This window comes from Paenibacillus sp. BC26, assembly GCF_900116125.1.
GTDB lineage: Bacteria > Bacillota > Bacilli > Paenibacillales > Paenibacillaceae > Paenibacillus_Z > Paenibacillus_Z lignilyticus.
This window is the reverse complement of the sequence record NZ_FPAD01000001.1, coordinates 1,902,968-1,960,638: the sequence shown is the minus strand read 5'-3', so window position 1 is coordinate 1,960,638 and position 57,671 is coordinate 1,902,968. Positions and strand designations below refer to the sequence as shown.

The 57,671-nt window shown below is 48.2% G+C and carries 54 protein-coding genes (1 of these 54 cut by a window edge); 7 read left to right on the top strand and 47 right to left on the bottom strand.

The genetic code is table 11. The features are described from left to right. The 14 genes from BM412_RS08395 to BM412_RS08330 form a co-directional block, all read right to left on the bottom strand. Window positions 1-326, bottom strand: the start of a protein-coding gene (locus tag BM412_RS08395; protein ID WP_091216253.1) for a glycoside hydrolase family 172 protein. The gene continues 781 nt to the left of window position 1, outside the view; 326 of the gene's 1,107 nt are visible here — the first part of the coding sequence; it begins with the start codon at window positions 324-326; its stop codon lies beyond the left edge, outside the window. Window positions 327-349: 23 nt separating this feature from the next. Continuing rightward, on the bottom strand, window positions 350-1,396 hold the full coding sequence (locus BM412_RS08390; RefSeq protein ID WP_218163130.1) for an ABC transporter ATP-binding protein: 1,047 nt from the start codon (window positions 1,394-1,396) through the stop codon (window positions 350-352). A gap of 54 nt (window positions 1,397-1,450) precedes the next feature. After that, window positions 1,451-2,410, bottom strand: a complete 960-nt coding sequence (locus BM412_RS08385) for an ABC transporter ATP-binding protein (protein WP_091216250.1) — start codon at window positions 2,408-2,410, stop codon at window positions 1,451-1,453. A gap of 1 nt (window position 2,411) precedes the next feature. Beyond that, on the bottom strand, window positions 2,412-3,236 hold the full coding sequence (locus BM412_RS08380; RefSeq protein ID WP_218163129.1) for an ABC transporter permease: 825 nt from the start codon (window positions 3,234-3,236) through the stop codon (window positions 2,412-2,414). A gap of 24 nt (window positions 3,237-3,260) precedes the next feature. Then, window positions 3,261-4,259, bottom strand: a complete 999-nt coding sequence (locus tag BM412_RS08375) for an ABC transporter permease (protein ID WP_091216248.1) — start codon at window positions 4,257-4,259, stop codon at window positions 3,261-3,263. Window positions 4,260-4,345: 86 nt separating this feature from the next. Then, entirely contained in the window at window positions 4,346-6,316 is a 1,971-nt protein-coding gene (locus BM412_RS08370; protein WP_091216245.1) for an ABC transporter substrate-binding protein, read from the bottom strand. Between the two features lie 88 nt (window positions 6,317-6,404). Continuing rightward, window positions 6,405-7,916 (bottom strand): response regulator, encoded by a 1,512-nt coding sequence (locus BM412_RS08365; protein ID WP_177245714.1) that lies wholly within the window; start codon window positions 7,914-7,916, stop codon window positions 6,405-6,407. Window positions 7,917-7,942: 26 nt separating this feature from the next. Further along, a complete protein-coding gene (locus BM412_RS08360) occupies window positions 7,943-9,664 on the bottom strand; it encodes a cache domain-containing sensor histidine kinase (protein WP_091216240.1) in 1,722 nt (573 codons plus the stop codon). A gap of 301 nt (window positions 9,665-9,965) precedes the next feature. Further along, window positions 9,966-11,123: a mandelate racemase/muconate lactonizing enzyme family protein gene (locus BM412_RS08355; RefSeq protein ID WP_091216237.1), complete on the bottom strand. Its 1,158-nt coding sequence runs from the start codon at window positions 11,121-11,123 to the stop codon at window positions 9,966-9,968. A gap of 188 nt (window positions 11,124-11,311) precedes the next feature. Next, the gene (locus BM412_RS08350) at window positions 11,312-13,969 is read right to left on the bottom strand and encodes an NPCBM/NEW2 domain-containing protein (protein WP_091216235.1); all 2,658 of its coding nucleotides are present in this window, start codon (window positions 13,967-13,969) and stop codon (window positions 11,312-11,314) included. A 313-nt stretch (window positions 13,970-14,282) separates the two neighbouring features. Then, window positions 14,283-14,564 carry a hypothetical protein gene (locus BM412_RS08345; protein ID WP_091216232.1) on the bottom strand — a complete coding sequence of 94 codons (282 nt, stop codon included), beginning with the start codon at window positions 14,562-14,564 and terminating at the stop codon, window positions 14,283-14,285. Window positions 14,565-14,586: 22 nt separating this feature from the next. Further along, window positions 14,587-15,288, bottom strand: a complete 702-nt coding sequence (locus tag BM412_RS08340) for a YjjG family noncanonical pyrimidine nucleotidase (protein ID WP_091216229.1) — start codon at window positions 15,286-15,288, stop codon at window positions 14,587-14,589. A gap of 468 nt (window positions 15,289-15,756) precedes the next feature. Next, a complete protein-coding gene (locus tag BM412_RS08335) occupies window positions 15,757-16,224 on the bottom strand; it encodes a hypothetical protein (protein WP_091216226.1) in 468 nt (155 codons plus the stop codon). An 81-nt stretch (window positions 16,225-16,305) separates the two neighbouring features. After that, window positions 16,306-17,043 (bottom strand): SDR family oxidoreductase, encoded by a 738-nt coding sequence (locus BM412_RS08330; RefSeq protein ID WP_091216224.1) that lies wholly within the window; start codon window positions 17,041-17,043, stop codon window positions 16,306-16,308. Between the two features lie 186 nt (window positions 17,044-17,229). On the opposite strand from BM412_RS08330, the gene BM412_RS08325 reads away from it, so the two are divergent. From BM412_RS08325 to BM412_RS08315, 3 genes are all read left to right on the top strand, one after another. Then, window positions 17,230-18,144 (top strand): AraC family transcriptional regulator, encoded by a 915-nt coding sequence (locus BM412_RS08325; RefSeq protein WP_091216221.1) that lies wholly within the window; start codon window positions 17,230-17,232, stop codon window positions 18,142-18,144. Window positions 18,145-18,480: 336 nt separating this feature from the next. Continuing rightward, entirely contained in the window at window positions 18,481-19,227 is a 747-nt protein-coding gene (locus BM412_RS08320) for an ABC transporter ATP-binding protein (RefSeq protein WP_091216219.1), read from the top strand. Further along, entirely contained in the window at window positions 19,224-21,194 is a 1,971-nt protein-coding gene (locus BM412_RS08315) for an ABC transporter permease (protein WP_091216216.1), read from the top strand. Before BM412_RS08320 ends, BM412_RS08315 begins: the two co-directional genes overlap by 4 nt. 57 nt (window positions 21,195-21,251) lie before the next feature. On the opposite strand, the gene BM412_RS08310 is transcribed toward BM412_RS08315, so the two are convergent. The 5 genes from BM412_RS08310 to BM412_RS08290 all read right to left on the bottom strand — a co-directional run bounded on the left by BM412_RS08310 (window position 21,252) and on the right by BM412_RS08290 (window position 26,405). Then, complete coding sequence (locus BM412_RS08310; protein ID WP_091216214.1) at window positions 21,252-22,244, bottom strand: sensor histidine kinase; 993 nt, start codon at window positions 22,242-22,244, stop codon at window positions 21,252-21,254. Next, on the bottom strand, window positions 22,241-22,915 hold the full coding sequence (locus BM412_RS08305; RefSeq protein ID WP_091216211.1) for a response regulator transcription factor: 675 nt from the start codon (window positions 22,913-22,915) through the stop codon (window positions 22,241-22,243). The genes BM412_RS08310 and BM412_RS08305 overlap by 4 nt, the downstream gene beginning before the upstream one ends. A 77-nt stretch (window positions 22,916-22,992) precedes the next feature. After that, a complete protein-coding gene (locus BM412_RS08300) occupies window positions 22,993-25,032 on the bottom strand; it encodes a Na+/H+ antiporter (RefSeq protein WP_091216209.1) in 2,040 nt (679 codons plus the stop codon). Between the two features lie 136 nt (window positions 25,033-25,168). After that, on the bottom strand, window positions 25,169-25,498 hold the full coding sequence (locus BM412_RS08295) for an antibiotic biosynthesis monooxygenase family protein (RefSeq protein WP_177245713.1): 330 nt from the start codon (window positions 25,496-25,498) through the stop codon (window positions 25,169-25,171). Window positions 25,499-25,526: 28 nt separating this feature from the next. Continuing rightward, a complete protein-coding gene (locus tag BM412_RS08290) occupies window positions 25,527-26,405 on the bottom strand; it encodes an oxidoreductase (protein ID WP_091216206.1) in 879 nt (292 codons plus the stop codon). A 383-nt stretch (window positions 26,406-26,788) separates the two neighbouring features. Here BM412_RS08290 and BM412_RS08285 point away from each other — a divergent pair, with 383 nt between their 5' ends. After that, window positions 26,789-28,021: an epoxide hydrolase family protein gene (locus BM412_RS08285; protein WP_177245712.1), complete on the top strand. Its 1,233-nt coding sequence runs from the start codon at window positions 26,789-26,791 to the stop codon at window positions 28,019-28,021. Window positions 28,022-28,428: 407 nt separating this feature from the next. Here the strand turns inward: BM412_RS08285 and BM412_RS08280 are convergent, their stop codons facing one another. The 19 genes from BM412_RS08280 to BM412_RS08185 all read right to left on the bottom strand — a co-directional run bounded on the left by BM412_RS08280 (window position 28,429) and on the right by BM412_RS08185 (window position 46,944). Continuing rightward, window positions 28,429-29,775: a serine hydrolase domain-containing protein gene (locus BM412_RS08280; protein WP_177245711.1), complete on the bottom strand. Its 1,347-nt coding sequence runs from the start codon at window positions 29,773-29,775 to the stop codon at window positions 28,429-28,431. Window positions 29,776-29,877: 102 nt separating this feature from the next. Next, on the bottom strand, window positions 29,878-32,016 hold the full coding sequence (locus tag BM412_RS08275; RefSeq protein ID WP_091216198.1) for a GMC family oxidoreductase: 2,139 nt from the start codon (window positions 32,014-32,016) through the stop codon (window positions 29,878-29,880). Window positions 32,017-32,098: 82 nt separating this feature from the next. Next, the gene (locus BM412_RS08270) at window positions 32,099-33,202 is read right to left on the bottom strand and encodes a Ger(x)C family spore germination protein (protein WP_091216197.1); all 1,104 of its coding nucleotides are present in this window, start codon (window positions 33,200-33,202) and stop codon (window positions 32,099-32,101) included. Then, window positions 33,195-34,286: a GerAB/ArcD/ProY family transporter gene (locus BM412_RS08265; protein WP_091216195.1), complete on the bottom strand. Its 1,092-nt coding sequence runs from the start codon at window positions 34,284-34,286 to the stop codon at window positions 33,195-33,197. The genes BM412_RS08270 and BM412_RS08265 overlap by 8 nt, the downstream gene beginning before the upstream one ends. A gap of 66 nt (window positions 34,287-34,352) precedes the next feature. Next, window positions 34,353-35,750 carry a spore germination protein gene (locus BM412_RS08260; protein ID WP_091216193.1) on the bottom strand — a complete coding sequence of 466 codons (1,398 nt, stop codon included), beginning with the start codon at window positions 35,748-35,750 and terminating at the stop codon, window positions 34,353-34,355. Window positions 35,751-35,927: 177 nt separating this feature from the next. Continuing rightward, window positions 35,928-37,322 carry a sialate O-acetylesterase gene (locus tag BM412_RS08255; protein WP_091216190.1) on the bottom strand — a complete coding sequence of 465 codons (1,395 nt, stop codon included), beginning with the start codon at window positions 37,320-37,322 and terminating at the stop codon, window positions 35,928-35,930. Between the two features lie 149 nt (window positions 37,323-37,471). Then, entirely contained in the window at window positions 37,472-38,026 is a 555-nt protein-coding gene (locus tag BM412_RS08250; protein WP_091216188.1) for an NADPH-dependent FMN reductase, read from the bottom strand. Window positions 38,027-38,045: 19 nt separating this feature from the next. Continuing rightward, a complete protein-coding gene (locus tag BM412_RS08245; RefSeq protein ID WP_091216186.1) occupies window positions 38,046-38,522 on the bottom strand; it encodes a MarR family winged helix-turn-helix transcriptional regulator in 477 nt (158 codons plus the stop codon). A 12-nt stretch (window positions 38,523-38,534) separates the two neighbouring features. Next, entirely contained in the window at window positions 38,535-39,308 is a 774-nt protein-coding gene (locus BM412_RS08240) for a pirin family protein (protein WP_091216183.1), read from the bottom strand. A gap of 175 nt (window positions 39,309-39,483) precedes the next feature. Next, window positions 39,484-40,608: a glycosyltransferase family 4 protein gene (locus tag BM412_RS08235; protein ID WP_091216180.1), complete on the bottom strand. Its 1,125-nt coding sequence runs from the start codon at window positions 40,606-40,608 to the stop codon at window positions 39,484-39,486. Window positions 40,609-40,861: 253 nt separating this feature from the next. Then, window positions 40,862-41,380, bottom strand: coding sequence for a WGxxGxxG family protein (locus BM412_RS32770; RefSeq protein ID WP_091216175.1), 519 nt, complete (start codon window positions 41,378-41,380; stop codon window positions 40,862-40,864). A 150-nt stretch (window positions 41,381-41,530) separates the two neighbouring features. Next, on the bottom strand, window positions 41,531-41,767 hold the full coding sequence (locus BM412_RS08220) for a tautomerase family protein (protein ID WP_091216173.1): 237 nt from the start codon (window positions 41,765-41,767) through the stop codon (window positions 41,531-41,533). 15 nt (window positions 41,768-41,782) lie between these two features. Further along, on the bottom strand, window positions 41,783-42,418 hold the full coding sequence (locus BM412_RS08215; protein WP_091216171.1) for a DsbA family oxidoreductase: 636 nt from the start codon (window positions 42,416-42,418) through the stop codon (window positions 41,783-41,785). Next, a complete protein-coding gene (locus tag BM412_RS08210) occupies window positions 42,415-42,966 on the bottom strand; it encodes an NAD(P)H-dependent oxidoreductase (protein ID WP_091216169.1) in 552 nt (183 codons plus the stop codon). Before BM412_RS08210 ends, BM412_RS08215 begins: the two co-directional genes overlap by 4 nt. A gap of 103 nt (window positions 42,967-43,069) precedes the next feature. After that, window positions 43,070-43,807 carry an SDR family NAD(P)-dependent oxidoreductase gene (locus BM412_RS08205; protein ID WP_091216166.1) on the bottom strand — a complete coding sequence of 246 codons (738 nt, stop codon included), beginning with the start codon at window positions 43,805-43,807 and terminating at the stop codon, window positions 43,070-43,072. A gap of 167 nt (window positions 43,808-43,974) precedes the next feature. Continuing rightward, window positions 43,975-44,298, bottom strand: coding sequence for an NIPSNAP family protein (locus tag BM412_RS08200; RefSeq protein ID WP_091216164.1), 324 nt, complete (start codon window positions 44,296-44,298; stop codon window positions 43,975-43,977). 43 nt (window positions 44,299-44,341) lie between these two features. Further along, window positions 44,342-45,079: an SDR family NAD(P)-dependent oxidoreductase gene (locus BM412_RS08195; protein WP_091216161.1), complete on the bottom strand. Its 738-nt coding sequence runs from the start codon at window positions 45,077-45,079 to the stop codon at window positions 44,342-44,344. 65 nt (window positions 45,080-45,144) lie between these two features. Beyond that, entirely contained in the window at window positions 45,145-45,717 is a 573-nt protein-coding gene (locus BM412_RS08190) for a TetR/AcrR family transcriptional regulator (RefSeq protein WP_091216160.1), read from the bottom strand. Between the two features lie 45 nt (window positions 45,718-45,762). Further along, window positions 45,763-46,944 carry a YbfB/YjiJ family MFS transporter gene (locus tag BM412_RS08185; RefSeq protein ID WP_091216157.1) on the bottom strand — a complete coding sequence of 394 codons (1,182 nt, stop codon included), beginning with the start codon at window positions 46,942-46,944 and terminating at the stop codon, window positions 45,763-45,765. A 129-nt stretch (window positions 46,945-47,073) separates the two neighbouring features. Between BM412_RS08185 and BM412_RS08180 the strand changes: the two genes are divergently transcribed. After that, complete coding sequence (locus tag BM412_RS08180) at window positions 47,074-48,180, top strand: GerAB/ArcD/ProY family transporter (RefSeq protein ID WP_177245709.1); 1,107 nt, start codon at window positions 47,074-47,076, stop codon at window positions 48,178-48,180. Here BM412_RS08180 and BM412_RS08175 read toward each other — a convergent pair. The 6 genes from BM412_RS08175 to BM412_RS08145 all read right to left on the bottom strand — a co-directional run bounded on the left by BM412_RS08175 (window position 48,169) and on the right by BM412_RS08145 (window position 54,182). Then, window positions 48,169-48,399, bottom strand: coding sequence for a hypothetical protein (locus BM412_RS08175; RefSeq protein ID WP_091216155.1), 231 nt, complete (start codon window positions 48,397-48,399; stop codon window positions 48,169-48,171). The two genes, BM412_RS08180 and BM412_RS08175, sit on opposite strands and share 12 nt — an antisense overlap. Further along, complete coding sequence (locus tag BM412_RS08170; RefSeq protein ID WP_091216152.1) at window positions 48,396-49,574, bottom strand: Ger(x)C family spore germination protein; 1,179 nt, start codon at window positions 49,572-49,574, stop codon at window positions 48,396-48,398. Before BM412_RS08170 ends, BM412_RS08175 begins: the two co-directional genes overlap by 4 nt. A 48-nt stretch (window positions 49,575-49,622) precedes the next feature. Then, window positions 49,623-51,191 (bottom strand): spore germination protein, encoded by a 1,569-nt coding sequence (locus tag BM412_RS08165; protein ID WP_091216149.1) that lies wholly within the window; start codon window positions 51,189-51,191, stop codon window positions 49,623-49,625. Between the two features lie 158 nt (window positions 51,192-51,349). Continuing rightward, window positions 51,350-52,765 carry an MFS transporter gene (locus tag BM412_RS08160; protein ID WP_091216146.1) on the bottom strand — a complete coding sequence of 472 codons (1,416 nt, stop codon included), beginning with the start codon at window positions 52,763-52,765 and terminating at the stop codon, window positions 51,350-51,352. A 332-nt stretch (window positions 52,766-53,097) separates the two neighbouring features. Next, entirely contained in the window at window positions 53,098-53,598 is a 501-nt protein-coding gene (locus BM412_RS08150; RefSeq protein ID WP_091216143.1) for an LURP-one-related/scramblase family protein, read from the bottom strand. A 41-nt stretch (window positions 53,599-53,639) separates the two neighbouring features. Then, the gene (locus BM412_RS08145; protein WP_091216141.1) at window positions 53,640-54,182 is read right to left on the bottom strand and encodes a helix-turn-helix domain-containing protein; all 543 of its coding nucleotides are present in this window, start codon (window positions 54,180-54,182) and stop codon (window positions 53,640-53,642) included. Between the two features lie 117 nt (window positions 54,183-54,299). Between BM412_RS08145 and nfsA the strand changes: the two genes are divergently transcribed. Beyond that, on the top strand, window positions 54,300-55,076 hold the full coding sequence (gene nfsA / locus BM412_RS08140) for an oxygen-insensitive NADPH nitroreductase (RefSeq protein WP_091216138.1): 777 nt from the start codon (window positions 54,300-54,302) through the stop codon (window positions 55,074-55,076). A 43-nt stretch (window positions 55,077-55,119) separates the two neighbouring features. On the opposite strand, the gene BM412_RS08135 is transcribed toward nfsA, so the two are convergent. Together BM412_RS08135 and BM412_RS08130 are read right to left on the bottom strand one after the other, a co-directional pair. Then, window positions 55,120-55,785, bottom strand: coding sequence for a DUF4367 domain-containing protein (locus tag BM412_RS08135; protein WP_091216135.1), 666 nt, complete (start codon window positions 55,783-55,785; stop codon window positions 55,120-55,122). After that, on the bottom strand, window positions 55,769-56,329 hold the full coding sequence (locus BM412_RS08130; RefSeq protein WP_091216132.1) for an RNA polymerase sigma factor: 561 nt from the start codon (window positions 56,327-56,329) through the stop codon (window positions 55,769-55,771). Before BM412_RS08130 ends, BM412_RS08135 begins: the two co-directional genes overlap by 17 nt. Window positions 56,330-56,557: 228 nt before the next feature. Between BM412_RS08130 and BM412_RS08125 the strand changes: the two genes are divergently transcribed. Next, window positions 56,558-56,914 carry a hypothetical protein gene (locus tag BM412_RS08125; RefSeq protein ID WP_218163128.1) on the top strand — a complete coding sequence of 119 codons (357 nt, stop codon included), beginning with the start codon at window positions 56,558-56,560 and terminating at the stop codon, window positions 56,912-56,914. A gap of 170 nt (window positions 56,915-57,084) precedes the next feature. On the opposite strand, the gene BM412_RS08120 is transcribed toward BM412_RS08125, so the two are convergent. Next, complete coding sequence (locus tag BM412_RS08120; RefSeq protein ID WP_091216127.1) at window positions 57,085-57,645, bottom strand: 50S ribosomal protein L25; 561 nt, start codon at window positions 57,643-57,645, stop codon at window positions 57,085-57,087. Window positions 57,646-57,671 lie beyond the last annotated feature (26 nt).

The window sequence follows — 57,671 nt, the reverse complement described above, 5'->3', positions numbered from 1 at the left end:
TCGACCGAAGGCTCCGCCTCGTCATCCCAATACATCCGGATAACCAAGTCTCGCAGCACGAAGTAGCCTTTATCGGTCCGGTCCGTAACGGTGATCCAGAAATGCTGAATGACGCCCGGCCCGTCCACTTCCATCAGCGTGACCGTTTCCCCCTGCTGGAGCGTAATACACGGTCTGCCCTTCCTGCCAACGCCTAAATTGCTGGCTTCCTTCCCGCCTGCTCCGACTTCCCCTCTCGGATTCTCAGCGCTGATGGAACGGGTTTTCCCATTCGTCATCAGGGGCGCCGTGGACAAACCGAAACCTAATCCTTGATTATGCAGCATGTGAAAAACCTCCAATATATAATTTACAAACTAAGATCAGTATGATTGCCGGATGCAGCCGTGTGTACGCCGATGCTAGCTTCTCCTGCCGCGACTTGATAGCCGCTGTGTTTAAAGCAAAGCACTTGATGATCCGCATTTAATTGAAGCATGCCGGGTTTGGTCGACCGGCATATTTCCTTGGCATATACGCATCGGCCGGCAAACTTGCAGCCGTGAAGCCCATACTCTTTGCTCTCAAGATCGGGGAGCTTCATGTCTTCGTTCCATTTCTTCCCGACCCGTGGGATGGACTCCAGCAGCAGCTCCGTATAGGGATGCGCAGGCTGGTTAAGAATTTCTTTGGCTTTGCCGTATTCGATTAAATTCCCTCTGTACATCGTCGCAATGTAATCGCTGACATAATAGGCCGTGGATAGATCATGCGTTATATAAATAAAATTGACGTTATATTCATCCTTCAGCTTCATGAATAAGTTCACCACGTTCATGCGCAGGGAAGCGTCGATCATGGCGACCGGTTCGTCCGCAACGATCAGCCTTGGCTTCGGAATGAGCGCCCTTGCGATCGAGATCCGCTGCAGCTCCCCGCCGGAAAACTGATTGGGGTACTTGCCGGCCACATTGGCCAGATCAAGTCCGACGGATCTCAGAACCTCCGTGATAATGCCTTTCGCTTCCTGCTTGGTCGCGGCAACATCAAGGTTTAGCGCTGTTTCATAGAGATACGTATCCACCGTCTTGCGGCTGCTGAACGTAGAGAATGGGTTTTGGAAGATAGGCTGGACTTTCTTCAGAAAAGCCTTCTTGTTCTTCCGTTTGGCATAGAACGATAGCGGCGTGCCTTCGATCAGCACCTCTCCGAAAGACGGCTCAAGCAGGCGCAGGATCATCTTCGCGAGCGTCGTCTTCCCACAGCCGGACTCGCCGACGATGCTCATGATTTGCGGTTTATCTCCAGGCAGCGTTAAATCGATGTGATCGACCGCTGTAATTTTGGTCCCAAGCAGCATGCCGCCGATTTTGTAATGCATGGTGAGACCATGGATTTCCAGAATATTGGCCCCCAAACAACCACCTCCTCCGTAGCTTTTGCACTGTATTTGAGTCCTTCGCTAAGTTTGCTAGCTAAGCAAATGGCAGCTTGCGTAATGACCTTCGCCTACATTCACCCGCTCTGGCTCGACTATACGGCACACCTCCATGGCATGCGGGCATCTCGCGGCGAATCTGCAGCCGGCCGGTGGATTTTTCAAGCTCGGCGGCGTTCCCGGTATACCTTCCTTCTGGCTGTTATCTCCGATTCTCGGAAGGGCGTTGATTAACATTTTGGTATAGGGATGCTTGGGCTCATTAAAGATACGGTCCGTCGGGCCGATTTCAATCATCTGGCCGGCATACATAATGCCCATGCGATTCGTAATCTGATAATGCACACCCATGTCGTGAGAGACAATGACCATGGAATTCATTAATTTCTTCTGCACCTGCGACAGCATGGTGAGGATGCCGCGCTGCACGACGACATCGAGTGCCGTTGTCGGCTCATCCGCCAGGACGATACTCGGATGCAGAAATGTAGCGAGTGCAATTAATACGCGCTGCCTCATTCCGCCGCTAAGCTGATGCGGATAGGCTTTGAGCACTTCCGGCGGAAGCTCCAGCTCTTTCAAGTACGCCGTTATTTCATGCTCCAGCGTTCTCTTATTCTTCACGCCATGGAACTTGCTGATGGTGTCGAAGAATTGATTTTTCACTCTGGTCACCGGATTCATCACATGCATCGCGCCTTGCGGCACGTAAGAGATATCTTTCCACCAGCTCTTATGGATTTCGCCGTTGCGATAGATGACAGGCGTTCCTTTCCTATCCGAAGTGTGCACTTCTACGGAGCCTGATGCGATTTCAAGCGGATATTGGATTAAATCGTACATCACCTTAAGAAGCGTCGATTTTCCGCAGCCGGATTCGCCCGCGATGCCGAATATCTCATTCCTGCGAACCTCGAAATCTACTTTATCGACAGCTTTCACATAGCCGTTCAACATGTTATATTGCGCACTTACCTGATTTAGCTTCAGCATCTTACTTCCCTCTCCTTAGCGCAGAATATTGCTGATAGCCCGTCATAACCAGGAATAAGGATATGAAGATTAAGCAGATGGCCGCAACCGGCGAACCAATCCACCACCAACGCTCCGCTAGCATCGCCTGATGCTGATTTGCCCAATAGATCATCGTGCCAAGGGTAGCCTTCTCGTTACTGGACATCCCAATAACGGCCAAGCCGGATTCAGAACCGATGGCAACCAGAATCGTATTCACGAAATTGGCCACGGACCATCCCGCGACAAAAGGAAAGATTTCCTTGACGATGATCTTCAGCGTGTTCTGTCCGGAGAAAATCGCGGTGCTGATAAAATCGCGTTCACTGAGCGATAACGCCATGGAACGAAGCTGACGCGCCGGCCAAGGCCAGTTAAATAGGATGAGCACAAATGAAATCATGAAGAGCGAAGCCTTGCCCTGCATGAGGCTTCCAAGCAGAATCAGGATGGGGAGAGAAGGAATAACGATAAACGAGTCCGTCATGATGGTGATCAACCGATCGATAAACCCGCCCTTGAATCCGGCCCACAGCCCTAACAGAACGCCGATCAATGTAGCGAAGAATGCAACGATAATGCCGATAATGAACGAATTTTGGATCGATTTCGCCAGCAGCCAGAACGTGTCTTGGCCAAGGTTCGTCGTTCCGAAGAGATGCTCCTTGCTCGGCTTAAGATTCTTCAGATACGTGCCCCATTCGATCGGATTGCCCTGGTAGAAGAAAGGAACGATGAAGCCGAGAATAATGAAGATGCCCAGCATAGAGACTCCCAGCTTTAAACGAAAATTCCAATGCTTCACGCGCCACTCACCTCCGAAGCACACTTATTTATAACGAACCCTTGGATCCAGGAACGGATATAAGAAATCCACGATAAAGGTAGCCGCTGCCACTGCGATAATTGAGAGCGTAATCGTTCCCATGATCAGGTTATAGTCGGCCTGCAGAATGCCGGTATAGATAAGGGTCCCGATCCCCGGATAACCGAACAGGATCTCCGTAATTAACGCTCCGTTGAAGATCGTCCCGATCTGCAGCGCCAGCATCGTGACTTGCGGGAGCGCCGCATTCGGCAGCACGTATTTCGTCATGATTTTGCGCTCGCTCAAGCCCTTTAGTCTTGCGAATTGGACATAATCCTCTTCGGCAATGCCCGCAGACAGGGTTTTCATACTGATCACCCACCAGCCTGTTCCTACCAGTATCATAGAAAACGCCGGCAAGATTGAATGATAGATAATGCTTTTGATATGCTCCCATGAGAATCCATCTCCTTGGAAGGTAGCCGATAACGGGAAAATCGGATAAATATACGAAAGCAGCATGATTAAGATCAGCGCCAAGATATAGTAGGGAATCGGATAGATCATGATGGAGATCGCTTCCATCGCCTTGGAATACGATTTGTCTTTGAGAAACCCGGCAAGCAGGCCGACGATATTGCCGATCAGCCATGCGATTATGGTCGAGATGAGCAGCAATCCCATTGTCCACGGCAGCGCTTTAGCGATTAATTCATTGACGGGATTCGGATAGCTGGCCAACGAAGGACCGAAATCCTGCGTCACGATGACCCGCTTCACAAACCCCCAATATTGATTCCACATCGAGCCTTCAAGACCAAAGGATTCATTCAACGTTTCACGCAGCGTAATGATCGCTTCCGGTTCCATGAACGCCTGGTTCGCCGTCATCTTGCCGATCATTGCTTCAACGGGATCCGACGGCATGAAACGAGGCACGAAGAATACGGTTGTGATGCCGATGAATACGACAAGTACAAAGGAAAGCACTTTGGACAGCAAAAACTTGTAAAATCCCATAAAGCAGCATCTCCCCGCCTGCGTTAATCTGAAAAATACATACCGGACCTCTGCGGCCCGGTATGTATCCACAATGCGATTCAGCGTTATCTGCCGGTAGGTTTCAAGTGCGGCGTGTAGAACTTAAATTGCGACCACCACCACCATGGACCCTCGAACGCATTCTCCGACGTTTGGAATCCTTCCCAATAGTACGTATCCACCGGTACGAACTTGGATGTACCGAACATTGGAATGAACGGCATTCCTTTGACGAATTCTTTATTGATTTCCGTAATGTTCTGGAGCACCTTCGGATCGTCGCTTGGCAAGCTGTCCAGCTCGTCAAGCAAAGTACTCACACGGTCGTTCGCCCACCGATTGCGGTTGCCCGGCGCTTGCTCGCCGATCGGCACAATGTACTGCTTATGCCAACCGGTCATATTAGCCGTCGTATCCGGCAGCAAGCCGCATGCCGGCCAGTAAGAACCGATTTGGAACGCGCCTGTCGATTCGCTGTCCCAGAAGGAAGCGCCTTCCATTTGCTGCACATTTACTTCAATGCCTTGCTTACGCCAGGAATCCGCCACGGCGAATGCCAATCGCATCGACTGCACTTCGAAGTTAGCCGGTGCATTGATGGTCATCGTCCATGGTTTGCCGTTTGGCATAAGCCACTTGTCGCCGTCTTTCTTAAATCCGCTCTTCTCCAGCAATTTCGCCGCTTGAGCTGGGTCAAACTTCCACCAGCCTACGCCGAAAGTGTCTTTGATCGCGCTATCATCCGTCGGCAAGCCTTCAATGCCCTGCTGCTTCAGCATATCGACAATGCCGGAAGCATAACTCTCGTCGAACGGTTTGTAACCGTCATCGAGCGTAAAGTCCTTCAGCCAGCTAAGCATCGGTTTATGGTACGTATCCTGAAGCACTTTGATCGGTGGCAGCTGGATCGGAGAGACGCGCAGCATGCCGCCGAACGTTGCCATCGACACGTTCTTGATATCCGTCATCAGCGTAAGTGCCCAGCGGACATCCGGATTGTTATAAGGCTCCTTCGCCGTGTTAAAGGACATCCCGCGCTCGCACGGATCATCCATCGTTGCATACGGGAAGTCTTCGTACCATGCTTTGGCGTATTCGTTCTTCTGCCTCAGCACATCCCAGCTTTCCGGCGTGATATCCTGAAGGATATCCATATCATGCTGGATCATCGCGATAATCCGTTTCTCTTCCGGTCCGAAGAACTTGAACAAAATGTATTTCGGCCCCGGCTCGCCTACGAGCTTGCCGATATCGCTCTTCTGCCAGTCCTCGCGTTTCTCCCAGAGGAACCAGTTGCCCTGCGGATCGCGATCCTTCAGCTTGTACGGCCCTACGCCGATCGGGTTCGAGAACTTGAACGTTGCCGGGTCCTCTTTCTCCCAAATATGCTTCGGCATCACGCGGAAAGTATTGCCCCAGATGACAACGCCGAGCTTCTGCGCCAATCTCGTTTCCGGATTAACGGTTTCGACTTCGATCGTGTAATCGTCCGTCGCCTTCATGCTCTTGATCAAATTCGTGAAGTAGCCGTTGTAGCCGAGCTCCTTTGCGCCTGTTATCATCGTCGCCGTAAACTCCACGTCATGCGCAGTGAATGGCTGGCCATCCGACCAGGTCAAGCCTTCCTGGATTTTGAACGAAAACTTCGTGTTCGTTCTGTCCAACGGTTCTGGGAACGTGGCTGCCAAATCCGGGATCTGCGTCCCTTTCTGCGTATCGATCTCCCATAAGTTCGAGAACATGAGCTGATGCACGCCGGCATCCATGGCAACGGCTCCCGGTACATAGGGATTATACCGATCCGGGTCGGGGCTGCGGCCGCCTAAGATGTCGACGATTAACGTTTCGCTTCTCGGCGTACCGACATCGGTCATTTTGCCGTCTGATTTGGAATCCCCCGCATCCTTGTTTCCGTCCGTTCCTACTGCCGTATTATTCTTGTTCGTGTCTGAAGTGGAATTGCTCTTGTCATTGTTGTTATTGCATGCCGTGATGACCAGTGCAACGAGTAGGAACAGCACTGTAAGCCTTTTCATTATTCGCAATGAACACTCCTCCTTCTATTGGGATAATCCGAGTATAGCGAGTAGAAGGATTGATTAATTTCAAAAAACTTGGATTTCTTTAAGAATCATTGGCGATTAGGAAGGATTGTTGATATTCCTTGGGACTCATATGTTCAATGCCCTTGAATACGGTGCTAAAGTAAGCCGCATCTTGAAAACCGACCATCTCCGCTACCTGATAGACCTTCAAATCCTTCTGTCTGAGAAACTCCTTGGCAATACGAATGCGGATGAGATTGATATATTCACTAAACGAGACATGGGTATACTTCTTGAATTGGGAGCTGAAATACCAAGCATTCAAGTAAACGGCATCGGCTACCTCTTTGAGCGTCAGGTCCTTCATATAATTCATCTCCATATAACGGATGGCCGACTGAATATAGTGCGGATTATGATTCTCGTCATTCATGGTCATGATTGCGGACATGAAGTAGGCTTTCAACCAGCTGAGCAGCTCTTTATAATTACGGATTCCCTTCAATTCCTGCACATAATCGATTTGGGTGCCGAAGAATGGCTCAACCCTATGATCCTTTAGCACATGCTCCAAATAGATTAACTCGCTAAGCAATTCCCGCTTCAACCGAAGCGGCTCAAGTCTGATATGGACGCGATGCAGCTGCTGCAGCAGCGATTCAATATAGTAGCGCAGCTTCTTAGCATCCCCGAGCGCATAATAGCTGCCTACTTTATTGCCGGAGAAGTATTCGCTTATCGCAAATGGCTCCAGCTGCTTCATTTGTTCTTGGTACATGTCGTTATCCATGACGGCAGAATACTCATTAAACGCGAGAAAATCGCAATATCTCAGGCAAAGTTCGTATGCCAACTCTACCGTTCCGGAAGCACATTGGAATCGATGAAAGCCCGCAGCTACGGTTCGATTCTGCTTACGCATCGCTAACCGGCACTCGTTAAGCAGCTCCTTCACGTGCGAGGGATCCGTCATGCCGCGATAAAGGACCACGCATTTCCCCTCATAGATCACCGTATCCAGTACGGCCCGCTCGATGTTCCCATGAAGCAATTGATAGGTGATTTGCTCTTCAAATCTGGCATCTAACGTCTCCTCGCAGGAGAAGACCGCTAACTGCATTTCGGGTTGTACCGCCCAGCTCTCGGGCAGCTCGATACTGCCTTTAATTAATTGCTCAAGCAGTTGTTTATGCGATGATTTCACGTTCTCCGTTTCCTTGTCCGCCGCTTTGTCTTTAATCTTATCCAAGAGGTCGATCACCGTCTGATAATGGCAAGGCTTCAGCAAGTAATCGATTGCACCGCAGCGCATCGCTTCCCGTACGAATTCAAATTCCGCGTGTCCGCTCAAGATGACAATATATAGATGCGGATACAGCTTGCTTAGCTCACGCGTAAGCTCAATCCCGTTCATCCCCGGCATCATCACATCCGTAATGACGATTTCCGCCTCCGCAGCCTTCAGTACGTGCAGCGCTTCTTCCGCACTCTGCGCCGTTCCGACGATTTCATGCCCCGTACAGTGTTTGGCCATAATATGCTGCAGCCCTCTAAGAACCGACCTTTCATCATCAACGAGTACGATTTTCAAAGCAATCTCCCCTTCCTGCATGTAAGTTAAGCTTGCATGACCTCGTCCTTCCACAGCTCCTCTTGAGGCACGCCCGCATCCGTCCTCAGCTTTAGCGTGATTGACGTTCCGTGACCGCTTTCGCTGCGAATGGACAATCCAAACTCCTCTCCGTAGATATACGAAATCCGCTGCCTGACTAATTGAATGCCAAGACCGCTGCCTAAACTCTTCTTCTCGAATGACGCTTGCAAAGCCTCCACTTTCTCTGCAGGCATGCCGATCCCATTGTCCTCCACCTCGAGATACAACTCATCGCCCATCGCATAACCTCTAATGATAATCATGCCGCCGAGCATCATTTGCTGAAAAGCATATTTAATCGCATTCTCTACTAACGGCTGTATGAGCAGCTTCGGAATCTTAATGTCCGCTATCGCAGGGTCCATGTAAAACACGTAGGAAAGTTTGTCCTCAAAGCGCATCCGTTGAATTTTCAAGTAATTCTCAAGCTGCTCCATATCCTCCGAGACGGTGACAAACTCATTCTGATGCGAAATGGAATAACGCAGAATGGTGGACAGCGAAATGATCGCTTCGCCGATTTCTTCCTCATCCTTGACCACCGTCATCCAATAAATCATATCGAGCGTGTTATATAGAAAATGGGGATTCAGCTTGGACTGCAGGTTGATCACTTCGGCTTTTCGATAGGTTTGCTGCTGGTAGTACACGGTTTTAATTAAACGGTTTACCCGTTCAGCCATATGGTTGAAGTGGCGAATGATAACACTGAACTCGTCATTGCCTTCCCTGCTTACGATGACAGCCAATTTCCCTTGCTCAATGCTCTCCATCCCTCTTAGAATTTGCTTCAGCGGTCGTAGTATCATTCGCAGAATAACCAAAGCAAACAAGAAGATGAAGGCAAACACGATCAATTCCATGAGCAGTAACACCTTATTCACCTGGTTGACTTGATTGAGGATTTCTTGGTTGGGGACCACGCCTATCAGTTTCCATCCTTGATAATCCAACGTGAAGGTGACCTGCGTTCCGGCAGCAAGCAGCTTCGATAAATTTGTTTCGTTCTGATTCACCAGCTTCCTATCGGTGGCGAACATGATCGTGTCATCTTTTACTAAAAATACGCTCCCCTCTTCCCCTAATCGCACATCGTCCAATTGATCATGAAACTTCTCATTTAAATCCACTCTAAGCAGACCAAGCTGCTCTTCACCGTCATAAATGAGCATCATCATGGAAATCAGATGCGTCTGCGGCTGCACCGTCCAGATGACCTCCTCCGTGCCGGGCGGCCGATTCGCAGTCATCAACCGCTCGGTAAGCTTGTCTGCCTCGAAGATCGCATCGGAATAGAAGAGGTTCATAGGCGGGTAATCTACCGGAAAGATGTAGATGTTCTCGATCATTTCCAAGTTAGGCAGCCTTACGACTTGCCTGGCAATCTGATATTTCGCAATTTGATAGTTGATGGTATGCCGTTTCAAATCCTTCAAATAGTTCTTTAACACTTGGTTGTTGCGGATGACCCGGGCATTGGCATCGATTTGTTTATATTGAAGATCGACTTGCTTCCCGATTTGCCGAACCGTTTCCTGTAAATTGGCTTCGGATTGCCGGAGTATAATCCCGCTAATCCAATGCTGGAAGAAACCCGCCTGCAGAATGACCACTAGAAGTGAAATGATAATGAATACAAGAATAATTTTGTACTTCAGCGAGCGGACTTTAATCCATTTCATCATGGGCAGCACTCCTAAAATGGCAGCAGTTAATCATGCAATTGCCTGGGTCTTAATGGATGCGCTTTCATAAATCGTAAGGCCATTATAAGGATAATTATTCCAAATTTCAATAAGGCAAAGGTCTGTGCACTATTCTGTCGGAATCATTAATAAATGGTAGAAATGCATCGATTATTGTAACTTCTTTAGCTGTTACACAATTAATTAATGGCATTAAAAAAACCACATCAGAACGATGTCCGATGTGGTTCACATGTAGTTAACGCGATTAATCATCTACGAATTTCTGTATAGCGACGCTTTAGCGATCAACGGAAACATAGTAATTTCCTTCGACAAAAGGGAACCGTTCCAGCGCATCTTCCGCCAGTTCCACGCCAAGTCCGGGTTTGTCCGGAAGCTCAAGCCATCCGCCTTGAATGACAGGAGTTTCCTGCACCATCTCCCATTGCATGGGTCCTTGAATGCGGCACAATTCCACTAGGATTGGATTCGGAAGAGCAGCAACCAGATGCGCGTTCGCCATTGTCATGACGCCGTTATGCCAGTTATGGGGGATTGTCGGAACGCCGTACTGCATGCCGAATTGCGCAATCGACATGGCTGCGGTAATGCCGCAGATCCCTGCATCCTGCTGAATAATCGAATAAGCTTGGCGCTCCATATAAGGAATGAATTGCTCGATCGTCGTGTATTGCTCTCCCCCGGTTACAGGGACATTCAACGCTGCGTTCAGCCTCGCATAACCCTCCACGTCCTTCTGCGGAATCGGCTCCTCGAACCAGCGGAATCCCCCAATGCGATCAAGTCCTTTGCCGAGGGCAAGCGCAATCTCTTCCGTCAAACGCTGATTACCGTCGATAGCGAGCTCCATCCGGCCCTTCACTTCCTGTGACAGTTCTTGAATCAGACCAAGCATTCGGTCCACGGTTACGCCATCCCATGCCCAGTGTGTGCCTACTCTGAACTTGAACACCTCATAGCCCTCAGCCATATACGATAGCGCTTCTTCAATCAGCTGCTCCGGCCGCTCTCTCCAATCGTAGCTGCAGCCGCCGGATGCATAGAGCTGCACTTTGTTAATCGGATTCGGAGAAAGCAGCTGCGCAACCGGTTTGCCTGCCAGCTTCCCGCGAATATCCCAAAGCGCACAATCAATGCCGGAAACGGCACAATCATAGGCCCATGATTGCCCATTGGGATGCAGCGCAATGGAAGGATCCCTTGGATCGCGACCGACCAGCAGAGGGCTGACTCTCCTTACCATATCGCTGATCTTACCGGGAACGCCATAGGCACAGGCTTCGCCGATTCCGATTACGCCTGCGTCGGTGCGAATGACCACAATTGCAGCTTCGGCTTTGATCGTCCGAAAAGTCGAAGTCATCCATTGCCTTTCCGGTTCATGCATTCTGGATAACAGAATCGTCTCGACATGCGTTATTTTAACATCCGACATCGCATTAACTCCCCCTATTGCTTCGAATAGAAACCCTTCTCCTCCATGTTGAAGGAATTGAATCAAATTATAGTCACCTCGCCAACACAAACCTATGGACAATCCTACGTTTTTTGGACGATTTCTCCGGCTTTGCAGAGCTCCAAACAAAGAGACCGATCAAAGATCGGCCTCCAATTCACAACTGTCTATTCTCCGGCTGGATAGAGAATTCTTGCGTCTCCCCAGTCTGCATGATCCCAATCGAAGCCATTGCCGCCATTGGTGACGACAAGCTTCAGCTCATTGACGCCGTCGATATTAAGATCAATATTTTGCGTCGCCGCTTCCGCGTTCATGACCCCACTGTCAAATGCCAATACGCCATCCAACCATACTTCAAAGCTTACTGCGCCATTGCCATACGTCTCATCGTCGACGCCGACGCTTGCTTGGAATTTGGCGTATTCGCCTCCCAGCGTATATACGATCGTGGACTCCGCGTGAGTTCCCAAACCTTTCGCGTAGACGACATTGTTAAGGGTAATCGGTTTGCCGTCTGACGATTTATCGCGCTGTATATTGCCCCATCCCGCTACGCCGTAATCCCAAGTATAGTCACTGAGATAAACCGTTGGCGAAGCAGGTGGAGCAAGCACGGCAGTTATCTCGTTACTTGCAATGGAGCTGTTGCCGGCAGCATCTTTCGCTTTGACGGTAAAAGCACTGGCGGTACCCGGAATGAGACCGGAAGCCGTGAACGAAGTCGCTGATGCGCCGGTTGTCGAACCGATCAAATTGCCGTTTCTATAAACCTCGTACCCTATTACCGCCTTATTGTCCGCGGATGCAGTCCAAGCAAGCGATGCACTGGTGCCGGTTACGGATACCGCTGCTAATCCGGCAGGCGCTGTTGGCGGCTGCGAATCGGGAAGTTCAGTCGTCACACTTAGCGCAGCGCTAGCCTCGGAAACATTTCCGGCTGCATCACGCGCTCGCAACGTGATACTATAAGTCGTCTGTGGCGAAAGCCCCGTAAGTGTGAAAGCTAATTCTCCCGGTGCCGTGCTGCCCGCTAGCGCACCGTCTTTATAGACATCGTAACCGACGACGCCGACATTGTCAGATGCAGGGCTCCATTTCAGATCAATCGTCTCATCGGTCTGCGATGGCGAAACCAGATTCGTAGGCACGTTTGGTTTCTTCGTGTCAGGCAGTCCCGGACTTACCAGAATGATTTTCTCTTTCACGTTCGAACGCCCTTCATTGTCCCATACGACAAGCGTCACGCGATAGATTCCCGGTTTGTCATAGACGTATGTCGGCTTAGAGGAAGCGCTGGGCAGACCTGCCCCGAAATCCCAAAGGTAGTTCGTGATCGTACCGTTATCTGTCGAGGTGCTTTCGAAGGTAACCGGTGCTCCTGCGCGTACCAGTATCGGATTGGTAAAATTAGCAACAGGCTTTGCATTCGCAAATCCGCGTGAAGTCGGCTGCGCATTGTTACCGTTCAAGAAGACTAGATTGCCTGACCATTCCAGGTGCTGCGCAGCGGCCGGATAAGGATCCATCGTCACTCCTTTGTTGCCGGAGATGATATTGTTCGTGAAGCTTAGTCTATCGACTCCCGCAGCATCCGTGATTTCGATCGCTTTACGTCCGTTATTCGCAATAAGGTTGCTGTCGAAAGATAGATTCTGCGAGTTGCCATGAATGCGAACGCCATTTCCCTCATAACCGGGATATGCGGCTTTCGGATTGCCCAGCTGGGTGTTGATGAAGCTGTTCTTGTAGAAATACTGGAACTGTTCGGTCTCGCCGGAGCCGGCGCCCTGCAGCTGCATCCCCCACATGACCATGTTCTTCACCACATTGTAGCTCCACAATTGATGTCCCGTTCCCGGAGATTGCTGAATGCCGACTTGCTGGCCGCCGTCTACCAGGTTGTCCGTCGTTACGGCGTTATCGGCCATAATCTCCAGTCCAATTGAACCGACTCTGCTTTCAGTCGGATGTACGACGTTTCGGCGCACCGCAATATTCTTGGAGCGCACCGCACTGATCCAGTAATCGACATGGTTATCCTCAATGATAGAGTTGTCCGCATTCGTATGAAGCTCAATGGAAAGGCCATGCTCCTTCAAACCCGAGCCCGTAATCGTATTGGATCGAACAATTGCGCCGGAGCTTCCGTCATTAATGAGAATGCCTCCACGCCCGGTATTGGCAATGACGTTATTCTCAACGGTTACATTCTTGGAATCCCAGCCCGCACGGACGGCAGCCCCCCAGATCGATCCTACGCCGATATTCGATACGTTATTGTTCGTGATTCGAACGTTCCGGGAGCCGACGACGTATAGCGCATGAGGACCGAAGCCTTCTACGGCTGCGAAGTCCTTGACAATCAGGCCGCTCATCTCGTTTCCGCCGCCGCCTTCGGATACTGCCGCTGACATTGCTAAGGTGCTGTTGTTCCCGTCGAGCGTCATATTTTTGATCGAAGCACCGGATACGTTAAGAAAATAAAACATATACGTCTCCGGGTTATCCAGATATTTCACGACTGTGCCGCTGCGATCCTCTCCGCGGATAGCGACGCCTGATTTCCCCTTCACTGTGCCTGCCAAATAATACGTACCTTTTGGGAGGAGTACCGTATCCCCCGGCGATGCTGCGTCGATAGCGGATTGAATCGCGGCTTTGTCGTCGAGATTATCAGCCCCGTTAGCCCCGAAATCGACGGCGGATAGCGTCGTTGATGCGACCGGACTTGCAGCGACATTGCTCAAAGGAATGGCAGATGTGACCATAATGGCAGACAAGAACAATCGAATGACAGCTTTCTTGGACGGCTTTACTTTCATCCTTCACTTCTCTCCTTCACTTGGTTAGTTACGGTGAATGAAATACAGATTCTCTAGTCATTGGCTAGATGAAGACGTACCCTCCTTCGATCGGAAATGTGGCAGCGAATTCCAATATATCCAACTAACATGCTACAGCACGGATCAAAATCGTGGATAGTGTACAATAACTGAAAATGACCCCTCATCACGAAAAGAGCGCTTATACATTTTTCGAAATCATGTACAAACCTCAACTTTCACACCTGGATAAACGCCAAAAAGCCCCCACTAATCTACTAGTGAGGGCTAATCCTGCATTTTTGCAGCCGTTCTATTCCAAACGATCTTTAAGATACATCGTCAGTGAATACAGCATCAGATGCAGTTCTTCGTTGGTCTCCGAAAAAGGGGTTTCTTGGACGCCATGAGCATCCCGTCGAAGCAATTCACGATTAAGTTTCGTGATGTTGGTTGCCAGTGTTTTGTTGTCCCAAGATTCGATGATGGCATTCATTTGAGGCTGCTTCTCATGCGCAATATTGTTAAATTCAGCGAACTTCGGATCCAGCATGAAGCCGGAAAAAGATATTTTGTCTTGTTGTGATTGTGTCATTGTCATCAGCACCAACTTTATATTATTTTGTTCGGTTAGGCGGGCAGATCGCAAATAGTTCGACTAACGTTGTGATCGTATATGTACTTTGGATATCCGCAGGGCTTGTTTGTCCTTTTCTGTTAATCCAACAGGTATCAATGCCGGAGAGATTACCTCCCTTGATATCGGTATGTAAGGAGTCCCCGATAATCAGAGCTTCACTTTTGTTGAAATCCTTAATTTGACTCATCACATAATCGAAGAATGCAGCAGACGGCTTTGAATGACCAATGCTTTGCGAGTCGAAAATAGCTTCAAAGAAATCATATAGACCCGATTGCTTTAATCTCTTGATTTGCGTTTGAGTGATCCCATTCGTAACAACGAACAACCTGTGGGATGCCGATAAGCTTTGAATCACTTCAAGCGCACCTTCGATATGCAGCTGGTCGACGGTGCCGAGCAGTTCTCTATACATAGACTCCCATTCGGGGCCGTCTACAACTTTGCCCAGTTTCAGCATCGTTTCGGAGAATCTTGTGTTGAGCACGACATCTAAACCTATCGTTCCAGTCTCATAATTTGCCCATAGCTGTTTGTTGACTGCGTTGTACACCGCAAATAACTCATCCGTAAACGTATACCCATGATGTCCAAACAATCGGGTTAACGATTCGGTTTCATTAGCGCCGAAATCCAACAACGTGTCGTCTAAATCAAATAACAGGATGTTGTAGCTCAAGTTCTCACCTCTGATACAAATATAATATAGAACAGTCTACCGCCTTACATCCTCGATGTACAGCGATAGACTGCGGAAATTAAGTTATTGGCGTTCGGCTCGTAAAGCGATTCCGATATTTAATGACATTAATCGACATGATCTGTTGCGATTCAGCTCGCACCTTCATATAGTTTAATCTTATTTCCATTCCTATACACCTCTTCATATCACTTATATTCCTAAAATCATCTATGGCCACCAACCTTCCCATGCACACTGAGAGTCTCATAGCGGAACTCTCGACGACGAAATCTGAGCAGATTGATGCTGAGATCCCGAAAATGAAACTCTCAGCATTGAAAAGCTGACAAGCTCTATAAAGAACAAAAAAAGCCCGCGAATGTGATTGACCTGCACCCGCTTGTTATTGGGGGCACATCATACATGCGGACTTCGCCTAAAAACCATACGTTTCCTCAGCTTGCCTTAAACGTTGCCAGAAGTATCCGGACCATCCGGTCCATCGACCAGATCGACGACTCCGACAGCAAGCACCGTGATTGCGGCTGCTTTTCCCAGCTTCTTGACGCCGTCTTTAATCAGTTCCTTATCATGGTCCTTGATGCCGGCCACCACTTCGATCCCGCTCTCGACTACGTATTGGATGCCTTGTCCTGCACCTCTCACCGTTGTCGTTGCCGCATCGCCAAGATCGTTTAGGCCGGTTTGTGCCCGCTGCTTATCCGCTGTTACCAAGCCCGCTCCTACATCCCATACGCCGCTTGCCGCCTGACCCGCAAGTTCACCCGTTTTGGAAGTAACTCGTTCTACATCATTGCCGATTTCTTTAATGTAATCGCTATGAACGAGTTCTCCGGCAACGCGCACCGTTCCTCCGATCACTCTGCCGGTTACATCGCCGGCTAATTTGCCGATTCCTTTCAGAAAGTCCATCTGAAACACCTCCGTATTGTTATTTATATTATAACGAAAGTTGAAGTGCTTCGTTTCGTTTCGTTTCCTTACGTTTCGTTTTCAATTAAATCCGCCATTCACGCGAATCGTCTGTCCCGTAATCCATCGCGCTTTGTCGCTGACGAGCAGATCGACCGCATTCGCGATATCCTCGGGTTCGCCAAGTCTGCCAAATGCGTTCATGCGGCGGAACGAATCAATCAGCTCCGGGGTTTTGCCGTTTAGGAACAAGTCGGTTGCGATTTGTCCCGGCGCGATGCAGGTGATCACGATGTCCTTAGGTGCGAACTCCTTTGCCAATTGACGCGTGATTTGCTCTACCGCCCCTTTGGTTGCGGCATATACGCTATAAGTTGGGAGCATCGCGCCGATAACGGAAGTGGAGAAGTTGATAATCGTCCCGCCTTGGGCCATATGCTTCATCGCCTGTTGGCATGCGAAGTAAGTCCCTTTCACATTAATGGCGAATTGCCGATCAAACATCTCCTCTGTGACTTCCGCCAGAGCCGTACACTCCATAACGCCCGCATTATTGACCAGAATGTCCACGCGTCCGTAACGCGCAATCGTCTCCGAGAATAACGCCTCGACAACACTCACTTTGCTCACATCGGCGCGAATCGCTGTCGCTGCTCCGCCGGATTGGACAATCGTTGTTACGACCTCGTCCGCCTTCCCCGGATTCGAGGAATAATTGACGACCACCTTCGCGCCGGACTGTGCCAGCTGGACAGCCAATTGTCGTCCAATCCCCCGGGATGCCCCTGTTACGATCGCTACTTTACCATTCAAATTCATATCTGTTCTCTCCTTATCGCTTCGAATTGGACAATCGTGTATTTGCAGTGTTCGGCTTGTAAGGTAATTATAGTCATGTTCTGCAGCCTGCCGTTAGAACATACCTGCACGTTTCTTGCCTAATTCTCTTCGGGATCGTTATGATAAGGAGGAACGGATATCGTTGGGAAGAAGGGAAAGCATCTCATGGATACAAGGAATGAATCACTTCGCATAGAGCAAGCTTTGCAGCAATTGGCACACTTGATACACCAACATGCTCCTTCGAGCGGCACCCATCAGACGATCGTGCCTTCTTTGCAGCTCATGCATGCGACACATTTGTCTGAACCGCTGGAAGCTGTCTATAAACCATCCATTTGCGTCGTGGCGCAAGGAGCAAAAACCAGCACGCTGGCTGACGAAACTTACCGGTACGACCCTTCGAATTACTTGATTACTTCCGTTGAATTGCCGATCGTCGGAAGAATTATCGAAGCTTCCCCCGGTATCCCTTACTTAAGCTTGAAGCTCAGCTTCGACACCGATATGATACTGGATATCGTGAAAGAGATGAATCGCCCCGTGGACATTTCCAACGAACGCAGTCGCGGGATCACTGTAAATCGACCATCTCCCTCATTACTTGAATCCATCGTTCGCCTAATGCAGCTGCTTCATGAGCCAGACGACGCTCCGATTCTGGCCCCACTCGTCATCCGAGAAATCTTGTATCGTGTCCTTCAAGGCGAGCAAGGAGCACTCCTCTACCAATTCGCAATCATTGGCAGTCATGCGAACAATATCGCCAGGGCTATTCAAATCATGAATCGCGAATTTGATCAGATCATCGTGGTTGAGCAGCTTGCAAAGTCCGTGAACATGAGCGCGTCAGCGTTCCACAAACATTTTAAACGGATTACGGCAATGAGTCCCTTGCAGTATCAGAAAACAGTGCGTTTGCAAGAAGCACGGCGGCTATTGCTTACGGAATCCATGCAGGCGGCCGATGCGGCATTCCGCGTCGGTTACGAGAGCCCTTCCCAGTTCAGCCGTGAATACGCGAGGATGTATGGGAGACCTCCTATGCAGGACGTTCAATTGTACTTGGCTTCGACTTAAGACATCTGCGCCGTAACGCTCTGTAACCGGTTCGCCACCCATTCAACGTCATACCCTGCGATAAGGTTTGCCGCGTCATGTTCCTTTTGGCAGCCACCTGTTCTTGGGTGAATCCGGCCTTCATTCTTCTTAAGTTGAGTCTCTCGGCAATAGTCATCGTATCGACTCCCCTTGCATTTATTTTCTCATTTTGCGTTGAAAAAGCTAGCAAGCATCTGTTGCATCTATCCGCTCCCACCTCTCAATATGACAAAAATGTCACTTTAGATGTTGTTAAATCGATGGTTGGAGGGCAAATTAGTCGGTATAGTGGAGTGGTAAAGGAGGCCGAAACACATGGGAGCCATTATACAAACCAAGAACTTATCGAAATCGTACGGGAATGTACAAGTCTTAAAAAGCATTGACTTAACGATCGAACAAGGGGAATTCACGGCGATTATGGGGCCGTCGGGCTCTGGCAAAACGACACTCTTGAATACGCTCTCTACGATTGACAGCTTTAATGGCGGCGAGGTATGGATCGAAGGCAGTTCGCTGTTGGACATGAAGAAGAAAACGTTACGAGATTTCCGGCAGAAACGCATGGGCTTTATTTTTCAAGATTACAACCTGCTGGACACCTTGACGGTGAAAGAGAATATTCTGCTGCCGCTTTCGCTGCAGAAAACACCGCTCGCGGAAATGGAGCAGCGACTAGCCCAAATAATAGCAGCCTTAAATATAGAGTCGATCCTGCAGCAATACCCTTCTGAAATCTCCGGCGGCCAGAAGCAGCGCACGGCAGCAGCGCGGGCGATGATTACGAATCCGGCGATCGTATTTGCCGACGAGCCGACCGGTTCCCTTGATTCGCGATCTGCTACTCAGCTGCTCGAACAAATTCAACTGCTGAATGAAACCTTTCAGACAACCGTTCTGTTGATTACGCACGACGCTTACGCGGCCAGCTACTGCCAGCGAGTCATCTTTCTTCGAGATGGGAAGATCGTGAGCGAACTGTTTAAAGGGGAACAGTCGGAGAAGCAATTTTTCGACCGCATTCTGACCGTTCAAAGTGCCATAGGGGGCGACCGGCGATGAGCTTGCTCGATTTATCATGGCGCAACATGAAACGAAGCTTTCGTCTCTATTCGATCTACTTCATTTCCATGCTGATTGGCGTCATCATTTATTTTACGTTCTCGTCCCTTATGTTTAACAAAGATATATTGGCAGCTATAGAAAATAAAGAAAATTTCCAGCTCGGCGTGTCCATCGCATCAGTTGTCGTATTCCTGTTCATTATTTTCTTCATCCTCTATGCAAACTCGTTCTTCATGAAGCAGCGCAAGAAGGAATTTGGGATGTATTTGCTCTATGGCATGAGTGAGCGACATATTGTGTGGATGGTCTTTCTCGAGACCGTGATTCTGAGCGCGATCTCCATCGTAAGCGGGATCTTGGTCGGCGGATTGCTATCCAAGTTCTTTGGCATGTTATTAATGGATTTGATGCAATACGATGACGTGATCTCCTTCGCTTTTCCGCTCGAGGCGATAAGATCGACGATTCTTCTGTTCGCAGTCATTATCCTCATTATCTGCGTGCAAAGCTACTTGACTGTGCGCCGCGTTCAATTGGTTGAGTTATTCCGTGCAAAAGCCGTTAAGGACAGGCCCCACCGATTCTCCGCATGGCTTGCGATTAGTTCCGTGCTCTTGTTAGGTATCGCCTTCTATCTCATTAGCCGAGATGGAAGCTCGGTTGTATGGCAGGATTACATCATGGTGAGTATGATTGCGGTAACTGTCGGTATCATCGGCGGGACGTATTTATTTTTCCGTCAGTTTTGGGGTTGGATCTTGGGCAAGCTCAGCGGGCGGAATAACTACTATACTGGCAACCGGATGCTGTGGATTTCCTCGCTGCGCTTTTCGATTCGCGGAAACACCTTAATGCTTACCTTCATCTCATTATTCAGTGCGTTAATCATCTTCTTGGTGGGCTTCGTTTCGATTAACTATACCGTGCAGATCTTATCGGCCGGCAAAGAGTTTCCGAACCACATTGCGTTCACGTCGCAAGATGCAATGAAACAAAAGCAGATTGAACAACTAATTGAGACAGATCATCCGATTACCCACCATACAAGAATCGATGGACTGGCTGCTGAACCGATCACAGACAGCGCAATCGCTTTTGGCAATTCAGATGCAGATAAAACGGGCATTCTTCTGTTCTCGGAATCGCAGTTTAATGACATCGTCAGCGTGCGCGGGGATAAACAGCAAGTGAATTTGAAGGACCAAGAAGCGGTCGTCCTTCTACCTGTAGGGGCTCATCCTATATCGTTTACAGAAGGGAACCAGCCTGCATTTACTGTAAAGCTTAAGGAAGAAGCGACATTCCGGCTTACGGAGAAGAAGAACTATACGTTTCTAAGCAAGGCTACCGACTCAAAAGGCGACGTTGGCGTATATCCTTCCATATTGATCATTTCCGATCAAGCCTTCGCAGAGCTAAAACCGGGAGCAACCCTGAGCCCGTTTGATATCTATCAAATCGAAAATGCCCGCAATTCTACGGCGTTATCCCATCAAGTTCATGATCTGGTTACAGAAACGCCGGGCACGTATTACGCTGCATTTGTCGATCTCTACTCCATCGATATCGAAACTTCATCCCTGCTGCTCTTCTCTGCTGCATTCCTTGCGGTTATTGCTTTGTTTGCCTTGGGAAGCATCATATACTTCAAGCAATTGCGCGAAGCAACGGAGGAATTGAGGCACTATTCGATCTTGCGAAAGCTTGGCATGGATGACGATGAAATGAAGAGGGTAATACGGAAACAGCTGCTGTTTGTCTTCCTGCCTCCCATTGTGCTTGGATTGCTGCACAGCTGGTTTCTTCTGATCTATCCTACGATGGAGGAGGTAAAGGATTACCCGCAAATCAAATCGATAATTACAGCGGTCCTGATCCTGTACGTGACCATCTATGCCCTGTTTTATTTATCATCGGCTAGTGTTTACTATAAAATCGCGAATCCAAAAAACGCAATGAATTAATCAAAATCCAGGCTTCCTAGTCGTGATGACGACTTTGGGAGCCTGGATTTTGAACGTTCATTGCGTTTGCTGCCTGAGCATCAAATAAGGATCCTCATCCTTCGGGAAATGGATGATACATTGCGTGAATACGCCGGCTTCAGAGGTACAAGTCAGATAGTGGCCTAGCTTGTTCGATAATTGCTGCGCCAAATATAACCCCATTCCGGTCGACTTCGTATGCTTGCGTCCCGTCTCACCCGTAAAGCCTCGATTAAAGATACGCGGAAGGTCTTGCGGGCTGATGCCAATCCCGCTGTCGCGAATAAGCAGCTGCTTCTCTTGCGGTGTCTCGACCGAAGATATCGTTATTTGCCCGCCGTGCTCCGTATACTTCAAGCTGTTCGTCAGAATCTGATTGACGATGAAATGCAGCCATTTGGGATCGCTTTGGACTTCCATCCAATCTGCTTGCATGTCGATTCGGATTTTCTTAGATATAAAGGTTTTCGAATGCGTTTTCACGATATCCTTGGAAATCTGCAGCAAATCGCATTTCTGAATATCGTAATCCTGGTTAAAGCTGTCGAGCTTGGCATAATAGAGCGCTTGATCGATGTAATTCTCAATCTTCGCGATCTCTTCCCTTAGGCTGTTGGCGTCCATCTCCGTTTGCTGAAGCAAGCGCAGCACCGCGATCGGGGTTTTGATCTCATGAAACCAAGAGACGATGAAGTCATAATGCTCATTTTGCCGATCATGGACCCGATTCATTTCGCGGATATGTTGTACTTTCAATTCATCCAAATACTGCCTTGTGAGCTCGCCCTCCAAGGTTAGACTGTCTATATCCCCGCTGCTCATTTGACGCATCACTCGCAAATTTTGCCGGTAGCGCACGAATAGGAATCCGAGTAAAACAAGCGAAATTAAAGTGAACGCATAGAAGAATGTCCCCCATGCCGGGCTGTCACTGCCATCGGCATAGAAAACCGCGGCCGTAATCAAGAATCCAACCATGTATAGATAGATGTAGGGCTTCTCGTAGGATAGAAAACGCAGGAAGGTCATTCGATCAAGTACCCCATTCCCTTGCGGGTTGCGATGAACGACTCCAATTCCAGCTCCGCGATTTTTTTGCGCAGCCTGTTCACGTTGACGGTCAATGTGTTGTCGTCCACGAACTGTTCTTCGTTCCACAGCGCTTGCATCAAGTCTTCGCGCGAAACGATTCTGCCGATATGGCGCATCATGAACTGTAATAAGATGAATTCATTCCGGCTTAACTCCGCGCTATTCCCTCTATATTCAATCCTGGAATTCGTCACGTTTAGTGTTAATCCCCGGTGGACAAATTTTAGGCTTTCATCTTCCTGATAGGTATATTTCCTGCGGATAAGCGCACCGATCTTTGCTACTAGGATATCCAATTCGAAGGGTTTCTGAATAAAATCGTCCCCGCCCATATTTATCGCCATCACGATATCCATATTCTGGTTGCGCGAAGACAGGAACATAATCGGTACCTTGGAAATGGAGCGTATTTGTTGGCACCAGTAATAGCCGTCCAATACCGGTAAATTGATATCTATTAGCACCAGATGAGGCTCTGTCCGTTTAAATTCGGCTAAGACCTGATCAAATTGGGTCACTTCCATGACTTCATATTGCCACTTGACCAGCGTATCCGCGACAATCCGTCTAATTTTCTCATCGTCTTCGACCAGCATGATGCTATACATGGTATCCCTCTTTATTCTCAAAGTTTCTACTAGTAGTTTAGCATAATAGTACCGTAGATTACCTCTGAATGAGGGGATTAACCGAGCTCAATCTGTTCGTACATGGATGCCTCTCGGTCTCGAATGATGCGGCGCAGCTCGGATACCAAACCACGGTCGATTTTCCCCTGCTCGTATAAATTCTGAACCTCGTACCTCTCCGCCTGAACCGCAATCCAGTGAAGCTCTTTGCGTGTTTCATCGAACGCTTCTTTCTTGCGTTTATGGTGAAGCTGAAACGAACGAAGCCGATTGACCAGCTGTTTGTAATAAGCAACCACGCATTCCGTCGGGTCATTGGCGCTCTCAGGTGCGCAAAGCGGCCCCATCTGGTTGATCACCACTTGTCCGCACTCGATACGAAGCCCTCTCAGCGATTCTAGATCTTGCTCCGTTAAAGCTCTCCGTCCGGATTGAGAAGTGCCGGTGAGCAGTTCTTTTAGTCTCCCGAGCAGTCGTTTGAACACCAACAACCACAAGTGCAGCCGATTTGCCAAAATAAGTTCAACTTGATCTAACATTTTGTTGTAGAAATCCGCATGAGTCTTGGTGATGGTGCCCTTCTCGAGCCGATGCTGAATATAGTTTCGTTCGATCTCCAGCGCTTCGATTCTTAGCGCGATTTCGTCTTGATTTAATCGAGATACCCTTTTGTACTGGTTGTCTTTCAGTCCAAGCTGCTGAATCATTTGATTGTACTCATCGATTACGGCTTCAACCGCATCCTCATTGACTTCGTTGCTCTCCTGCTGCAATTGGCGTATACCGGCTTGCAAGATGTGAATATGCCATTCGTTCTCTTCTTGTACCAATGCAATTTCGTCCGTTACCGCACGTTTCTTCGCAATGAGCGGCAGCAAAATACTGGCTGTCAACAAAGACAACAAGATGACGCAGGCGGCAAGAAAAATGATCAGGTTTCGTTCCGGAAACAGCTCTCCGCTATGCAGAAACAGCGGAATGGAGAAGGCGCCGGCTAGAGTAACGGCACCGCGCACACCGGAGATGGTCGTCATGATGAGTGCTTTGAAGCTCAAGGCTTCTTTACTGTAGGAGCCAAATATGCGCCAGCCCCGTGTAAAGAGCAGTGTCCACACAAACCGCAGCGCGAGCAGGAGCACAAAGATCGCAACGGCATAACCGATGACGACAATATTGTTAAAGCCCGGATCTTTGAAGATGACTGACGTCACGTCCGGAATTTGCGTTCCCAGAATGACAAATACAAGGCCGTTCAAGATAAACAAATAGACGGACCACGTACTGCTGGACACGGATTTCAGCTTTCCGATGTCGCACTCTACTCGATCTTTCTCAATGGCATGTACGATCCCGCCTGCGACCGCGGCCAGAATGCCGGATACGCCAACCTCTTCCGCACATAAATAAAGGACAAACGGCGTTAACAGCTGCAGGAGCATATGCATGGTCTCATCATCCAGCCCATTGCGGCGGAGCAGCTGTCTAATACCGGCGATGATAACGGCGAGCAACGCACCGACAAGAAGGCCGCCGATTGAGATGATAAGAAAGCTAATCGCGGCTTTATGAAGCGAGAAAACGCCGGTCACGGCTGCCGCGATCGCAAATTTGAAGGCAACTAAGCCGGAGGCGTCGTTCATTAAAGCTTCTCCCTCGAGAAGTCGCATGAGACTTCTGGGCAGGTGGATCCGCCCTGCAAGCGCGCTTACCGCGATCGCATCCGTCGGCGATAGGATGGCTGCCAATGCAAAGGCTGCAACCAGTGGAATCGACGGTATCATCCAGTGGATCGTATAGCCGACCACGAAAACGGTAGCGAACACGAGTCCTACAGATAGCAGTAATATCGGAGCGCGCAGCTTCCAGAGCTCTTCGCGCGGCGTATGTCTGCCATCATTGTACAGCAGCGGGGCGATGAACAAGATAAAGAACAGCTCCGGCTCGAGCTGAAGATGAATGCCGATCGGGAGCGTGGTAATAATGCCGCCAAGCACGATCTGAATGAGCGGTACCGGCACAAAAGGAACGAACCGGTAGAGCACATTCGAAACCCCTATTAGGACGAGCAGTACAAGTACGACAATAAACACTTCCAAGCTGGCTCCCCCAATCCGAGCAATTATTTCGTTATATTTTCCATAGTCGCAAACTGATATTCTCCCTTCATAAGGACGTTAATTAAGAAAGCCCCTTGGACGCTAGGTCGCAAAGGGCTTGGACAACATTTTCGATTTATTCAACCGCTGGCTCAAATGTTCGCACCACTTCATACATCCCGGGTTCAAACTTCGCTATCTTTAATGCTTCTTGGAGATACGGCAGCGGTTTAGGATCGCTTCGCATCGCGTTGTACTCCTCCTCGCTTCTCCACTGCGCATACATCGTCACTTTCGTCCCGTCCAAACTGCGATGAAGACTCGATGAGATAAACCCTTTCGCGTAGCGAACAGAGACATCCGTTGCGCTGGTTAGGAGCTCAACCAGACGATTCTGATTCTCGGGTTCTACTGTGAATACATTGATGAAGGTAAGAATTGGATTGTTCATTGAAATTTGAGTCATTATTGCTGCCTCCTCTGGTGTGAATTAATTAGTCGCCTATTTCGTCGTACATGCGAGTTACTTCCGGGCTCAGCGCTTTGAATTCGAAATCTGCCGAGCGGCTAAGATTCTCCCAGCGTTTCGTCTCGGCTAATTTGCCTTGGTCCACTGCGTTTGCGATATCGACCGCATCACTTCCGAGCAGCAAGCGAAGCGGCGGATGCTCTTCATTTACGATGGTCATGATGGCTTGCGCAGCTTTATCCGGATCGCCATTCTCCTTGCCGGTTGTATCGCGCAGATGCTTCAGCAGACCACCGACTGTGTCTTTGTACTCGTCACGCGGTTCGATATGCTGCATGGATGAGCCGGCCCAATCGGTTCGGAAACCGCCCGGTTCGATCAACGTAACCTTCAAGCCCAGCGGCGAAACCTCTTTGGACAGGACTTCCGAGAAGCCTTCCACTGCCCATTTGGCCAATTGGTAAGGTGCAAGGCCCGGTGCGCCTGTGCGTCCGCCGATGGACGAGAATTGAACAATATGACCGTGACCTTGTTCGCGCAGCAATGGCAGCGCAGCTTTCGTTACATGAATTGTGCCCCAAAGGTTCGTTTCTACTTGAGCACGGAAGTCGTCCATCGAAGTTTCTTCAATGGAAGACACATTACCGTATCCTGCATTATTAACAAGGACGTCCAAACGTCCGAATGTTTCAAAGGCGGTTTTCACGGCTGCTTCAGCCTGCTCGAACCGAGTGACATCCAGCTGCACCGCGCGAACCTGGCTGCCGTAACGTTCAGCTAGATCGGACAGCTGCTCGGGATTACGAGCCGTTGCGATCAGTTGATCGCCATTTGCCAATACCGCTTCCGCAAGACTGCGTCCGAAACCTCGTGAGCTTCCTGTAATAAGCCAAACCTTAGACATATGATTGTGCCTCCCTGATGTTTGTTTAGTTTGGAATGTTTGTTCCAATGACGTCAGTATAGTCCGATCGGACTTCTAAGTCAATGATTTTCGGAATGTTTGTTCCGACCAATTGCCGTTAAGTCCCCTTCGGGAAAACGGTATATCTGTCTGTGGAACATAGCTGATTATACGATAATTCGCACTTTAATGCCGGATGTAAATCGATTTTCATTAAGCTTGATTTCGGGACTTGCGGAATATACATTCCAATTTTGTTTCGAGTCTCTTTATAAACGGCATCTGGTCCGAATGGGCTAATGGTTGAATATGTTATAGGGATTCATGATGATTTCCCTCTTGCTCATGCGTTCATTTCAGCCTTACTTAAAGGAGAACATACAATGGCACAAGGAAACGCAAACCAACCACCTGTGGCGGCGCTAACGTCCACTGACAAGAAAGCCATCCGCGGGCCGTTTCAGATTCATTTTCCGGAAGCGGAACTTACTGAATTGCATAATCGGATTATCGCTACAAGATGGCCGGAGAAAGAAACGGTGTCGAATCAATCCCAAGGCGTCCCGCTTGCTACCATGCAGAAGGTCGCGGAATATTGGGCAACCGAATATGATTGGCGTAAGTGCGAGGCTACGCTCAACAACATCCCGCAGTTCTTGACCGAGATCGATGGACTGGACATCCATTTCATGCATATTCGATCGAAACATGAAGATGCTTTGCCGATAATTATCACGCACGGTTGGTCGGGCTCCATCATCGAACTGCTCAAAGTAATCGATCCGCTAACCAATCCGACCGCGTATGGCGCGAAAGCATCGGATGCGTTCCATCTGGTCATTCCGTCGCTGCCCGGCTATGGGTTCTCCGGTAAACCGACTTCGACCGGCTGGGGTCCTGACCGCATCGCTCAAGCATGGATAGAGCTGATGAATCGACTGGGTTATTCGAAATACGTGGCACAAGGCGGCGACTGGGGTGCAATGGTAACGGATTTCATGGGTGTCATGAAACCGCCGGGACTGCTCGGTATGCATACCAACATGCCGGGTACGGTTCCTCCTGCCATTGATACGGCGCTTATGAAAGGCAACCCGCTCCCGACTAATCTCACACCTGAGGAAAAGCGTGCTTGTGAGCAGTTGGATTTCGTATACAGACATATTGCCTATGCCTCGATGATGGGAACACGTCCTCAGACATTGACCGGACTGATGGATTCGCCGATTGGATTAGCCGCTTTCTTAATGGACCATGATGCTTGCAGTTTGGAGCTGATGATAAAGGCGTTCGATGGGCATCCGGAAGGCCTCACCAGAGACAACATTCTCGACAACGCTACGCTCTATTGGCTGACGAAAACAGCGATTTCCGCAGCCCGTCTCTATTGGGAGAACATGTTCTCCTTCTTCGTCGTCAAGGGAGTCCCGATCCCTTCAGCCGTGACGGTCTTTCCGTATGAGCTGTATGAAGCTCCGTTGAGCTGGACCAGGCAGGCTTACCCTGAGCTTATCTACTATAACAGGGTCGACCGAGGCGGACATTTCGCTGCTTGGGAAGTACCGCTGCTGTTCTCCGAAGAAGTTCGCGCAGGTCTCAGGCCGCTGCGTGAATAAGTAATGCTGGGCTTACCAACTAACTGCCTAATGTGTAGCTCTGGAAGCTACACTTTCTCTGAAAACACCAACCAACTGCTGATGTGTAGCTCTCGGAGCTACACATTCTCTGAAAACACCAACCAACTACTGATGTGTGGCTCTCGAAGCTACACTTTAGCATGTCCCCTCACAGAGCGGTAACCGCTACCTCTGATAACACTAATTTGCCGCTCTCCCACCAAAGAGCGGTAATCAATACCGCTCCCATAGCTACTTTGCCAAATTTACGTCAAAAGTGCGGTAACCAGTACCGCTCAAACTTCAACTATGCCGGTCTCCTACACCACCGCAACGACGCCGCCAATGATCCAAATAAAGAGGCCGTCACAAAAGCAGCATACAGCACACTTTGAGACGGCCTCTTCTTATGGAGCTATCCGATTTGTTTGGAGCTCCTGCAAACGGTTTGAAACGGCGCTGCTGTCAGGAACGATGGCTGTACCGCAAGTTAATATACGAATCATAGCGTCTATTTCTTGATTATTGCGAGCCAACGCTTCGGTGATGCCCACAAATTCATAATCGTCCAGATAGTAAGTTTCCGCTTCAACATTCATGATACGATGATACTCTTCTAAGGCAGCATCCACGCCATCAGATACAGCTAGCGATGCAATATGATGTGCAAGAGAGCGTTTAATAATGGACAGGTCCCGTATGCCCAGCAATTGATCCAGTATTGAGAAGGACACGTTGTCCAGCCAGACGTAATCGCTGTTAGCCATAACGGCTATACCGATTTGGTCATCCGGAAGAAGGAATAAATGAGTTAAGAACCCGGTATCCCACCCGGAATGAGAGAGGATGCGGGAGCCCTTGTAATCTCCCATAAACCAACCCAGTCCAATCTGCGATTTTTTAGGATCATAGCCCGTTGCAGCATGGGGTTTCCACATGGCATCGTAGCTGCCGGACTGCAAAGCGGCATGCCCATTGCCTGCTGTCCCTTGGTTCAAGTGCATCTGCAGATAAAGGCACATTTCTTCCGCGCTGGTATATAACGTGGAACTCGGAGCGTGCGCCCTGTTATATGGAAATTCATCGCTGACAACCCCGCCGTAAACCGGGGAAGCTCCGAGCACATGAGGTGCAGCCAGCCGAGCTTCAACTTCCTGCTTCAGGAAGGAGCTGGCATGCATTCCGATCGGTTCCAGAATTGCTGATTTCATATAGTGCTCGAAGCTCAAACCGCTGACCTTAGCGATCAGGTCTCCCAATATCTCGTAGCCAATGTTGCTATAGGCGAACTGATCTCCGGGATCCCAGTTTAGCTTGAGATGAGCGATACTTCGTACATATCTTTCGAGGCTTTGCTCATCGTATTCCGGCCGGTCCCATGCGTAATCATTTTCATCCGGCATTCCGGAGGTATGGTTCATCAGCTGCCTGACTGTAATTGTCTTATACCGCTCATCATCTAACTTAAAATAAGATAAATAACTGACAATAGAGGAATCCAAATCCACTTTACCTTGTTCAACAAGTTGCATGATGCCTGTAGCAACGAAGGTCTTCGATACGGAAGCTTGATGAAACAAGGTATCGCGAACTACGGGAGCATCTGTCGTTTTATTTGCCGTTCCATATTCGCCCGCAAAGCACTGATTGTTGTCCCACACGATTCCGACTGACAGCCCCGGAATCTGTTCATGTTCAACGTATTCGGTCAGCATCGCGTGCAGACGGATCATTCTATTCGGATCTGTATTCATGGTAACCTCCCAAATTTGCATCCTCTTACTACTTCGAATTATAGCGAAAGGGAAAGTTGCAAAATAGATAAGAAACGAATAGAAACTATTCTTTACCCATCCTCACGCTTGGTTTACCAGATTCTCTGAGGTACGGAAAGCAAGCGCAAGTATGGTTAACACCGGATTCACGCCGCCGTTGGTGACATGCACGGAGCCGTCGCTCACCCAAAGATTATCATATCCGTGTACTCTCCCCATCGGATCGGTGACGGAAGTGGCGGGGTCGTCTCCCATACGCAGCGTTCCTGACTGATGCTGTCCGCCGCTTAGCCCATTACCGGCCCGTGTCCGCCACACTTGGCGTGCCCCCGCTGCCCAAAGCCACTTCTCTGCTTGCTCGGCCAGCATAGCTGAAGCGCGAAGCGATTCCGAATGAACGCCTCCGGATAACTGAACGACGGGAAGACCGAAGCGGTCTTTAACGGTAGGCGACAACCGCACTCTGGAATCTGCAGTCGGGATTTCTTGAATCGGGCCTTGAATTTGGCTGGTCCGCAGAAAGGTTTCACGCATCGTTTCCTTGCCGGCAGTCCCCCATCGAGCCGCATCCGGTGCAAGTGCCCGGTTCCAGTGAATGAGCGGCAGCCGGATGAACTCGTTGGCTAGCAGCCCTCCCCCGATTACGCCTGCTTCGTTGCTATGTTCGAATCGGAAGGTAGCGATACTCACTCCGGGTCCATTGCCATCCTGTATTTGTTCGTCAAAGATGCCGTAAGCACCGGCATACACGTGCCCCTGCAAATGTCTGCCTACTTGGCCGAACCGATTGCCAATTCCGTTCGGTTCCACCTCGGTTGCGGATTGGAGCAGCAGTCTTGCGCTCTCGATTGCCCCGGCAGCGACCACAACATGCCCTGCTCGAATATGCCGGCGCTGGAATGAGCCATCCCCATGCTCGAAGATGAGATGAACGCCGGTGGCTCGTTTTCCCCCTTCTGTCTCAATACGCTCCACAATCGTATCGCAGATGAGGTCACACTTGTTCCCCTGTGCGGTCGCTCTCACCATCATCGTATTATGTCCGCCGTTCTTGCTGTTCGTTGGGCATGCGAAACCGACACACTGACCACATTGCCCGCAAGCCGGCCGTCCATCCCGTTCGATCGAATTGATCAGCAGAGGCACCGGACCTGCATCCCACCCCAGCTTCACAGCCGCTTGGGCTAGACGTTCGCCTTCCAGTGTTCTGGGAATCGCAGGCATGGGATAGGAACGCTCCCGTTTCCCTCGACCCGGGAAGGCCGCGCCATCCCCGGAGACCCCAACTTCCCATTCGGCGCGTTCGTAATAAGGTTCTAGATCCTGATAGGTGATAGGCCAATCACTTAGCGAGCTCCCGTCCGGAATTCCATAACGCGATGCCATGCGAAAGTCTTCGGGGTGAAACCGCCACGCCTGCGCGCCATAAACCCTCGTTCCGCCACCGACTGTCATCGCGTTATTGTGATATTCACCTTCGAATGGTAGGGTAATGCGTTCCTGTCCGTTAGGCAGCAGAATCGTCCGCGGGTTGCCCTCCGGAGCCGGTCCGGTATTATGTCCGTATTTGCTCATCCGATGATTTCGCAAGTGGTCGCGGCCAACCTGATCGTAACGGAGCCAGCTTCCACGCTCGACGACGAGCACGTGAAGCCCGGATTCGGCGAGCACGCCCGCAGCTACGGATCCGCCTGCCCCGGCTCCGATCACGACGACATCATATTGATCTCGCAGCTGGTCAATAGAACATTGCGGCAGATCGGTTTCCTGAACAGGAGCTTGGGTGCCTGCGACCGGACCCGGACGAAATCCGATCATATCCCATGATTGCCCTTCTCGATTGCCACCTGCTTCCGGACTTCCATAATACCCCTCAATGACTAAAGACAATAACGTATCAAAAAACAGCTTCGGTGAAACAGGCCACTCCTGAACTTGCCCCTGCTGGACAGCCGTTAACAGGAGATCGCTCTCTGCTGTCGACAACTCAGCGAACGATCGACTGTATTGAGAGAATGCTTCGTCATGTAATGCTCGCAGACCCGGCTCTATGTGGTTCAACCAAGAATCCGGATTCTCGTTATAATGTCGCTCTAAGTATGTAAGAACACCTGCCAGAGTTGCCGATGGCCAGGCATCTTCCGGAACCATACGGTCCGCAACCGCTTTCAAAATTGTTTCTACCTCTACCGAAAAAGACTTCTGACCGACGGGCTTCATCTCTAAGCGCCACCTCATGCTCTGATTTTAATAGGTACACTTCCATTTTCAACTCTATTGTACCATCAAATCCGCGCATCAATCATTTTGATTTCCCGGTATTAGTCAGCCCTACTTTAACTTTTACTTGAATGGATAGGTTAGGGTAGATCATAGTCCAGTTCATCTTTTTCCATTTTTCGTAGGTTAGGTGGTTGCGTACGACCTTTCCGATTCCGATAGGATCGGATTGGTATTTTTGTAATTTAGCAATAAGCTTCTCCGAATTGGATCTAAAATAGTCTTCAATTTCTCCTTCCAATTCTCGTGTATACTTTTCATTGCTTATGTCCTTTGTACCTGTGTATTCAAGGACGCTGCCTTTTAAATTTAAAAGGACTTCGACGTTCATGTTCTTTGTATCTATTCGCTTATCATTTTTAGAATTAATGTTGCTTAACGCAAGCTGAACATGTTCTCCGGATTTTAAATCGTTCATCGTAATCATCAAACTGCCGTTTCGGATGTCCCCGATTAAATAATTGAGCATTTGTGTTTCGCTTATGGTAAGAAGTGCCACATATTGATCGCCTTTAAATGTCCCTAATCCTTTTAAACCAATGGCTTCCCCTTCATATGAAAAAACGGGAAGAACCGGATCGATCCCATCGTCGTAATAATCCCTGATAAAACGATATTGATTCGTGAATAAAACTTTGGTGTGTTTGCCTGCTCTCTCTAGGAACTTATAGATAAACTCTGCATTATCTTCGATAGAGGGAAACTTTTTCTCGAGAATTTTTCCTGCGTGCCCCTCTACAATGGCGAATTTAACGCGAGTTCCGATTTCCGGATCTCTTCGCAATGAATTGATCACATGGATGAGTCCTTTTTTGGATAGTTCCTCCCCAAATAGAATCGTCCCCTGCCCTCCAACGATCTTTAAGCTGGTTAAATTTTGTACTTTAACGAAAGTGTCATGAACTGATTTTCCATTAGCGGTAAGCGTCAACGTATCAAACTTTCCTTCTCTGGTAACCGTCGGAAATAGAACCGTCGTTGTAATCGGGTTCTCACTCCCTTCAGACAAATCGTAAGCACCTGCTTCAATCACGGCTAATTTTTCAATGATATTGCTTTCTTCGCAACCGGATAACAAAGCTGCCAAGCAGCACGTCGCAATCAACATGATGACTTTATTAGGCATAATCTCTCTCCCGCATCACCTGATTTTTAAGCATTTGTATGAAAAGGATGCATAATACGAAGATCGGTAACGCCCATGCGATACCAATTGCACTATTGCTTAACCAAGTCGACCATTTATCTACATGAGCCACAGAATCCGGAATTAGCGCGAGTATGAATCCGGCTGCCAGTATGCACAGGATCCACAAACCCGATTTCACTTTTCGGGCAATATGTTCAAGGGTTTTCTGAGCTCCCCAGAAATAGATCACCGTCGTGGCCAACACCTTGAAGGCAAACACACAAAAGCAAAGATTTTCGGCCCGTGAAAGGAAAGTAACCTCGGTATATTCAAACAATGTCATAATGGGATATAGATCATTCAATATTTGATCGAAGCTAAAGAATCCAAAGCACATAAAGGTGACCATCAAATAAACGACCAGCGAAAAGAAATTTCCGATAAACAGCGATTTCGTCCAGTTCTTAGCTACCATCGGAAAAAATAATATGGAAACTTCAATACCGAGATAAACGGAGTAAACATGAAGAGTCCCCTGGAAATAATCGGTTCCTCCTTTAAAATAAAAGGGCGTAAAACGGGCAAATTCGAAATCCGGGATCAAATAAATGAGTAAAGCAATCATGGGCATGACGAAGCAGATAAGAACTACGAATGACCTCGTTATATGGCGAATTCCACCTGTCAATAATTGGAAACTGAGCAGAGTGAAGAAAAGAACGAAATAGAAAGCCGGCAAGGCCGGATAAAAAAATATCTTAATGATGAAGATATACTCCCTCATAATCATGCTTGCCAGCCCAATCCACACGCAAATGATAAACAAATAAACGGGTACCATGACCCATTTGGGCACTGTCGCTTCAATGATTTCGAAAACGGATCGTCCTTTGCCCAACTTATAAATGATTGCAATCATCGCAATATTCAAATTCACGAGTATGAAGATGAATATGATGCTTAACCATCCGTTGGTTCCAAAATATTGGGCAGTTATTCGAGGTAACGTATACAAGTACAGACCGTTTTGAATGCTATAGAACAGGATAGACAATTGAAGTGGACGGAGTCGTTCGTTCATTTCATCACCACGATTTCCTCTTAATTTCGTATCGTATGGTTCCTAGAAGACGGTTGATTCCCTCACTCATTTATTTCTAAGGAAAGCCATGATGTTCATTTTGTCCATCCAAGTCTTAAAGGAAGGTAAAGAAATCGCCTTCACATAGGGTGAGGAATAGTTGGATAACCCCATCAAGTGGATCGTTACGATACCCAAAGTGAAGAAAATGCCGATATTCCCCAAAAATCCCGCCATGATGATAAATAGAAATCGAACCAGCCTGATCGAAGCACTCATCCCATAACTCGGGACGATAAATGAAGCAATGGCTGATATTGCAACGACAATAATCAAAATATTGCTCGTAATCCCGGCCTCGACAGCTGCTTGGCCAATGACAATACCGCCGACAATGCCTATGGTTTGACCGATTTTTGTAGGCAGTCTCGCACCTGCCTCCCTCAGCAGCTCAATGACGATTTCTAAAAACAGAGCTTCAACAAAAGGCGGAAAAGGCACCCTGCTCCTAGACTGCATAAGGCTCTGCAGCAAGGATTGAGGGATCATTTCATAATGAAACGTACATATAGAGACATAGAAGGCTGTGAGTATTAGGGTGACAAATAAAGCTAAGTACCGCAGAAGCTTAACCGCGGCTCCTATGGTCCAACGCTGATAAAAGTCATCCGGCGATTCAAAAAAATCAAAGAAAGTGGTCGGCGTACAAATAATATTGGGACTATCATCGACAAGTCCGATAATCTTTCCATCATATAGTTTCGTTACAGCAACATCCGGTCTTTCAGTGGTATAAAATTGAGGAAACGGCGAGTTTTTATGATCATCCAGCTTTTGGATTAAAAAATTGGTGTCGGTGATGGAATCCACTTTAAGCGCTTGAATCCTTTCTTTTAGATGATCCACAACGCTTATATTTGCAATACCCTCAATATAGATGATCAGAATTTTAGTTTTTGATATGGCCCCGACAGATAATCGTATCATTTTTAAGCGAGGGCTTCTGATTCTTCTTCTAATTAATGAAACATTCGTATTCAATACCTCATTAAAAGAGTCGTGCGGCCCATTAATGACGGTCTCTCTTTCAGATTGTGAAATGGCACGCTCCTCGAATCCCGGAACATTGATTAAATAGATATGCTCCTCGGCGAACAGCGACACGTTTCCGTCTAATATTCCGTTAATGACTTCCTCTTGTTTATAAACCTCTTTAAACAGCGACTGTTGAATAGACTGTTCAAAATGATGGATCGTCATTTCTCTTAACGGTTTGAGAATTTCCCACTCTAAAGACTGGACATCAACTAATGAGTTCAAATAAATAATGCGAATCGTATCCTGGTGGAATGACCGATCGACAAGATCAAAACTATCCTCAAATTCCGCAAGTGTCTTTTCAAAATTAGCTGCTGTCATTGTTTTTTCCTTTAGAATCATTTTGTTCGAGAGCACTGCATTCACGTGCTCTCCTCCGAAACGGCATTATCAGATATTATGGAGCACAACCTCCGCAAATATGCATAATTAAGCCAGTACATGTACGAAGTGGTAATGACATTATGCTGCATCGGAATTGTTCGAGGCATAACAAAACCCGCCTATTTCTAGGCGGGCTCGGGCTGACTTCATCGCATCTACCTATTCACTTACCTTCTGTCTGTAAAAAGCAAGAATCGGCATATAGGTGCCGGAATCCAGCGGCAGGAAGCTCGACGGATTCATTTCATAAGCTGCATGTACGACGGTTTCGCCCTCCGCTCGCCTGTCTAGATGCAGCGTGATCTCATCGCGGGCCGTTATTTGCCAGCTGTTGATGTTGATTTCGCCGCTTTCGTCCTCCGCGGCGAATACGTTAGAGACCGGTCCGATCGCATGCAAGTAACCGGCTACGTTGGCGAATTGCAAACGAATACGAGGCTTGTCATGCTTGTCGATTAAGGCTGCCGTCACCAGGCATGGTGCTTTCGCATGCAATGCAGCACTCTTATAAACTTCAGCTAAGGCCTGCTTGCCCATTCGCTCGCCAATGATCATGTTTCCGGCAGGGCTATTATGAATGCCGTCGGATAACGGACAATCCAGTGCCGGAATGACATGCACATGCGGAATGTTCAGTGCAGCTTGACGCTGTGCTTCGCGAACACGCCCCCAGGAACGATTGCCCTCTTCCGTTGCAGCATCCGTGCAACGATTAAGCTGAACCGTCAGAACCGGTAAACCGGCGTCATTTAATTCGCGTCGCCAGTGCTGTACAGTGCGCTCAAATCGTTCCAGGTAGGTAACCGAATCTGCAGGAGAGCAATCGGAGCACCCTTGATACCATAGGATACCGCGCACTTTGCCGCCCGCGGATTGAATAATGTTCATCATATTGCGATAAAGAACGCCATCCTCTTCGGGGTTCCAAGCTTTGAGCGGAGAGCCGCCCAGTGCGGTTTGGATCAAGCCAATCGGAATACGCAGCTCCTTCTGCAGCAGTTTGCCAAACGCCAGAAACGGAGAATGGCCGGGATTAGCGCCTTCTCGATTCTCGAAATGTATGGATGAGGTCGATTCATTAAACGGATGCGAGGCCAAATCCCATTGTCCGTTATTTCGGAGCAAATGAATGCCGAGCTGCGGTGCATCCCGGAACGGGCCTTTCCCGTATCCGGCAGCGTTGCTCTGTCCCGCTATTACCCAGAGATCGCCAACGCCAACATGATGGATCATATCTCCGCGAGTCGCCCATTCCAAAGCAGGATTATCGTCCAGCTGCAAGCTGGTTTCGACCCGATAAAGCCCTCCCTTAGGGATGGAGTCTAACGTGATTTCCCATGTATGCTCGGCTAACATGACAGCCGGCTGCCATGCAACAACCTCTCTTGCATCCTCTTCGCTTACGACCCGAGCCAGTACTTGCGCTGTCTTGTATGGGACGCCTTCCGGAGCAACCCATACCCCGGATAACGCAATGCTGCCCACCCCGTTCTCCTGTTGAATGATCGCCCAAGGCCGAGGGCCTTGTTGAATGATCGTGCCAACCTGTTGCATGCGGATATCACATTCCTTTTCCTGAAAATTTGAATGATTATCCGCTACTATTTCTCTATTTTACCGCATACTCCTGCCGCGATTTTCCGGTAACAGCAAAAAGCCGCATCAGATAAGGATCTGATACGGCTTGGTTCTTCCGGTTCGTATTAACGCAATGTTTTCAAAGCGCCGCTCCAAGCGATCACTTGGTCTAGCATCGTGTTAACCGCAGGCTCTTGATGAGCACCCGGTTTGAATACACTATAGTTCTCAAAATCAGTAATGAGGGATAGTCCCACTTGAGCGCGTACATCCGCGATATGAAGCTCGCCAACGATCAAACGGAGATTCTCGATTGCACGGGATCCGCCGTTACCGCCGTACCCTACGAAGCCAGCCGCTTTATCTTTCCACTCATGGAAGAGAAAATCAATGGCATTCTTGAGTGCACCGGAAGTAGCGTGGTTATACTCAGGAGTAACGAATACATAGCCGTCAAAGGAAGAAATTTTCTCTGACCAAGCGATGGTATGCGGTTTGCTGTATTGTCCCATCGATGCCGGAATCGGCTCGTCCAATAGCGGCAAATTGAAGTCTGCAAGATCGACAAGCTCGAAAGATGCGTCCGTGCGCTTGTTTGCAATATCGGTCACCCAGCGTGCTACTGCTTCACCGTTGCGGCCGGGACGTGTGCTTCCAAGAATAATCGCGATTTTCAACATAATAATGACCTCCGAATAATTATGATTTATGGTTCGTTTCGTTGTTTTGACGATCCTGAATCCCTAACCCGATCTTCTTGAGCAGCTCGATCAGCTGCTGCTTCTCCTCATCCGTTGCAAAGGACAAATTGTCTGAAATCCTCTGCACGTGCTTAGGGAAAATCGTATCGAAATAGCTGCGTCCTTCATTCGTCAACGCGGCATTCGTTTTACGACGATCACCCGGAATGGGAAGTCGCTCCACATACCCCTTCTTCTCCAATTTATCAACCACATAGGTGATACTCCCGCTTGGAATGGAGAAGGTATCGCTTATTTTCTGTATCGGATGCGGACCTTTATTGTATAGAAACTCGAGAATTTGGAAGGTTTCAATATTGAGACCATAGCTGGTGATATCGCGCTCTAAACTCCCAAACAGCGTGTTCACCATATTTCTCATGACGCGTATCAGTCTTAAATCCAGAGCCGTTCCTTCAGCATTAGGTTCAATCATTTCGCAACCACCTTATCTTGCTTTCTTATACAAAGGATATTCGACTTTGGTAGGAACTTCAATCATAAAAATGCGAAGCTTCTCACCTTCAGCTCGAATACTGATCTCTCCCTCTTGTTCGCTTTGTACGATGACAAAGTCTTTATGCTTAAACGTTACGGTATCTTGTCCCTCTGAGAGGACAGATCCGCCGTCACCTCTAATTGCCAATGCTGCGAGCGTCCGGTCTGGCACTATACGGTGGATGTATGCTGCCCCCGGCTCAAGCTCAACGTCAAACATCCGTGCATCGGCAACCAGTTGGTGAATTGGCGAACCTTCTCCAAGTATCGTTTTTATGTTTACGCCATCTTGATTCGACTGTGGAAAGCGTTCATGTTTAAACAGCTCGTACGTCGGCTTGCGTTTTACCGCATCATTCAAATAGGGCTCAAGCCAGATTTGAAAGCTTTCGAAGCCGGCATCGACACTTTCGGCATGTTGAAGACCTGAGCCTGCTTGCATGAGCTGAATATCTCCGGCTTCCAAGTAGCTTTCCGTACCGAGTGTATCTCTGTGCAGACCTTTGCCTCGAATGCCATAGGATAGGATTTCAAACCCTTGGTGAGGATGGAATCCGATCCCTCCCGCTTTCTCCGCATGACCCCAAGCCCAGTAGAATAGCGGACCCAATCTGACGGTAACCGCACCTTGCCCGGAGAAACCGAGTGGCTTCTGAGCGTGAATTGCTCCGCCGTCGAATTCCTCTTTCCCTTGAAACTGTGGGCCTAACACTTGGATGTTCACATGAATTGCTCCTTTCTTATAGTGTGTTCTTGACGTTCAACTTAAACAAGTTACTCTACATTTATTTATCCTAACACAATTTATTATAATCCTAGGATATCTGACTGTCAACATGCCGTTGACTGGATAAGTCTTTCCGTATAAAGAAAAAAGCCCCCGGATACGGGGACTTCAATCAGCTAAACAGCCGAAATAAGGTGTCAATTGTAACGTCCCATCGCCAATTCTGAACGGTTGCCTGGCCATTCTGAGTAAGTTGATGACGTAATTGCGGATTTTGGATTAGTCGATTAAGACCGGCTTTCGCGGCCTCTTCATCCCCGAGCGGTACAACAAGAGCATTGTGTCCGTCGATAATATACTCCTCATGCCCCGTACAATTTCCTACCACAGCCGTTCCGCCGCAGGCCATCATCTCCATCGGGGGTCCGAAGAAGCCTTCTACATAGCTTAATTTCAACAAAATATCGCAGCTGGAATAAATGTGCTTCATATGCTCCATCGGGACATGGGAGAAGAATCGATCGCATCGATATTCAGGATCCGGTTCTCCATTACTTGAAACGCACCATACTTCGCAATCCAGATCCCGGACTACCCGGAACGCTTCAGCCATTCCTTTGAGCGGGTTAAGGATGGGGCCTTCCAGCAGCACTCTCACTTTGTCTCTCTTCGGTTCAATATGCTCTGTAGGATGAAATAGCGTTTCATCAATGCCATTGGGAACATAGATCGAAGTGTGTCCGTTATTGTGCAACAACCAATTCTGAATCCAGCGTGCTTCTGTCATATAAATAAACGGCAGACTATACGTTTGCTTTGCTGCTTCGTATTCGGCACTGCCTTCGGGATAGAAACGACTTTCAATCGATTGAACGAAATACACCTTGCGATCTGCTGATAGTTGAAGAGTCGGGTGAGCCGTTGACCAGTGTGTAGCAACAACGGTGTCAAAATGCAGCTGAGAAGCGTGTTCGAGTGTTATGATCGGCACCTTCTGCTGAGGGAACCAATCGATGTTGTTAAGCGTTTGATCCATACTAATCAGAACCATATTAAACCCTCGAGCCTGAAGCCTGTTCACATGCTGGCATATAACGGCAACGCCGCCCGAAATATCGCAGCTCGGAATCACGTATCCGATCGTTTTGGGTCTCTGATCCGCAACTGTCCGCTGTCTTTTCGATTTAGGCTTGCGATGAGGTCGTTTCTTCTTCTTGAGCAGCTTCCGTTTGCGCTTATGAATGGGTTTAACTGTACGAGAATTGCGTCGTCTCTTCCTTCTCTTCTTGGCAGCCACCTAAGCAGACCTCCCACAACATCCTATTCCGACAATCTATTCACCCTTCCTAATGAAATTGTTAGACCATTGCCATGGTGTGCTCGACTTAAATGCAAATAACCTGCCGGCTCTATTCCGACAGGTCTTTGCGATATGCATAGCCACGAGGTCGATTGTAACCAATGCAAGAGATTTTGGAACAGCTGCTTCAAATAGGAATGGCTGCCGATCAAGATAATCGGCAGCCATTTTCATTACATTTTCCTAATTATCAAGTGCGCTCACCTGAGCGATTTCGCATGCCTACAAGTCCGAGCAGCCCCAGCAATCCAAGCCATCCCCAATCAAAACCATCATCATTCGTGCCTACTGCGGTAGCACGATAACTGTTATCGCGTGTTAAACCCGATCCGCCTGTGATGGTTCTGTTGGTCATTGTCCCGAAAGGTCTCACACTTCCATTATTTGCGTTCATGTTACCATAGTAAGAATTGATATTATTCCCGTTCGTATTACTTCCATAATTCGTATAATTTCTCGTTCTATACGTGCTTGAATCGTTCAGATTTCTCAGGTTCGGAGTTGTTATCCTAGGCGTACCGGGAATACCGTAAACATCCGGCGTTCCTGTAGCTCCTGGCGTCCCATTCAAGTTGCTGCCGGTTCCGTAGATACTCGACTGGCTACGTTCAATGTCAGTATTGCTCATCGCGTTATTTGCCATTGCCGGTATCGCAAACATGGCCGAAAGCGTTAGGCATACAGCTGCGCTCGTTACTGCTTTCCTCACTGATTAACAACCTCCATAAGTGTAGTGGTTTCACTTATGGTTTCCCCTCGATACGGAGCGTTCATCCTTGCTTTTCGCTGGTAACGGTTTATTATGCGATGTAAAAACACCAAACCCGACAACTGCCGGGCTTGGTGTAGGAATAACTGTTTATTTCTTCTTAGCGGCAAGCTGACTGCGATACTCCAGTGCAGGCAGTCCGCCCCAGCCCCAATTATCGGTGTCCACTTCTTCAATGACGACGAAGGTCGCTTCAAACGGCTTATTGAGAACGTTGAGCATGAGCTCACTGGCCCCTTTAATAAGAGCTGCTTTCTCTTCGGCCGTAATAGACTGACGATCAGGTGTAGTCCCTTCTTTGGTCACTTGAATCGTTACGATCGGCATATTTGTTCTCCCCTATCAGATCGTTTGTTTAATCACATTAATGAATTCATCAGGCGATTGCAGTCCCGATAGACTAACCTTCTCGTTAATGATAAAGTAAGGCACTCCTCTAACCCCTAGCTTCTGTGCATTTCGCTGACCGGCTTCAACTTTATCGACGCCTTCACCGCTCATTAGACGTCTTTTCAACGCATCGGCATCATCCGCTGCCTTCGAATCCATCGCAATGCGAACGAGCTCATCCACATTGCCGATATCAATACCTTCTTCAAAATAAGCCTTGTACAGCGCTTCAATTACTTGCACTTGCAGATGCTCCGGTGTAATTGCAACTAACTGATGGGATTTTGTAGTGTTTGGCGTATATTTCACAAGATCCATATTATAGTTAAGGCCAAATTGCGCGCCTGTTGTATTGTACTGTTTCATTCTTGCTTCGAATTGTGCGGTTCCGCCTAATCGGCCGATCATCACTTTGCGATAATCCTCACCTTCCGGTCGGATATCCGGGTTAAGCTGGAATGCATGCCATTGAACAGTTGCTTTCGTGTCATCCGGCAATTGCTCTACAGCTGACAGCAGACTCGTTGTTCCCATTCGGCACCATGGACAAATCGTATCGAAATAAACATCAATCGTTACTTGTTTCACTTCGCTGTCACCGCTTGTTTCACCGGCTGCACCGTTTTGATATGGCGAATATAATCGACTTTGCTTTGCGCCAAGCGTTCATCGGAGAGATTAGACACATCGCTTAATGCAAAGTGAGGCAAGTATGACGCGCTGATAAAATGAGCAAGTGCATCGATCGGACGCAAGATTTCTTCGAGCGTATAGCGATTAAAGCCGTCCGGTTGGTATGAAGCTTCAGATCCATAAGTGGAGATGGCAACGCCAATCTCTTTACCTGCGGTTTTGCTGCCGTCCGGACCGTAAGCCCAGCCATATTGCAACACGGTATCAAACCATCTTTTCAGCAATGTCGGTGTGCTGTACCAGAACAAAGGGTATTGGAAAATAATCCGATCATGCGCTTCAATTAGCGCTTGCTCCTTGGCAACGTCGATATTCTCGTCCGGATACGTTTTGTATAACTCGTGAATTGTGATTTCGCCGTGCTTCTCTAATTCTTCGCGCCATGTACGATTCACTCGGGATTGTTCCATATTGGGATGAGTAATGATGACTAGTGTTTTCATGTGTAATATCTCCATTCGTTTTGGTTTTTTGTTTGATAATAAAGACGGACTCATAATTAAGGTAAATGTCAGTTCATTAATTGGATCAGCGGTTTTGATTGGATCAGCGGCCCGCGTTTTGCCCGCCATCTACATGTAGGATCTCCCCGGTTACGAAATTTGCAGAATCCAAGTAAAGGATCGCATCCACAATATCGCTTGCTTCGCCCATTCTGCCTACCGGATGCAATTTATTCAAGAAATCATGTGTTTCTTGAGGATGCATTGGCGTTTTGATGATACCCGGTGCAACGGCATTCACGCGAATCCCTTTATCGGCGTATTCAATGGCCAGGGACTTCGTCGCGGAATTAAGGCCGCCTTTAGTCAGCGACGCTAAGATGGATGGCACTCCGGCGATCGGTTGATCTACAAGGCTCGTTGTAATGCTCACGATATGACCATGTCCGGTTTTCAGCATTTCAGCTGCCGCACGGCGGGTAATTTGGAAGAATCCGCCCATATTGATCGAAACCACATTTGCAAAGTCCTCATCTGTGTACTCTGTAAATGGTTTTGCAAGGAAGATACCCGCATTGTTAACCAAGGTGTCGACGCGTCCGAAGCGATCCAATGCCGCTGCGATGACACGATCGGCAACCTGAGGATCCGAGATATCGCCGGCAACTGCCGCGACTTGCGTGCCTGTTGGATCAAGTTCCTTAACGGCAGCGGCTAGTGAATCTTCACGGCGTCCGTTGATTACTACATTCGCTCCGCGTTTCACGTATTCCATCGCTGTTGCTTTACCAATTCCGCTGCTACCACCTGTAATGATCACTACTTTACCTTGCATATTCATTGTTTCAATCTCCTCCAACCTATTAATAGGTAGTTTATTTGTTTAACGATTCTTATCTTCTTCCTAAGCTCGACTGTGCTTCAGCAGTTTGCGTTGTGTTTTGTTCATGTGTTCATTCTACCTTTTAGTAGGTAGTAAATCAACGGAAATATAAGGGGCTATTCGTATTAATTGTTCTTGAAAAAAGGGACATTCTTCATGTAGATACTTTCTTGTTTCTCTACCAACGCTCCGTCTGCTTCCGTAACACGTCTCAATTCGAGCCATTCCGGATCATTACGGAATCGTTCGTAGTTGGCGTTGCGCAGCTCCATGTTTTCATGCTCAACTATATAATACAGCTGGTTTTTGTCTGTATCGACATCGTCCCAGAAATGCGTAATTTTCATTCCGTGCTTACTGAACAGCTCAATAACATGGTCCCTGAATCGAGCTTGAATGGCTTGCATTTTACCCGGCATGATATGATAAACGCGTAATTCATATAACATAAATGATTCCTCCCATAATTTGTTTGATTGCATTAAGCGAGTATTAACGACCTGCGTTTTGTCCGCCATCCACATGCAAGATTTCACCGGTCACGAAGTGTGCGCTATCCAAGTATAGAATCGCGTCGACGATTTCACTCATTTCGCCCATACGGCCAAGCGGGTGCAATTTCGCAAGGAAATCGTGCGTTGCTGCAGGATGCATAGGCGTTTTGATAATGCCCGGAGCAACAGCATTAACACGAATGCCCTTCTCTGCGTATTCGATAGCCAGTGACTTGGTCGCGGAATTGAGACCACCTTTGGTTAGAGAAGCCAATACCGACGGTACTCCGGCAATCGGCTGATCAACAAGACTTGTTGTAATGCTAACGATGTGGCCATTGCCGGATTTCAGCATTTCAGCTGCTGCCCGTCTTGTAATTTGGAAGAATCCGCCCATATTGATGGACACCACATTAGCAAAATCCTCGTCCGTATATTCCGTAAAAGGCTTAGCAAGGAAGATACCTGCGTTATTGACCAGCGTGTCAATACGTCCGAATCGATCCAATCCGGCAGCGATAACACGATCGGCTACTTGAGGATCGGAGATATCACCGGCAACGGCGGCGACCCGCGTACCTGTAGGATCAATCTCCTTCGCTGCCGCTTCTAGTGTATCCTCGCGACGGCCATTTATAACAACGCTTGCTCCTCGTTTCACGAACTCCGTTGCAACTGCTTTCCCAATCCCGCTGCTTCCACCTGTGATAACGACTACTTTATCTTGCATATTCATGGCTCACCTCTCCTTTTACCTATCAATAGGTAGACTATTTGCTTGAAAAAATCCGCCTTTAATTCTTATTTAAAAGCGGATAATATTCCTTCGGCAATCCTGTCATATCTCTGGATATCCTTAAAGCTTCTTGCAATTAATTGAGCTCCTTGTACTGCAGCGAACAATGTATGAGCTTGCGTTATTGCGGCGCCTTCATACCGTAGGCTTCCTTCTTGGCGACCATTCTCCAATACCTTGGTTAACCAATTCAGGTTGATGTCAAAGAATTCTGCAACTCCATTACGTGCTCGTTCCGATAACGAGGTCAAGTCAGTTGATAACATAACGCCCAGACAAGTTCGATAATTGTCTGCCGGTCCACTGCGGTACAGCTCAATGAACTTAAGCAATTTATCGTAACTGTTCGGCATTTCTCCATCAACCCGTGCAATGAATGCATGAAAGCTTTCACGATAGCGCTTGATAAGCGCTTCTCCCAAATCCTCCTTACTCGGATAGTGGTAATGAATACTTGCGGTACGTATTCCTACTTTCTCGGCGATGTGAGCGTAGCTGAATCCGTTAAAACCGGACTCCATCACCATTGACTCGGCGGCATCCAAAATGGCTTCTGCTGTGTTTGTGTTTTTGCTCATGTGGTTATTCTACCTTCTAGTAGATAATAAATCAAGCCGGAAATTTCAGGTGCTCTTATCGTTCTCCAATTTATGAACAACTATGCTGCCGATGCCAAGCGGCAAGCTCAGCGCGCCAATCCACACAATCACCGCTGCACCCAGTAACGCGACGAGATAATTACCGTGTCCCGAAATGAGCAGACCGGCAACAAGCGGACCGATCATCTGGCCCAGGCCAAATGAGGCAGTCAGTAAGCCGATTATTTTTCGATTGTTCTGTGGATATAACTCCTTGGCATAAGACACAAACAAAGTCGTGATACCCATGAAGGTCGCTCCGAACAGAATCGCGCCAATGTATATGGCAGATATCGATGATAGAAGAACCGGCAGTGCAATACCTATCGACTGCAGGAGCATCGCAACGGTTAATGTCCATTTCTTCCCTAACCTGGCGGCCAACAGGGACCAAGCCACACATGATGGTGCTGCGGCGATACCAACCAACATCCAGCTGAGTGATGCAATGTTCGGTATATCCGATACGGTCTTCGCAAAAGCAACAAGGTAAGTGCCGGTCACAATGTAGCCTAAGCCTTCCAAGCCATAGGCAATCATTAGCCAAATTAAGATTCTTCGCACGGCCGAAGCCGATTGCCGCTGCTGTGTAGGAGAATCGATTATCTTAGGGTTAGTTTGGTTGTTACCCCGCAACGAATTCCATGCCACCACGCTGAGAATCAGACTGATGATACCGAGTCCCTGCCACGCTTCGATCCAGCCGCCATCTTGAGTAAAGAGCGGTACTGCAAAGCCAGTAAGCAGAATTCCAACCCCTACACCACCGTAGAACACTCCGGTTTGCAGCTCCGAAATCCGTTCCAATACCATGCTGGAAGCAATAATAAACACAACTGCGCTGGCAAGTCCCGATAAGAAACGAAACAGAAACCAAACTTCGAAGTTGTGGAACAAACTCATACCCCAAGTGGTCGCAATACTTGAGATTAATCCGATCAGCAGCAGCAACGGCCGATTTCCAACCTTTATCATCGTCAGCATGATGGCGCCGATCAAATAACCCAAATAATTGCTTGCTGCCAGATAACCCGCTCCCGTTGTCGAGAACAGACCATGCTCCATCATCATGGGCAGAATCGGCGTAAAAGCGAACCTGCCTATCCCCATCGCTACGATCAATGCCGTCATGCCGCCAAGCAGAACAAGCCAAGTAGGTCTCTTCATTCCTCATCCCTCCCTTCACCTCTATCAACTGCCGCTATGATCATACACCGTTACCTGTTTGCTTGTATATCTCGTTCTTTCATTGTAAATACTTGGTACAACTATCGACAGAAAGGAGAAGAAGTGCCGATGAAAGTGCAACCAAGAGAACAAATCACAGCGACGCAGCTCGGCTTTTTACTGATAACCTTTGTTATTTCTACGATTATCTTGACGGTACCCGGAATCATGGTCATGTTCGGCAAACAAAATTCTTGGATGTCCTTCTTCCCTGCCTGTTTAACCGGATTGCTTAGCATTTGGGTGATGATTACGCTTGGGAAACGGTATCCGGGCTTAACGATTACGCAGTACAGCTCCAAAATCGTCGGCAAATGGCTGGGCGCTTTGCTGGGAATCAATTATATCTACTATTGGTTCATATCGATCACAACGATTACCATGCAGCACGTGGGTTTTGTAAGCACGCTCTTGTTACCGCAAAGCCCGCATATCGTCGGAAGTCTGACATTCTTGATTCTATGCGCGATAGCCGTCCTTACCGGAATCGAAGTTATCGCCAGATGCAATGAACTCATTAGCATGATCATTTTGGTTTCTTTGCTGCCTCTATTGATCTTGACAGCCAGTATAGGCGATTTCAATCAACTTAAGCCGGTTTTGGGAGACGGCGTGGTCCCTGTTCTGCAAGGAGCTGTTAGTCCGGCCGGCGGGTTTATGAATCAACTCTTTATATTGGGCTGGCTGTACCCTTACTTGAATCAACCTCATAAAGCACGCAAAGTATCTTTAATTGCGCTTACCTGCATTTTCGTTATCATAGTAGCCATTGTATTGCTTACCATAACGGTATTGGGTCCTTTAACAGGCAAACTGACCTATTCGTTCTTAAGCGTTATCCAATATATCGGCATTACGGGATCGTTTGAACGCTTGGAGGCTGTCGCTGTTTCCATTTGGGTAATGGGATGCTTTGTTAAAGTAGCCATTTGTTTGTTTATTCTGTGCCTGTGTGTTTGCCATCTCTTCGGAATGCGAAATTATCGTGAGTTCGTGCTGCCCGTAACCATGATGTCTCTCGTTGGCTCCGTATGGATCTTCAAGAACGGGTCGGAACTGTTGAACTATCTCGCCTTCACATTCCCGCTCTTGGCTTTCTTCAACCAAAGTTTTTTGCCGTTGTTGTTGCTGGCGATTGACTCCATCAAGCGAAGGGGTCGACACTCACTGCTTTAGCAGCATTTTCCCGATAGGCTCGAAAATCATTCTGGCCGGTTCCACGAAGCTCGGCAGTTTAACCCGTGCCAATAGGATAGAACCCACTATAGCGGCGCTCGCCAGAATACAACCGTAAACCACTGCTTCTTTGTTTTTTTGCTGTCTTCGCAGCGCCTTTATCTTCACAATGGCCCATACCGACAATAGAAGGACATACCCCGTTATTTTCACGGTCATTTTACGATCTCCTTTTCTTTCAATTGCAGAGGAGCGCCGGCCATTCCAGCCCCGTTAATCCTAAGGTCAGCTGCAATCGACACCTCCACTTCGGGATATTTGCGATCCCATTGGCCTTTAAGCAATTTCCATGCCTTTGGATTGTTGCGATAGACGCTTTGCCCGATACCAATGCTGTCAACTTGATAATTCTTTTGCACTTTAGCCAATGCTTTACGGATTTGCAGTTCAATCGACTTCTCCATGGCTTTCTGAACAATCAGCAGATTGTTAGGCCTGCTTACGTCCAAGTGCGTATTATTCTCCACTAAACTTGCTTGACCTTCCACCTGAATGCTGACAGTGATTTTATCCCCGTCTACTTGCGATGTGATCCGCCGCTTAGCATGATCAACAATCACCCCCACAGATCCGCCATATTGCGGAAGATAGGTTGTAACTCTTCCATTCTTCATTCGATCGGTTGCCCACAACAATCCATTTGTCTCTTCCTGATCCAGAAAACCGACTACTTTCAAGTCCTTAAAGACGGCTGAGCCCATAAGGCCGAATAATTTGTTTTTGCTTCCTTTGGCAGAGGTCGAATATACATCCTCCCCTATCGCACCCATAACGGGGTTGATACCTTCGCTTGTTGCTTCTATAAAGAAGTCCCGAAGTGTTGCCGATAGATTCCCTCCCAATCCTTCCATTTCCTTGACTGCTTCGGTCGGCACATGTTCAAAGGGATATTTAGTGCGCAGAACTTCCTGCCCTTTTCCCCCCCGCACTACCATGATGTAGGTTTTCAATCGTTGGCGCGGATCATGCGTGAAAACATCCAGCACATCGTTAATCCCGTTTCTGCCAAAAGCTTCGCTTATAAAGATAACGCTGCGATGCGATGTAAATAATCTGCGCGAGCTTTGATTTTGAAGCTTCTGGAAGGCTTCATTTGCATTCTTCCCAGTAGCGGATAGAACAAAAAAACGATCTTGCTGGCCGCTTTCCCCCATTCCGGCAGAAGGGATCGCGATCTGTAATGAAAGTAACGTCTCGCCATTATCCGTTACGTCAAATGCCGTACCCGAAATGAATGCGAGGTCATTGATTTCCGTTCGATCCCAGCAACCGCTTGTGATCAACACGGTGAATAGTAGACCGATGCATAGGATTGGTTTTATTTTCAAATTCATGTCCCTTTCTCCGTCGCTATAAGCCGGATACCAACTCTCGAACGGCCGTTACCCTTGCGAAGGGCTTGGTTCCTGATCCCCGGGCTCCCGAACCGGATTGTTCTTTCCCGTAGCCTGCGGACGATGGGTTCTCGCCCAAATTGGTGCTCGGATTAAAACATCCTTTAAACTGCTGAGGGAAAGAGGAGCGATCGGTTCAAAATAGGGAATGCCAAAAGAACGAAGCGCTGTAAGATGCAATAAAATCCCGAGAAATCCCAGTACGATGCCGTAAAGGCCAAGCGTACCGGCCAGGAATAAAATCGGAAATCGCAGTAACCGGATTCCATTCGCGAAGCTGTACCTCGGAATTGTAAAAGCAGCTATACCCGTAATCGATACGATGATGACGACAGGTGCCGATATGATTCCTGCCTGCACGGCTGATTGGCCGATAACCAATGCCCCTACGATGCTGACGGCTTGTCCGATTTGCTTCGGTAATCGAATCCCTGCCTCTCTCAATGCCTCAAAGATGACTTCCATCAGTAAAGCTTCAATTAGAGCAGGGAACGGAACGGACTCCCTGGAGGCGGCAATGCTCAGCACGAGATTCGTTGGAATCATTTCCTGATGGAACGTCGTTACCGCAACATAAAGCGGTGGCGCAAATACGGCAATGAAGATGAATATTAATCGGATCCAACGCACGAAAGTCGCAATCGGCCAGCGAACATAATAATCCTCGCTAGCTTGCATCCCCGTCCAGAATGTCATGGGGACGATTAATACGAATGGGCTTGTATCAACAAGAATGGCTATTTTTCCTTCCAATAGCTCTGCTGCTACCACATCAGGCCGTTCTGTGCTGTGCACCAGTGGAAATAGAGAATAGGGTGAATCTTCGATGAATTCTTCAATATACGCTGAATCAAGGATGCCATCGATCTTAATCCGTGATACCCTCTGCCGAACCTCCTCGACTATGGAGTCCTCGGCAATACCTTTTATGTAACTGATTACTAATGTGGTTTGGGTTAGTTCTCCGATTGAAATGGATTCCATTTTGAGTCGCGATGTTTTCAATCTGGTTCGGATTAACCCAATATTCGTGGAGATACTCTCGATGAATCCATCCCTCGGACCGCGGATGACCGGCTCGGAAGAAGGCTCCTCCAGGCTGCGCTGTTTGGAGCCTTTGACCTTGATCATCATGGCATGATTATCCGCTCTGGTGAGCACGATAGCATGACTGTCCAATAAGTGGTTTACAATTTCCGAAACGCTGGAGGTGACATAGGTTTTCGCCGCGGTTATCATGTGATCGTCCAAAGCTTCAGCTTGTACAGTGCTCTGCTCACGATGATTATTTCCGGTAATCAAAGGCTGCAAGATATGTTTATCGATCAGTTCCTCTTCTACGGAGCAAGCGAAGAAGATGACAATCCACTGCTTTTGGCCGGCTGATTGGATCGTACGGAACACGATATCGGAGCTTTTGTCGAAGATTCGTTTGAAAATCAATTCATTTTGATCTAAATCCGAAGTTAAGCTTGTGCATTCTTCAGCTTCGGAATGATCCTCCGGTATAGTTGGATACGTAGGTTTGCTTCGTATCCATTTCCTAAACCCCTTCACTGAATAAGCCTCCTATCGAGTAATTCGATACCCCTATCTTCCCCCATTATTCGGCAATAATATGCTGATACCTAAAGAGCCTGAAGCTATTTGCAGCAATAAAAAAACAACCGACCTGCGAGACAGGCCGGTTGCTTGGGACACGATAAGAGCAGTTGTTATTTATTCTCGGCAGCCATGTCGGCAGCCGTACTTTTTTTCTTTAACCAACGGTAAACCAATGCGCCGGCAATGGAAAGCAGCGCAACGAGAACCATTCCCCAGATGAGATTATCGAAAGCGCGGACAGGTGACAAGTCATGCTGCCAAGCAAGTGCGCTTGCGGATAGAGCGACACTGAATGCCCCGCTTATAAACTGCATCAGTTGAAATAGCCCCATACCCGAGCCGACCAATTCTTTGGGCAGCAATCGTGACATCTCGTTTGACACCGAGCTGGAGATCGCGGTGAAGCTCACGCTGGTCAAAATATAGATTACTCCAAGCGCTAAATACGATTGCGTTGCGAATAGCGCCAGCAATACGATTGAACTTAGCAGCAGCCAAGGCATATACCGAAGCAGAGCTCCATTGCCGTAGCGGTCAATGATGCGGCCAACGCGATTCGAGACGAGCATAGCAAGCAGAGCGCCGGGGAACAATACTAATCCGGAAGCACCTGGCTCAAGACCGTAGATATGCGACAATATTTGCGGCGCAAGGAACAGGAAGCCGAAGCTGACCATATAAGCTCCGATCGCTACAGACGCTAACACCAGGTACGATTTATTACGGAACAGAACAGGCATCACGAATGGATTCTTCGCAGTACGGATACGAATGGCGAACAATAGGATTGCAACAATGCCAATACCAAGCGCTAACAGGCTCTTCGAAGTTAGGAACAGCAGCAATGAAGTTGTTCCAATCCCGATTAGCAATGCGCCAAGCACGTCAAATGTTCCACCCGTTGCTTTCTCAGCAGGCAGCATGCGCAGGAAAATCGGAATAAGCAGCAATGTAAGGCCGGTAATTACGAACAGGAAATGCCAACCCAAATATTGCACGACGGATCCGCCGATTACGGGGCCAAGACCCAAACCAAGTGAAGTTGCAGCCAGCATTATCGACATGGCTCTGCCACGGCGCGACAAAGGAATATAGCGAGTCAGAAGCACAATACCCAGTGATGGAATCGCACCGGCACCTGATGCCTGAATGAGTCTGGCAACGAGCAACATCCCGAATCCATCGCTGAACAACCCTAACAAGGATCCTCCCCCGATGGACAGCAATGCCGCAATAAATAAAGCGCGGATTGGCAGGATATCCGATAACCTACTGTACGTAATCGACGAAATAGCAAATACAATCGAATAACCTGTCACGATCCATGACGCTGTTGACGTGGCGAGTGTAAATTGTTCTGCGACTTTAGGTAATGCCAGGTTAAACATCATGGTGTTCATAATCACTAATACGACTGTAAAGCCGAGCATGAACGTAACGAAATGTTCGTTGGTCAGTGCTTTCTTCTCGGCTGTGACCGACGGCTGCTCGAGCGGTGTATGACTTATAGAAATGGATTTACTCATGTATTTTACCCCCTGTTAGTTTGTTGCACTCTTTCGGGAACGATCGTTCTCTAATGGTCTAAAAAAAAGAATTTCGATCGTCTCGCCTTGGCTCAATGTGATCTTAACACTTTGAGAACGATCAGTAAAGAATAAATTTTGTAAAGCCGCATCTGAAATATAAAGCAATGCGGCGTGTTGATTCTTTATTTTTTGGAGTAAATGATTTTCTTGATGCTATCGTAGGAAAGACAATAAAGATCGGATAATTGCTCCATTGACAGTCCGTTCGCGAACTTATGACGGATCCTTACCATATTTATCAATTCATGTGTAATTTTATGTGCGAATACTTAGGTGTTTGCGCTGCTTGCAGCCCGCTGCCTCTTCTGAATCGTATGCATGCCCATGATTACGGCTACCAGCTCATAGGAATCCAAATATTCGCTATCGTTGTTTAGCCTAAATGCGCCGGAAGAAAACCATCCGTTCACCTGCTCGAATCGAGCAACCAGCGAGCCGGATTCATCGGTAATCTCATATTCCTTGGAAAATGCCGGCGATAGGATCTCGTAGCTTCCTCGCCCTTCCGTCTCATAGGTAAATTTCTTAGCGAAAAACGTAAACCGGCTTTTCAGGATACCTATCTGCTCCCCGCTCGCATTGCTGACCTCCCATTTACCTGATAAGAAGGGGAAACCTCCGGCACATTGCAGCTGACTATTTAAACCATACACTTCTATTGAAGAGCCAAACGCGCTCTTCAAATCCAAATGCCCGACGTTCTCTTCCTGTTCATTTAGAATCTCCGTAACCCCGGAATTGAAGAAATTATCTCTGAAATATAAGTTCAATGTACTCGCCTCCTATTTGTTTCATGCGGCTCTCCTGACTTCTACTCGTCAATTCGGACAAATGAGCTGGCGTTAAGCTTATGCATGAAATCTCGCACAAAGATCAGCTGCTCCGGCGAGTAGTCTGCTGAGAAGCGTACGGCACCTAACTTAATGCGCTCGTCAAGCCGTTCGTGCAGCCGATAGATCGTCTCGCCTATCTGCGTTATACGAAAATGCAGCTCCTTCTTATTGCCCGGCAACGTTTCGATCGCTATCAATCCCAGTGCAGCCAGACGTTTCGTCACCTTGGAGACCGTCCCTTTAGGAAAGCCAAATCGGCTTGACAACATGCTGCCATTCGCTGCGCCAAGCTTGCCTATGCCATCCAACACATGGAGCATCATAGGTGTCATTTCCTTCAAAATCGTTCGCACTTCCGCATCATCGGAGCACTGCGAGAGCAGCCAAGCCGCCTCATCGTCATCTTCTTGCTGTATCTTAATCGCGAACTGTCTGAATGCTTCGAATACATCTTGCAGAAGCTGCTCGTCATGCGTATGTTTCATGATCAACAACGCCGCCTTATTCTTGTTTGAACTCATTATAACAAATCTCTTCGGGCCGTGTAAAATTGTTTCCAAGAAACATTATTGACATCACCATGCCGTTAAGTTATATTGTTTCCAGGAAACATAATTGACTGAAGGAGTGACCCATCCATGAACCACACAACATCCGGCAAGATGACAAATGAAGTATTGTCCACGATAATGAATCACCGTTCGATCCGAAAATTCAAAGACGAGCGTTTAACGCGCGAGCAGGTTGAAACGATCGTCCGTGCCGCCCAGATGGCTGCATCCTCGAGCTTCATGCAGGCCTATTCGATTATCGGACTTACCGATCCTTCTTTGAAACGCGAATTGCGAGCAATAACAAGAACGCCTTATGTGGAAGAAAACGGACATCTGTTTATTTTCTGCGCGGATCTTCAGCGGCTAACCGTAATGGCAGACGAACAAGAGAAGCAGGACATGAAAGTGATGCTGGAAAGCTCCATGGCCTACCAAATCGCTATTGTCGACGCCACTCTCGCCGCTCAGAATGCTGTGCTCGCCGCAGAATCACTTGGACTTGGCACCGTCATCATGGGAGCGGTCAAGAAAGATATCGTGCGTCTGGATCAAATGCTCGGGCTGCCGGAGTATGTGACTCCGCTCTTCGGCATTGCAGTCGGTGTCCCGGACCAGCAGCCGGAATTGAAGCCCCGTCTCCCCCTGGAAGCTGTTTACTTTGAGAACCGCTACGCCTCAGATGAAGAACAGCAGGAACGCATCGCGGCCTACGATCGGAACATTAACGAATACTACCAGACCCGCAGTGAGAACAATCGCATGGACAACTGGTCGCGTAAACATATCGAGAAGCTGACCAAGAAGATTTCACTTTCCGGCATGACGGAATATGTTCAAAGCAAAGGGTTGAATGTGAATTAAGCGACAATAAAACAAGGGCCGCCTCCACGGCAGCCCTTGTTTATTATTTTACCGACTCCGCGACCTTCATCGCCTGATCCGCCGACAACGGACCGGTTATGGAGTACTGAATATCGTCTATAAGCCAATACAACTCTACAAGCTCAGGTTGTTCGAAAACGAACGCTTCGCTTCCACTCACTTGCGTCTTCGTGAACAAATCCACCGGAAATGCTGCCGTCAAGCGGCTTACCGCGTACGTAATGGTCTTCTCCCCTGACGTATAGGTGAGAATGACGTCCCTGGCCGGTTCATCCTTCATCCCCACCGTTACAATGCCCGTTAGCGAATACCCTTCCGGTATGACATCCGGTACGAGCATGCTCGGTCCAAAGGCCGCTCTCGCTTCCTCAATCGTACTTACTTGCGTGGTGATCAATTGAGACAGCTGCGTGCCGCTGGTTCCTTGGTTGGTTGAAGGTACGTTGTCTGCTGAATTCGTTCCCGGATTTTGCTGCCCAAAGATCAAGAAAACGGCAACAAGCATAACTGCTGCGGCAATCCCCATCGTCCATTTATTCTTGAAAATAAACCCACTCTTCGACTTCCGGCCAGCTGCTTCCTGACGAATACTCGCCTTCAAACGGTTGCTCAACTGCATATCGTTGAATAGAATTTCATCCGATTCTTCCCGAAGCTGCTGGCGTAATTGATTATCGATGTCTGTCATCTGTCGATTCCTCCTTGTTAATCAGCTTAGCTAATGTTTCACGTGCCCGGTGAAGCCTGTTTCTTACTGTGCCTTCCGGTGATGAAGTCGCATCTGCGATTTCCTTGGTGCTGAGGTCCGAATAATAGTACAGATACAGTGCTTCTTGATACGGCAAAGGCAGTCGAAGCAAATACTGCAGCACTTCGCTTTTCTTTAGTTTCTCCAGTGCCTCTTCCTCGACGCTGATCGTTCGACCTTGTTCCATTCTGCTGGGATCGGTAGGCTGTTCGGTGAACATACGAACCCCCATTTTATCTCTGCAGACATTGACGGTAATCGTCGTCAACCAAGTCTTAACGGTGCTGTCTCCGCGGAATGATGTCCATTTGCGGTAGCTGCGCAGAAACACTTCCTGACTGATATCTTCTGCAAGATGCCGATCGCCTGTATAGAAATAAGCGGTACGCATAACAATGGCACCGTAACGATCCATTAGCTGCTCGAGCGCTTCTGCAGGGTCTTTCGAGAATTGTTCTTTGTTCTGTATGCCGGCCGGCTTCACTGGATAACCACCTCCACCTTATTAGACGGTCTTCGCATCAGAATCGCTGCATGGTTATTATCCTTTTTTCAAAAAAACCGTATTCTCTTATACTGCTCCGTTTCGATCAAGCTTCTATCAACCTTGCGTCTAGTAAATGTGCATCCGCCTATAACATTCGATAGATTCGCTACATATAGTATTAAGATCCCAAGATAAAGGAGTTGATAGATATGGCTTGTGGTTGTAATGGTTCTCGTGGCAATCAAGGTACTCAGGGTACGCAAGGTTCTCGTGGCTGCAACTGTAATCGCGGAAGCCGCGGTAACCAAGGTACTCAGGGTACTCAAGGTACTCAAGGTTCGCGTGACTGCAACTGTAATCGCGGAAGCCGCGGTAACCAAGGTACTCAAGGTACTCAGGGTACTCAGGGTTCGCGTGGCTGCAACTGTAATCGTGGAAGCCGCGGTAACCAAGGTACTCAGGGTACTCAAGGTTCGCGCGGCAGCAACGGCTCGCGTGGCAATCAAGGTTCGCGCGGCGGAAACGGTTGGCAGAATAACAGCAATGGCTGGTGGGTTTGGCGCGGCTAATACTAGTTTCTAGTTTCTAGCTTCGCAAATCTGCTAGCGGATTGAAACTTTATCTCCAAAAGGCCTGTTCTAAATAGGTCTTTTGGAATTTTATAGCAACTTCATTGCGAGAATACATAGGTAACACAAAAAACCTCTCAGCAGTCGCTGAGAGGAATTATAGGTTTAATTGCGTGAAATCGATTATGCGATTTCCTCATGTACCTTTTTGATTTGAATCATCACAGTCTTCGGATCTGTCAATACTTCGATCCCCGCTTGGAAGATCAAATCCGAAACGAGCAACTGATCGCCGCTATCCAGGTTACTGATGTCTACTTCCATGGTAGTAGGCAAATCACCAGGCATGCAGCGCACTTCAACTTCATGTAGGAGTACTGTCAATGTCCCGCCGGACTTCACGCCAGTCGCTTCGCCGGCAAAGTGTACCGTCACTTTACTATCCATGCTTTCCGTCATGTTCACATGATGAAAATCAATATGCAGCAGTTTGCCTGTCATAACTTCCCGTTGAATGTTCTGCACTTTGATCGGCATTACTTTCTCATCAGGAGTAGTGCCTTGCAGAATTGCCCTCGGATTGCTTCTCAAAATTTCCAGCATTTCCGATTCTTTCACTTCTAAAGACAAAGTATCTTTACCAATACCATACAACACGGCTGGAATACGCCCCTGCTTTCTTGCTTGATTCCTGTGGGACTTTGTTTCTCCAGTGCGTTTGTTTAATTGAATAAATATACCCATTTGTTTGTTTCCTGCTCTCTTTGACC

Excerpts from the sequence above, each read along its gene's own strand:
- BM412_RS08245 (WP_091216186.1), bottom strand. The coding sequence starts at position 38,522 with ATGATTGAACCTAATGCTGAAGGAACGGCTCTGGATTTAAGACTGATA.
- BM412_RS08220 (WP_091216173.1), bottom strand. The coding sequence starts at position 41,767 with ATGCCGATCGTAACGATTCAAGTGACCAAAGAAGGGACTACACCTGAT.
- nfsA (WP_091216138.1), top strand. The coding sequence starts at position 54,300 with ATGAACCACACAACATCCGGCAAGATGACAAATGAAGTATTGTCCACG.
- BM412_RS08275 (WP_091216198.1), bottom strand. The coding sequence starts at position 32,016 with ATGAAGCCCGTCGGTCAGAAGTCTTTTTCGGTAGAGGTAGAAACAATT.
- BM412_RS08350 (WP_091216235.1), bottom strand. The coding sequence starts at position 13,969 with ATGAAAGTAAAGCCGTCCAAGAAAGCTGTCATTCGATTGTTCTTGTCT.
- BM412_RS08120 (WP_091216127.1), bottom strand. The coding sequence starts at position 57,645 with ATGGGTATATTTATTCAATTAAACAAACGCACTGGAGAAACAAAGTCC.
- BM412_RS08125 (WP_218163128.1), top strand. The coding sequence starts at position 56,558 with ATGGTTCTCGTGGCAATCAAGGTACTCAGGGTACGCAAGGTTCTCGTG.
- BM412_RS08190 (WP_091216160.1), bottom strand. The coding sequence starts at position 45,717 with ATGAGCAAAAACACAAACACAGCAGAAGCCATTTTGGATGCCGCCGAG.
- BM412_RS08265 (WP_091216195.1), bottom strand. The coding sequence starts at position 34,286 with ATGAACGAACGACTCCGTCCACTTCAATTGTCTATCCTGTTCTATAGC.
- BM412_RS08280 (WP_177245711.1), bottom strand. The coding sequence starts at position 29,775 with ATGAATACAGATCCGAATAGAATGATCCGTCTGCACGCGATGCTGACC.
- BM412_RS08355 (WP_091216237.1), bottom strand. The coding sequence starts at position 11,123 with ATGTCGGATGTTAAAATAACGCATGTCGAGACGATTCTGTTATCCAGA.
- BM412_RS08285 (WP_177245712.1), top strand. The coding sequence starts at position 26,789 with ATGGCACAAGGAAACGCAAACCAACCACCTGTGGCGGCGCTAACGTCC.
- BM412_RS08305 (WP_091216211.1), bottom strand. The coding sequence starts at position 22,915 with ATGTATAGCATCATGCTGGTCGAAGACGATGAGAAAATTAGACGGATT.
- BM412_RS08345 (WP_091216232.1), bottom strand. The coding sequence starts at position 14,564 with ATGACACAATCACAACAAGACAAAATATCTTTTTCCGGCTTCATGCTG.
- BM412_RS08360 (WP_091216240.1), bottom strand. The coding sequence starts at position 9,664 with ATGATGAAATGGATTAAAGTCCGCTCGCTGAAGTACAAAATTATTCTT.
- BM412_RS08375 (WP_091216248.1), bottom strand. The coding sequence starts at position 4,259 with ATGGGATTTTACAAGTTTTTGCTGTCCAAAGTGCTTTCCTTTGTACTT.
- BM412_RS08315 (WP_091216216.1), top strand. The coding sequence starts at position 19,224 with ATGAGCTTGCTCGATTTATCATGGCGCAACATGAAACGAAGCTTTCGT.
- BM412_RS08385 (WP_091216250.1), bottom strand. The coding sequence starts at position 2,410 with ATGCTGAAGCTAAATCAGGTAAGTGCGCAATATAACATGTTGAACGGC.
- BM412_RS08195 (WP_091216161.1), bottom strand. The coding sequence starts at position 45,079 with ATGAATATGCAAGATAAAGTAGTCGTTATCACAGGTGGAAGCAGCGGG.
- BM412_RS08170 (WP_091216152.1), bottom strand. The coding sequence starts at position 49,574 with ATGAATTTGAAAATAAAACCAATCCTATGCATCGGTCTACTATTCACC.
- BM412_RS08295 (WP_177245713.1), bottom strand. The coding sequence starts at position 25,498 with ATGACTCAAATTTCAATGAACAATCCAATTCTTACCTTCATCAATGTA.
- BM412_RS08200 (WP_091216164.1), bottom strand. The coding sequence starts at position 44,298 with ATGTTATATGAATTACGCGTTTATCATATCATGCCGGGTAAAATGCAA.
- BM412_RS08205 (WP_091216166.1), bottom strand. The coding sequence starts at position 43,807 with ATGAATATGCAAGGTAAAGTAGTGATCATTACAGGTGGTAGCAGCGGA.
- BM412_RS08270 (WP_091216197.1), bottom strand. The coding sequence starts at position 33,202 with ATGCCTAATAAAGTCATCATGTTGATTGCGACGTGCTGCTTGGCAGCT.
- BM412_RS08175 (WP_091216155.1), bottom strand. The coding sequence starts at position 48,399 with ATGACCGTGAAAATAACGGGGTATGTCCTTCTATTGTCGGTATGGGCC.
- BM412_RS08210 (WP_091216169.1), bottom strand. The coding sequence starts at position 42,966 with ATGAAAACACTAGTCATCATTACTCATCCCAATATGGAACAATCCCGA.
- BM412_RS08325 (WP_091216221.1), top strand. The coding sequence starts at position 17,230 with ATGGATACAAGGAATGAATCACTTCGCATAGAGCAAGCTTTGCAGCAA.
- BM412_RS08180 (WP_177245709.1), top strand. The coding sequence starts at position 47,074 with ATGAAAGTGCAACCAAGAGAACAAATCACAGCGACGCAGCTCGGCTTT.
- BM412_RS08250 (WP_091216188.1), bottom strand. The coding sequence starts at position 38,026 with ATGTTGAAAATCGCGATTATTCTTGGAAGCACACGTCCCGGCCGCAAC.
- BM412_RS08185 (WP_091216157.1), bottom strand. The coding sequence starts at position 46,944 with ATGAAGAGACCTACTTGGCTTGTTCTGCTTGGCGGCATGACGGCATTG.
- BM412_RS08135 (WP_091216135.1), bottom strand. The coding sequence starts at position 55,785 with ATGACAGACATCGATAATCAATTACGCCAGCAGCTTCGGGAAGAATCG.
- BM412_RS08335 (WP_091216226.1), bottom strand. The coding sequence starts at position 16,224 with ATGGACTTTCTGAAAGGAATCGGCAAATTAGCCGGCGATGTAACCGGC.
- BM412_RS08310 (WP_091216214.1), bottom strand. The coding sequence starts at position 22,244 with ATGACCTTCCTGCGTTTTCTATCCTACGAGAAGCCCTACATCTATCTA.
- BM412_RS08290 (WP_091216206.1), bottom strand. The coding sequence starts at position 26,405 with ATGTCTAAGGTTTGGCTTATTACAGGAAGCTCACGAGGTTTCGGACGC.
- BM412_RS08330 (WP_091216224.1), bottom strand. The coding sequence starts at position 17,043 with ATGAATTTGAATGGTAAAGTAGCGATCGTAACAGGGGCATCCCGGGGG.
- BM412_RS08145 (WP_091216141.1), bottom strand. The coding sequence starts at position 54,182 with ATGAGTTCAAACAAGAATAAGGCGGCGTTGTTGATCATGAAACATACG.
- BM412_RS08160 (WP_091216146.1), bottom strand. The coding sequence starts at position 52,765 with ATGAGTAAATCCATTTCTATAAGTCATACACCGCTCGAGCAGCCGTCG.
- BM412_RS08320 (WP_091216219.1), top strand. The coding sequence starts at position 18,481 with ATGGGAGCCATTATACAAACCAAGAACTTATCGAAATCGTACGGGAAT.
- BM412_RS08255 (WP_091216190.1), bottom strand. The coding sequence starts at position 37,322 with ATGCAACAGGTTGGCACGATCATTCAACAAGGCCCTCGGCCTTGGGCG.
- BM412_RS08370 (WP_091216245.1), bottom strand. The coding sequence starts at position 6,316 with ATGAAAAGGCTTACAGTGCTGTTCCTACTCGTTGCACTGGTCATCACG.